This window comes from Candidatus Nanosynbacter sp. TM7-053, assembly GCF_022828375.1.
GTDB lineage: Bacteria > Patescibacteriota > Saccharimonadia > Saccharimonadales > Saccharimonadaceae > Nanosynbacter.
Genome location: NZ_JAJQJX010000001.1, coordinates 341,750 through 399,294, shown reverse-complemented (window position 1 = coordinate 399,294; position 57,545 = coordinate 341,750). Strand labels below are relative to the sequence as shown.

Here is a 57,545-nt window from a genome sequence, read left to right as displayed (position 1 = left end):
AAGATCATCGAGCGCTGGAAGACATCCGCGGCAGCATTATGGAACTTGAATATTATTTGAAAAAGGTAAAGGTATGACACATAAACAATTTGAAGAATTTATTTTAAGTTTGCCGGGCGTATGGCTGGATTATCCATTTGGCGAGGATGTTGCGGTATATAAATTTGGTAGAGATAATGACGGTGCTGGGAAAATGGTGGCATTGGTGACGGAAGGTTCAAAGCCGCTCAGAGTAAGCCTAAAATGCGATCCGTTGTTGGCGCAGAATTTACGAGAAAAATACGAAACGGTTTTACCGGGCTATCACTTAAACAAGAAACATTGGAATACAATTATTTGTTCAGGTCAATTGACTGACGAAGAGGTCTTTGATTTGGCGAGGTTGAGCTATCGATTAGTCTCGGAAGCCTAATCTGCTTTAATAATTTGATTGATCTGCTTCTGAATATTCTCTAAGTCGCCAGCAGTTTTTACTAGCCATTCGCGCATCTTTTTTGACTTGGTGGACTTGTACACCTTTTTCATCATGTTGATTGTATCTGTTATTTGCACATTCATCTCATGGGCATAGGTAATATCCAATTGCGTGTTCAGAAGAGCTTCGTCCAATTTTTTCTCTAATTTTTCTGACGGATCTAAGGCGAGGATGTCCTTTTGTTTTTCCTTATAATTGATGCCGGTTGCCTGAAGCGCTTCGCCCATTGAGGCGTCTGCGGTGGTCAGCACTGCAACTAGGGAACTATTAGTGGTTTGTAAACTAGTTGAGCGGAATTTATTATTGTATTTTTTGGAAATAGTGAGTAGCTTATTAACGCGCGCCGCAACTTGTGACGGACTAGCGCTTGGCATAGAATCTTGTGAAAAAACGAATATCGCAATCAGAGTTATCAATCCGATAAAACTCAAAATAGCGATGATGATTTTGGTTTTTTTATCAAAACCTTCCGCTGGCGGAGGTGTGGCAATTTGATTCAGATAATCGATACCTTGAGGTTGGTTATTCAAATTGTCAGGATACATATTTCTATTTAACCACAAACAATAACAGAGGTAAAGAGTGATATAATAAAAATATGAATGATGCCAAAGAAGAAGTGCGGGCGCGACTGAACATCGAGGATGTGATTGGTGAGTATGTTCAGTTGAAGCGAGCGGGGCGCAATTTGAAGGGTTTAAGTCCGTTTACCGACGAGCGAACTCCGAGCTTTGTGGTCAGTCCAGAAAAGCAGATTTGGCATGATTTTTCTTCTGGAAAAGGTGGCGATATTTTTACGTTTGTGATGATGGTGGAAGGAATGGATTTTCGTCAATCGCTGGAGCATTTGGCTCGGAAGGCGGGCGTTGATCTGACTTTGTTTTCTAGCGGCGACGGACGAACAGCCAAGCGCCGTGCTAGGGCCAGAGAAGCGCTTAAATTAGCAGCTAATTTCTATCAGCAGAATTTGGTAAAAAATTCATTAGCTCTGGATTATGTGGTTAAAAAACGGCGATTAAATCGTCAAACAATTGGTGATTTTTTGATTGGCTATGCGCCGGAGAATGGCGACACGCTGACGAAAGCGTTGGAAAAAAGAGGATTTTCTAGACAGGAATTGGCGGACGCTGGCTTGTCGAATAGGTTTGGCGGTGATTTATTTCGTGGGCGAATGATGGTGGCGTTGAGTGACGGCAATGGAGAGGTTGTGGGATTTACTGGCAGAATTATTCGTGACGATCCGCGCGCACCAAAATACTTGAACACGCCGCAAACACTGTTATTTGATAAATCGCGACATATTTTTGGTTTGCATCAGGCCAAGGAAGCGATTCGAAAAAGCGATGTGGCGGTGATTGTTGAGGGCAATTTGGATGTGATTAGCAGTCATCAAGCGGGCGTCAAAAACGTGGTTGCGACCTCCGGAACGGCGATGACGACGCAACATTTGAAGTCGCTTAGTCGATTAGCAGGGCGGATTCGCTTGGCGTTTGATGGCGATCGAGCGGGAGTTAACGCAACGGAGCGGGCAATCAATTTGGCGCAGGAAGTCGGTGTGGAGTTGGAAGTTGTGAGTTTGCCTGATGGCGTCAAAGATCCAGACGAATTGATCCAAAAAGATCCAGCGCTTTGGCAAGCGGCGATTGACCAATCTCAGCCAGCGGTGGATTGGGTGATTGCCAGATACGCGGAAATGGAGAATTTGAAGTCGGCGGAAGGCAAGCGAAGATTCTCGACTATTGCACTGAAGATTGTCCGAGGTTTGAAAGATCCGGTGGAGCAAGAGCATTATTTGTCGGTGATTTCTGAAAAAACTGGCGCGTCAATTACTGCACTGAAGGCAAAATTGTCGAATGAAAAAGTCACTGAACATCAATTGAAAAAGGCAAAAATTGAGAAAGAAAAACCGACTCCGGTTCAGGATGAAACTGAGGATATGCTGGCGGGGTTGGCGGCGAGTGAAAAATCCGTGCGGCGCTGGTTGGCGGCGGTTTCTGGCGAAATGTTGGATGATGACAACGCGCGGCAATTGATTGGCTATTTGCGAAAGAATCCAGACGCGGATTTGGGTGAAGTTCCGCTGGACTTGCAAAAAATCGAACAGTATGTGAAAATAGTACAGTTGAAAAGTGAAAGTCGTTACGCCAATTGGGAGCAAAAAAGCTTAGACGAAGAGATGGCTCGGCTAGTCAGACAGATAACAATCAAACATCGCGAAAACAAAAAGAATCAACTATTAACGCAGCTTAGAGAGGCCGAGGCGTCGGGCGATGAGGTTTTGTCTCAGAATTTGCGCCAGAGCTTAAATAATCTGATTAAGGAGAAAATGTGAGCGACGATATCACGACGAAGCCAGTAAACTTAAACGAAGATGATGATTTTGATCCAACGCTTATAGACGAAGAAGAATCGGAAGATTTGGATTCGTTGACAACTGGGCAATATTTGGACGACGTGTCGGACGACTCGGTCAGGCTGTACTTGCGCGAAATTGGTAAAATTCCACTACTTAGTGCTGAAGAAGAAATGGACTTGGCGCGCCGAATTGTCGAAGGCGACAAGAAGGCTAAGGATAAGATGGCTGAGGCGAATATGCGCTTGGTGGTGTCAATTGCTAAGCGTTATTCTGGTCGTGGTTTGGACTTTTTAGATTTGATCCAAGAGGGAAATACTGGACTTTTGCGTGCGGTTGAGAAGTTTGATCCAGATAAGGGATTTAAGTTTTCGACTTATGCAACTTGGTGGATTCGTCAGGCAATTACGCGTGCGATTGCTGATCAGGCGCGAACGATTCGTATTCCAGTTCACATGGTGGAAACGATCAATAAATTGCTGCGTACTCAGCGACGAATGACACAGGAATTGAACCGTGAGCCGACAATTGAAGAATTGTCTAAAGAATTGGACATGGAACCAGAGAAAATTGAATATGTCATTAAGATCAAGCAGGATATTTCTTCTCTGGATGCCGGTGTTGGTCGTGACGGTGAAGATGATGATTCTGTGTTGCAAGATTTTATCGTTGACGAAGATACGGTTTCACCAGAAGATTCCGCTTCAAATCAATTGTTAAAAGAGCAAGTTCAGGAAATTCTATCAAGTTTGAGTGATCGCGAGCAAAAAATTGTTCGAATGCGTTTTGGTTTGGACAATGGAAAAAACCACACTTTGGAAGAAGTTGGTCAGGAATTTGCGGTTACGCGTGAGCGAATTCGTCAGATTGAAGCTAAGGCGCTAGCAAAACTTCGCAAGCACAAAGATGCGAAAAAACTTTACGAGTATCTGGATTAATTAACACTGTTCGGGCGATTTACAAAAATGGGCGTCGTGAGTTGCGGCGTCTATTTTTTGATGTAATTGCTCGAGGCTGCCGTCGTTAATGATGAAATAATCAGCAATAGCAATTGGTCCACCTTTTTCCAAATTCTCGATTTCTGACCAGTCGCGCTGATCAACTTCGTGTGGTTGCATTGGGCGTTCTATGCGCTTAGCCATTCGTTGATAACGGAGGTATTTCGGTGTAACAATAGCAATAACAACGACCTGGCCAGGAAATTCGTGCTTAAGGAGTTTATATTCACTCCAAGTGTATAATCCGTCCAAAACGATTTTATTTTGCCCAGCATTTATTAAGTCGTGGATGTTTTTTATGACGCGTTTGATTACGAAATCTTTGCCTTCGCGGCGACGAATCTCTTCGCGAAATTGTTGTTGATTGTCCCAAGTTTTTTCAATTCCAGCCTCGTCCATGGCTTTATAAATAACGCCACCGAAGTAAATTTTTGGAAATCCTTTTTCTGTCAAATATTCGACCGCCGAACTTTTGCCGCTACCGGCCAGACCGACAAGGGCGATAATTTTGCAGCTATGCTCGCTTGTACTCATGGGGATTATTGTAACAGCTCTTCAGCTGGGTGGCAAACAGGTGTGGCTGCCGGTTGGTTGTGTTGATTCCTGCGAGTAGTTTGTTCTGGAGCTCTTGACTTTGATATGAAACAGTCGGCCCCGGTTAGAATGGTTAATTTACCACGACGATCGCCAGCAGGGCATCCTGAGGGCTGAAGCCGGGCCGCAGTTTATAGCGGTCGCGCGTAGGTATCTTGTGCCGGGGATGGAGATACTCGATTTCTTCGTAACTCTCGCCGTCGAACACCTGCCAGATATCAACAGGAGCGAGCGGTAGCTCATCGCACTTGGGTTTGTAAGTATGAAACGCCTGTAGCAGGGCGAAAATTTCCTCGCCGCTATAGTTGTCGCATCGTCGAGCATGCATGTCATAGGTTGGGTCAGCAGATTGCACCGTGAAGCTATCGCCTCCTCTGGCGACTATTTCCTTGATGAGTTGCTGGCGATCGCTTACGCCAAAGTGTGCCGACTGGATACCGCGCAGCAGTATATTCCGACCCATAAAATATTGGCGAATTGGTGCTTCAATTGTAGCGGCTATGGTATCAAGCGGGCGGGGTGGGTTGGCATCGTAGCGATATGGATTTTCGGACGTGACGCTATATTCTGGGCAATCAACGTTAATGATGAGCGGTGTCACTTCGCGGTTGCGCTCTGGTGTAGATTCGGTGTTATCACCACCACCGTCAAGCCGTTCCGGATCATAACCCGGATCGTATTCAAATGTCTTGCCTTCAAACATACTTTTACCCCCCGTGATTTATCGGCCCGCACTGTCTTTTAGTAGCTCGCGCGATATCTTCATTATAGCATTATAATGTGGCCGGCTTGGGCTCTTTGCGATACTGGTCAGTAGCATAATATGCTATCAGGGCGGACAAGGTGGGTGGCGGGTATGGTTGTGTCATGTACTAATTTTAACAATTTGTTGACATTCTTCCAAATAGAGAGTATGTTTGTGATAAGTATTATGGAAACAGTTCATGGATGTGCTGAAAAGTTACCTCAGGATCCACTTTCTGATTTTAGTATCTGGCGCCGTTTTATAGAATATCGTAAAAAAGTTCAATGGGGTAATATATTAAAACAAGTTAAGGAGCTAGAATCAAATTTTGATCGTAATAAAGCATGGAAAAGATTTGTTAAAGAACCTGTTGTTGATCAGTATGGTCAGGTATGGATGATTTGGAAGAATCCTGACACTTCGTCACCTAATCCGAAAGATCGATATCAGATATATAAGATGCCAGACGATAAAGATAAGTTTGATTATGTTTTTATAGATGATCTTTCTATAGTTGATTTTGTGCCTACTTCTATTTCTATATTACAGGGATCGATTTATAAATTTTCTGTCGGATTTGATAATTTTGGTGAGGCAGAATTATTGCATATAATAACGAGCGATAAGACAGATATAAATAAGACAAGTGAATACTGTCACCTCTTCAATTACGAAAGGGAAAAGTGGGAGATTCATAGGCGTAGGATGGAACACGATAATGGCTCCTACGATTCTATGGAAGAACTTAGAGAAATCTATAAGAGATACGAGAAATGGCTGAAAAAACAGGGCAATGATTCTTTCAATGCTGAAAAAATATTTGGGGAGATTTATGATAATTATGGGAGAATACTACAAAAACTTGCCGAAGCGTCAATAATCAACTCTCTTAATCAACTCTCTAACGACAATCGCTTAAATGCTACAATAGAAGTATGAAGCGTCTAGTGGTTATTGATGGAAAGTCGGTGTTTTACCGAGGTTATTATGCTATGCCGGGATTGTCGATGGCTGACGGAACTCCGACTGGTGGTGTGTATGGATTTGTCAGTTTGGCAATTGAGCTGATTAAGAAATTAGAGCCGGATTATGTGGCGGTAGCTTGGGATAAACGAGGCACGAACATTCGCAAGCGACGGGAATTATATCCAGAATATAAAGCTGGTCGCAAGCCAGCGCCAGATGACTTTTACCAGCAAATTCCGATTTTACACGAGCTGCTTGATGCGTTTGGCTGGCCGCTTTATGAAATTGATGATTATGAGGCGGACGATATTATGGGCGCGTTTGCCAGGCAGGCGGAATCTCGCGGAATTGAAACGTGCTTGATAACGTCGGATTTGGACGCGTTGCAATTGATATCACCGATGACCAAAGTTTACGCCATGAAAAATGGTTTAAGGAATATCGAAGAATTCACGGCGGAATATTTTGAACAAAAATACGGAATTCGGACAGAACAATTCTTAGATTTGAAAGCGCTAAAGGGTGATTCGAGTGACAATTTACCGGGAGTGCCAGGAATTGGCGAGAAAACTGCGGTGAAATTATTGCAAGAATACGAAACTCTGGACGGAGTTTATGAACATCTGGACGAGCAAAAAGGCGCTTTGCGAACGAAGCTGGAAAATGGTCGTGAATCGGCATATTTGACCAAACAAGTGGCGGAAATTTGGACGGACGCGCCGATTGAGCTGGACTGGGATGTGGCGGATGTTAATGATTGCGACTTTGCGCGAGTAACGGAAATTCTGCAGAAGTTGGAGTTTAATTCGCTAATTGGACGATTGCCGCGAACGATGCAAGTGGCGGAAAATGAGAAAAAAGAAGAACCGAAGTTGGATATTCCGCGAATTGAAAAATTGTCCGATATGCCGATGTTTGAGGCGGAAAATATAATATATATCGATTCGTCGGAGCCTGACGTAATTTACATAAGCTCGAATCCTGAGTCAGCGTGGATGGCGAAAATTAGCGAAATTAGTCAATCTATGTGGCAATTACTGGCGCAGGGAATTGTGATCGCGGCGGATGTTAAGCAGTTGTATCACGTGTTGGATAATTATGGCGTAGCGGTGCGTTTTCATGAAGTTTGGGATGTTGGACAAGCGGCGTTCTTAATTGATCCGCTGAAACGCGACCGTAGTTTGAACACGCTGTCTGGTGATTTTTCTGACGACAATTCCGCGCCTTATCAATTGGCTCGCCTGCATAAAATTTATCGTGAACAAAAAGTTTACATGTCGAACAATTCGCAAATTGCGCGTGTGGCTTACGAGTTTGATTTTCCAGTAATTTGGGCGCTATTCCAGATGGAAAAACGCGGGATGAAGTTGGATGATACACTATTAAAACAGATGGGAGATGAGCTGGCAGCGGAAGTCAGCGAGCTTGAACAACAAATGTATTCCATGGCTGGATACGAGTTTAACGCGTCTAGTCCAGCGCAACTTTCTGAGGTTTTGTTTACCAAATTGCAATTACCAATTGCGGGCATAAAAAAGGGAAAAACTGGATATTCAACAGGTCAGAAAGAGTTGGACAAATTACGTGGACAACATCCGATTATCGAATTGATTGAGCGATATCGAGAATTGACCAAATTGATCAGCACATACATTGAGGCGTTGCCAAAATTGATGGCGACTGATGGGCGAATTCACACCACGTTTAATCAGGATGTAACCAGCACGGGGCGGCTAAGTAGTACGAATCCGAATTTACAGAATATTCCGGTGCGGACTGAACTGGGCAGGAAAATTCGTCAGGCGTTTGTTCCGAGTGATGGCAAAGTTTTTGTCGGCGCGGATTATTCGCAATTTGAGTTGAGGCTGGCGGCTGTGTTGGCGGGCGACGAGAAGTTGATTGAAGACTTTAATAGCGATGTTGATATTCACGCAAAAACAGCGGCGGAAACATATGGAATATCAATTGATGAAGTGAGCAAATCTCAGCGTCGAGCAGCGAAAGTGATCAATTTTGGTGTACTTTACGGAATGAGTCCGCATGGTTTGGCGGCGGCTACAGGAATGTCATTTACAGAGGCGAAAAAGTTTATTGATCATTATTTTGAGGTGCGAAAACCGATTCGTCAGTATTTGGATAAAATTTTAACTCAAGCGCGAGAACAGGGATTTGTTGAAACGTATTTTGGCAGGCGACGACCAACGCCTGATGTAAAATCGAGCAATTTTATGGTGCGATCTTCGGCGGAAAGGGCTGCGATGAATATGCCAATTCAAGGCACGGAAGCGGATTTGATGAAATTGGCAATGATTCGGCTGGAGGACAAATTGTCGGGCTTGGCTGACGCAATTCTACAAGTTCATGATTCGATTTTGGTGGAATGCAAACCTGAAGACGTCCAGAAAGTCAGCGAAATTATGAAAGCGGAAATGGAAGGCGTTTGTCCAGAATTGCCAATTAAATTGAAAGTAGATGTCGGTACGGGCGTAAATTGGGGTGAAGTGTAGAAAATATGGTATAATTACGCCATGAAATACACTCAACGACGAAATTCATTTTCTCGATTTGTACCAATTTTGCTGGTTATTGTTATCACGGTTGTGGCGGTAGCAGCGGTTATTGCGATTGGTCGAGCATTATTTGGCAAAAACGATTCAGGTCAAACAACAGATCAGAATGTTAACGTAGGGCAAGTTGCTTTGTTGTCGACGGACGTGGGAAGCGCGGTTCGATTGACAGTGCGTGGACCGATTGTAGCGAACGAGAATTTCCGCTCATATAGCATCACTATTTCGCCAGAATCTCGCGAAATGACAACGTACGAGGGATATTTGGATAAGCCGATTGCAGAGAAAAAATTGGACAATAACAGCAAGGCTTATACGGAGCTGGTTTATGCGCTTGATAAGCGAAAAATGATGGAAGGTACGCCGTTAACTGAGCAGCAAAACGATTTGCGGGGAATTTGTGCTAGCGGTAAAATTTACAAATTCGAAACTTTGAAGGACAATTCTGTTGTGAAAAGTTTGTGGACGTCGGATTGTAGCGGTTCTAAGGGTTCGGCGCAAGCTAATGTAAACGAGATTTTGGATATGTTTTTGAAGCAAATTCCTGACGGCAAGAAAATGGCGGCTGGAATTGGTCTAAGTCAAGAAGAAGCTTTATTTAAGCTGTAGGACTTGCCGAATGCCCGAGTTACCCGAAGTTGAGACAGTTCGTCGCGGTTTGGCGGATTTATTGCCAGGTCAGGCTGTTGTGCGAGCGACGGTATTTGATTCGCCAAAGAGTTTTCCGAATTCACCCACTGACGTTCAGCAATTTTTATACGGTGCGCACGTAACGGCGGTGCGACGTCGCGCAAAAGTGTTGATGATTGATCTTGATACGCGTTATTCGCTGGTGATACATCTTAAGATGACTGGGCAATTGATTTTTCGTGGGGCTAATAGTTTTGCTGGTGGTCATCCGAATGATAGTTTGATTGGTGAATTGCCTGATAGATCGACACGAGTGCAAATTGACTTTACGGATGGTTCGCGTCTGTTTTTTAATGATCAGCGTAAGTTTGGTTGGATGAAATTAATGCCGACTGATGAGATAGAAAATTTGCCATTTATGCAGAAAGTTGGTCCGGAACCGCTCGATAAAAAAACTGAGGCGATAGATTTTATTAAGCGAATTCGTCGTCGGCAAAATTCGATGATAAAGCCGGCGTTTCTTGATCAGTCGGTGATTGCGGGAGTTGGTAATATTTATGCCGATGAAGCTCTGTGGGCTGCGAAAATTCACCCTCAGACGCGCGTCAAAAATATTAGTGATAACCAATTGGAAGATTTGTTTAACGAACTGCGTCAGATTTTGCAATTGAGCATTGATCAGGGCGGTTCGACGGATAAAAATTATGTTGACGCTGAAGGCAGAAAAGGTAATTATCTATCATTTGCGCATGTATTTCGTCGGGAAGGTCAGCCGTGCCATCGACATCCTGACCAAGAGATTGTAAAGATGAAAGTTTCTGGACGCGGTACGCATATTTGTCCAGTCTGTCAGGTGGAAATCAAATGATTTACCTTTTTTACGGCGAAAATGAATTCGAGAAACGGCAAGCGATTACTAAGCTGATCGGCGACGAAAAAGCGGCGCGACATGATGGTGAAGATTTGACGTTGGCTGGAATGCAGGAAATAGCAATTGGGCAGACGCTGTTTATGAACTCGTCGGTGTATTTGATTTCAAAACTAGGCGAAAATTCTGAGATTTGGTCGCAACTTCCAGATATGAAGTTTGATGATGACAGGACGATTATTCTGGTGGAGGATAAAATTGATAAGCGAACAAAAACGTATAAGTGGCTGCAGAAAAATGCCAAAGTTCAGGAGTTTTCACTGCTTAGTGATCGTCAAAAACCGCAGCTTTTAAGGTGGTGCGTGGCGGAGGCGAAGACTCGTGGGTGTGAATTAACGAATCGTCAAGCAGAGATAATTGTCGATCGTTTGGGATTTGATCAGTTGCGACTGAGTAATTTTTTGGATCAATTAGCGCTGGCGGAAAAAGTGACGGATGATTTAATTGACAACTTCATACCTCTAGCGAGGACGGAAAATGTGTTTGATTTGTTTATTTCGGCGCTGGCGGGTGATTATGATAAGGTTCACGATATAATTAGCTATTTGGAGTCGGAAAGTGGCGTTGATGGCGCTTACCAGACAATGGGATTGCTTGCCTCGCAGGCGACTAACTTGACGGCGTTGGTTTTGGCTGACGGCGACAGTAAGCTGGTGGCTTCGGATTTTTCGGCTAGTCCGTATGTTTTACGAAAATTGGCGTCTTCAGCAAAAGGCGTCGATAAGGAAAAATTGAAGAGGATAAATGACGCGCTACTTCGGGCGGACTTGCAAATGAAAACAACTTCTGTAAATCCGTGGCTGCTTGTGGAGGCGGCGCTGGTTGGAATTGAAAAATAAACTAAGAAATAGGGCGGCTGCTGGATTTTATGGATGATATTCGCGTAAAAGAATATATCGCAAATTTAGAAAAGGAATTTTCTTTAATTGAAAATGGCTTCAAAGAGGAAGAAAAAAGAGCCTTTGCTGATTATAAATCTAATGATGATGAACATATCAAGAAGTTGGCGTTTTTAGCTTATAAATCTCACACATATCAAGTAAGAATGTACGGCGTATTTCTTTTTGGATACTTGTCAGAACAAGATGATATTTTAGCATTTATGAGAGATGAAGTTTCCAAAGATGATAATTGGAGAGTTCAGGAAGTATTGGCAAAGGCATTTGATGAATTCTGCAAGAAAAAAGGATATGAAAAGCACTTCCAATAATTGATGAATGGTTAAAAAACAATAATCCCAATACGAGGAGAGCAGTAACGGAGGGACTAAGAATATGGACGAGCAGACCATATTTCAAGGAAAATCCGAGTGAAGCCATAGAAAGAATTGCCAGCTTGAAGGAAGACGCAAGCGAATATGTGAGAAAATCAGTTGGTAATGCTCTAAGGGATATTAGTAAGAAATTTCCAGAGTTGATTAAAATGGAACTCAGTAGCTGGAAATTAGAGAGCAGAGAAATCAAACAGGTATATAAATTGGCGAGTCGATTAGTCGACTGATGTTAAATAAAAATACCCCAGTTAATTCCGGGGTATTTTCTAGCAATTTTTACAGATTATTTTTCAGCTTTCTTAGCAGCTGGCTTCTTTGCTGGAGCTTTTTTAGCGGCAGTTTTCTTAGCTGCTGGCTTTGCAGCTGGTTTTTTAGTAGTAGCTTCTAATGTAACGCCTGCTTTTTTAGCAATTTTGCTCAATGCGCTCTTTCGGCGAGCGGCAGTGTTTTTCTTAATTAAGCCTTTTTTAACAGCGGTGTCGATTTCGCTTTGTGCTGCAGCAAGAGTCTTTGTGCTTGGTTCTGCAGAGAAAGCTTTAACGGCAGTCTTAATGTCTTTTTTAATGCTGATGTTTCGCTCGCGGCGCTTTAGGGTTTGTTTAGCACGCTTGATGGCGGATTTGATGATTGGCATGTTTCTCCTTTACCTCTATAGATTTGTATCGCTAATCAGGAAGAATTATACAGAAAATAGCATAAATTGTAAAGAGGTGGCTTAGATATTGACTTTATAGTACTGCTTATGGTATAGTGATGCCAAGCGTAATTACAAAACAAACATAGGAAAAATCATGTCAAACGGATCAGCAAAGCAAAAAGTAATCCAGAGCATCAAGGATGTAACTAATATTTTAGTGACGGTGAGTTCTAGCCCGTCAGTCGACGAATTGTCGGCAGCGTTAGGATTGACGATTTTCCTCAATAAACTAGGGAAGCACGCTACGGCTGTGTTTAGCGGCGACATTCCGCCAGCAATTACGTTCTTGAATCCTGATAAGACGTTTGAGCAGACCGCAGATTCTTTACGTGATTTTATTATTGCTTTAGATAAAGAGAAGGCTGATCATTTACGCTATAAAGTTGTTGATGACGCGGTGAAGATTTTTATTACGCCATATCGTACGACAATTACCGATAAAGACTTGGAATTTTCACAGGGTGATTATAACGTTGAGCTAGTTTTGGCGCTAAATGTTGAAAATAGTGAAAGTATTGATACGGCCTTAACGGCTCACGGTAAGATTCTGCACGATGCTACGGTTGTAGCTATAACAGCGGGCGATGTAAAGAGTGGTCTGGGTTCTGTTGATTGGCACGAATCTAATGCTAGCGGCGTGAGTGAAATGGTTGTTGAGCTCCTTGATGATCTGAAGACTCCGAAGGTTACCTTGGATGAGCAGATGGCGACGGCTTTACTTACGGGAATTGTGGCGGTAACTGATAGGTTTAGTAATAGAAATACGTCATCAAAGGTTATGACTACAGCCGCAGAGCTTATGGCGGCCGGTGCAAATCAGCAATTGGTGGTTTCAAAGATCGCAGAGAGCGAAGTAGAGGACGAGCCGCAGAAGATTGAAAAGATCGAAGAAAAATCTCCAGAAAAAGAAGAAGCTTCAGAGGATAAAACTGAAGAAGCGGAGAAAGATGAGGAAACTGTACACGCGGACGGAACTTTGTCGATTAGCCACGAGAAGAAGGGTGATGTTGATGAAGTAGCCGAACAAACGGCGAAGGAAAAACAAGAAGAGTCTGCTAGGATTGCTGAAGAAAAATTGGCTAAAATTGAGCCAATAAAAGAGGAGTCACAAGTTGAGGAAGAAAAACCTAGTGAAAAAATAGTTTCAAAGGGCGAGCTTTCTTTTGAGGAAACTCCGCTGATGGGTGGCACTCTGAACGCAACTACTACACAGGCTGCCGAGGATAAGATTAGGGAATTGGCTAGCGATCAAAATAAAACCATCTTAACGCACGGTAAATATGTGGGTGATAATACGCCGTCGTTTGGCGATACTCCGTTAAATGCGGCTATGGGCGCGTCTGATGAACCACCAAAGATTGATCCATTCGCTACAACTAACGCCGCTGAGCAAAAATTGTCGACGATACCTGTTGCGCCGCAATCTGAAGAGTCAATTATTTCGGCAATTACTAACGACACGAATCAATTGAATAATCCAGTAGCGCCAGCTCCGAGCCAGCCGATTGCGCCAATTGAGCCAGCAATAACAAATCCTGAAAATAGCATTCCAGGTTTCGATTTGCCAATGCCACCAGCAATGCCGGATTTCGGCGCTTTGCCATCAATGCCGCCAGCGCCTACAGGTGTTGATGTAAATGGATTGCCACAGATCGCACCGCTAGGGGTAGCTCCTGAGCCAGTAGCCGCTCCGCAAGCTCCAGCGCCTGCGCCGATCACTGCGATGCCAACTCAGCCAGCTCAAAATGCAGACTTCAATCCAGCGCAATTCCACATTCCAGGACAATAGTTGATGGACGAAGTGATTCTCATAGACAAACCTCAGGGAATGACTAGCTTTGGGGTGGTGGCGCGCTTGCGACGAGTTCTATCTAATCAGGCGGGAAAGAAGGTGAAGGTTGGCCACACGGGTACGCTTGATCCGTTCGCTACGGGGCTAATGATTATTGTGACTGGAAAGAAATGCCGCGAAGCTGAAACTTTTACTAAGCTGGATAAGTGGTACGAGGCGGAAATTATTCTGGGCAAGAATAGTTCGACGGGTGATCCAGAAGGTGAAATTACCGATGTGTCTGATTATGAGCCGAGTTTGGAAGAAGTTCAGCGGGTGATTAGTCAATTTGTGGGAAAAATTGAGCAGACGCCGCCGATTTTTAGCGCAATAAAAATTAACGGTGAAAGAGCGTATAAATTGGCGCGCGAAGGTAAACAAGTTGAGATTCCTAAGCGTGTGATAGAAATTTACTCATTGGAATTATTGGCATACGAATATCCCAAATTAAAGATCAGAACTCACGTTTCAAGCGGAACTTATATTCGAACATTGGCGGTGGATATTGGCGAGAAATTAGGGACGGGAGCGTATTGTGAGAATTTGCGTCGTACGAAAATTGCCGACTATTCTATTGACGCCGCAAAGACTCTGGCGGACTTTGGAATTACTAGCTAATTGCAAAAAACAGAGAAGCTTGGTATAATTACAGAGCTATGATTAGCAAAGAGAATAAAGCGAAAGCAATTGCTTTGACTCAGGTCAATAAAAACGACGTCGGTAGCCCACAGGCTCAGGTGTCAGTTTTGACGGCTCGTATCAAAGAAGTCACAGAGCATTTGAAGGCGAATAAGCACGACTTCATGGCTCGTCGCGGCTTGATCCAAATGGTTGGTAAGCGCAAGCGTTTGCTGAAATATTTGGAGCGAACTGATTTTGAGAGTTACAAAGCAGTTGTTGCCAAGTTAGGTTTGCGTAAATAATTTACGTTAAAAACTGCTTAAATCCCCTTTGACGAGAAGGGGATTTTTGTTGTTATGGCTATTTTTTCAATTTGGCGATAATCACATCTCGTCCATCGTTTGCGCCGCCCAAAGTGCAGGAATAAAGAGTTAATTGCGGCTGATCTGTACGTTGTTCGATTTCCACGGCATCTGGTTTAACGCTTTGTTTTTCGCTGATGACGTAATTGTAACGCACGCCGTTATAGTCAATGATAATTTCATCGCCGACAGTTAATTTGTCGATATTATAAAAAGGCGATTTTCTGAGCGTCTGCTGAGGAGTGAGACCCATGATAAAACGGTGTGCAGATAAGACAAAATTGCCGCCATCTTTTGGGTTGCCGTTTTCTGGTTTACGCCACCACGCGCCACGCTCCATTGTTTCGGCGCCGCCAGTACTATAAGGTAAATTTATGTCGATTTTCGGTATATAAAGGCGTTTTTCGGTAATTTTATTCTCAGTTTTAGTGATGAGCTGAGTGGTCTGGTTGTCTTTTGGGTTGATGTTTTGTGACAAAATGAGGGGCGTGCTGATGATAGCAAGCAGATAAACTCCGCCAAGAATCATCAAGATTGCGATTATAGTTAAGATATAGCTTTTCCAGCTTTTCTGGCGATTTTTTACTGAATCTAGCTGAAGTGACATGAATAAATTATAGCACACTCATCTATTAATAAGGTTATGTTAAGCGCGCTTGCGGCTGGCGTTTGGGTTGAGGTTTTAGTATAATATAAGGAGCAATTTGTAACGCGGAAGTGATAGAGATGAGACGACTAAATTGCCAAGTAATTTCATCCCTGTTACTACCGCAAGAAAGGAGCTCTTTATGAGTATTATCAATCCAAGCGGCAAGGAGATTTTTAGTGTTACCACTGAATTTTGTGGCCAGCCGCTGACCTTAGAAGTGAATCGCGTCGGCTTTAGGACGACTGGTAGTGTTTTGGTGCGCTATGGAGATACTGTAGTTTTGGGCAGTGCTCAGGTTAGCTCACGTCCAGTGCAATTGGATTATTTTCCATTGTCGATTGATTATGAAGAAAAATTTTATGCAGCGGGTAAGATTTCTGGCAGCCGATTTATCAAGCGTGAAGGTCGCCCGAGCGATGAAGCTGTGTTGATTGGTCGATTGATTGATCGTCCGATTCGTCCGCTTTTCCCGAAGGGTTATCGACAGGAAATCCAAGTCGTCGCGACTGTTTTGAGTATGGATCCGAGTTTCCGCCCAGATGTGATTGCGATGATCGCTGCGTCTAGTGCGTTAATGTTAACTGGCACGCCGTTTGACGGTCCAGTGGCTGGTTTGCGCGTGGGTCGAGTCAATGGCGAATTTAAGGCGTTCTTGACTCCGGAAGAGCGCGAAAAGTCAGATCTTGATTTGGTTGTGGCTGGTATTGAAAGCGGTATAACAATGGTCGAGGCTGGCGCTAAAGAAGTTTCGGAGGATGTAATTGTTGATGCGATGGCGTGGGCTCACCAGATGATGCAGCCAGCGATTGCCTTGCAACGCGAATTGGCGGAAAAAGTTGCGCCAGTACAGCAGGAATACGATTTAATTTTGCCAGACGAATCAATTCAGCAAACGGTTAACGCGTGGGCTGATGGGAAATTTGGTGAGAAAATCCGTCGTCCATATCCAGAGCGCAATGAAATGATAAGCGAAATTCGCGCTGAGTTCCATGAGGCGATGGCGGAAAAATTGGGGCTGGATGAGGAAGAATATAGCGAAGTTCGTGGCGATTACGACGAAGCGTTTACTTTGGCTTTACATAAAGATGTTCGTCGGGGAATTGTTGCTGAACGAGTTCGTCCTGACGGTCGACAATTGACCGAGATTCGTCCGCTTAGCTCGGAAGTTGGATTCTTGCCGCGCGCTCACGGTTCCAGCTTGTTTACGCGTGGCGTAACTCAGGGAATGAATATTGTGACTTTGGCGCCACTGAGTTATTCGCAATTGATTGACACTATGGAAATTACCGACGGTGAGCGACGTTATATGCATCATTACAATGCGCCGGGCTATACGGTTGGCGAGGTCAAGCGAATGGGTAGTCCAGGTCGTCGTGAAATTGGTCACGGATACTTGGCGGAACGCGCCTTGCTTCCAGTTTTGCCAACTGAAGAAGATTTTCCATACGCTATTCGCTCAGTTACAGAAATTATGAGCCAAAACGGTTCGACTTCGATGGCGGCAACTTGTTCTAGCTGTTTGGCATTGATGGACGCTGGTGTGCCAATTTCGGCTCCAGTGAGTGGAATTGCGATGGGTCTAATGATGGACGGCGATACTCCGTATGTGTTGAGCGATATTGCTGATGCTGAGGACTTTGCTGGTGATATGGACTTTAAGGTAACTGGAACTTCAAAGGGTATTACGGCTCTTCAAATGGATATGAAGGTTCATGGTTTGCCGGTGGCGGTATTGCGTCAAGCGATTGAGCAGAGTAAGGCAGGGCGTGCGCACATTTTGGATCATATGCTTAGTGTGCTTCCAGGGCCTCGTGAGTCGCTCAGTCCGTATGCGCCACGAATTGAGAAGATTAAGATTGACCCAGATAAGATTGGCGTGATTATTGGTAAGGGTGGTGAGACGATCAATAAGATTACTTCGGAAACTGGCGCTGAGATTGATATTAAGGAAGATGGTTTGATTACTGTGGCTAGCCCAGACGGCGCGTCAATTGAAAAGGCTATGAACTGGATTAAAAGTCTGGTTGAAGAGCCAGAAGTTGGCAAGATTTACGAAGGTAAAGTTGTCGGCATTAAAGATTTTGGTGCGTTTGTGAATATATTGCCGGGAATTGACGGAATGGTTCATATTTCGAAATTGGCGGAACGTCGAGTTGAAAAAGTGACTGATGTCGTGAAAGAAGGGCAAACTGTTCGCGTGAAAATCACTGGAATTGACGAGCGCGGTAAAATTAATTTGACGATGATTGGTTTGTAAATATATAATAGCGAAAGCGTAATTTTAGGAGGAAATTTTATGGACAATAGCAATAACAACAAACCTCAAACACCGCCTCAGCCGCAATTCCAGCAGGCTCCACAGCAGCCTCAGCCACAACAACAAATCCCACAACAACCAGTCATGGGAACTCCATACCAAATGCCACCAAAAAAGAAAATGAGCAAAGGTGCCATGTGGGGAATCATCGGCGGAATAATTGGACTAGTCGTAATTATCCTTGGTGTAGTCCTAGCTGTCTTGTTGCTAAGTGGTCCAAGCAAGGCGGATTATAAAGACCTGCTTTCACAGTTTACCGGTCTTGATGTAGGAGATGCTTTTATAAGTGAGAATAGTGCTGGCACTAAAAACACAAAAGATAAAATATATAAAGCCATCGAGAAAATCAATAATCTTAATAAGAAAATGAGCTCTCATAAAGCGCTTCGCGATAAGGATGTGAAGGCGGCGTATGATAGGTATGTGGATAGTTGGAATAATGGCGCGAGAGAGTATCTAGATTTTTTGGTTATTCTTACAGAAGACAAGACTTATGAAAAGTGCAAATCTCCTGATGTAAGTAAATACCTCCGAGAATCTAAAGAAAATTTTGAGAAGCGTCTGGATTCCGAGACAAAAGACTGCATAGATTATTTGGATAAGATGTCAAAGTCTGAAAATAAGCTAGCCTCCAAATATGGTAAGGACTGGAAGAATTATTACACAGAAATGAAGCAGTATTATGTGGCAATTGTAGAATATGCTAAAAATACAAAATCAAGATCATCGCTACCAAAAGCACCAAAGACTCCAAAGACAGATTTCAATACTGACGCTGTAGAAAAATGGAAAAAGGCTATTGATGATTTTGAGAAAGTTTTGGAAGAAAAAGCTAATAAATAATCTGTAGCTAAAAATAAAGCACTCTGAGAAATCGGGGTGTTTTTATTTGACTATAACTAAGCTATAGCGATATAATGACAAAAAGTATAAAAGTCAGGAGACTACTATTTATGGACGACAACAACAATAAACCACAGCCCCAAACACCGCCTCAGCCACAATTCCAGCAGGCTCCACAGCAACCTCAGGTTCAGCAGCCTCAGCCACAACAACAAATCCCACAACAACCAGTCATGGGAACTCCATACCAAATGCCACCAAAAAAGAAAATGAGCAAAGGTGCCATGTGGGGAATCATCGGCGGAATAATTGGACTAGTCGTAATTATCCTTGGTGTAGTCATGGCTGTCTTACTGCTAAGTGGTCCAAGCAAGGCGGATTATAAAGCTGCTGTAGACAAAGTGAATGATACAATCGAGATATACAATAAGGCAGCCTCGTCGCTTTCGTACATCTCCACTTCAGAAACTGAGACTTCATTGAAATCCAATCGTGATAAGCTCACTAAAACAAAGAGCGAAATTAATGACAGATTGACAGAGATAGGTAAGATGAAGGCCGTCACTGGTGACAAAGAGGTTCGCGAAAAGTATGAGGCTCTGAAGAGCAAACTAGAAAAGTTCAATACAGCCGTAGATGCCTTTGAAGAAGTATACGAGAAGATTATGCCGGTGATAATTGAATTTTCTGACGGCAGAAATAGCTCTAACTTTTCTAGCGTAGAAAGCACAATTAGGAAGGCTCGACAGAATCTTAAGAATGTTGACGCTAAGAACGAAACTAATAAAAAGTTTATTAGAGATTTCACTTCCAAGCTAGAAAAAGTCGAAGAGATGCTACCGAAGGTTGTAGAAATGAAGAGTGATTATAAAAAGTATGACTCCAATTACATGAGTGAATTTTATGACAGTCTTACTGAGATTCAGAAGCCTATTAATGAATGGACATCAGGAATACAGAAGCTGGCAGAAGAGGGTGAAATTCGCGATGAATTAAATAACCTAGGAACTATACTGGTAAACAAGGTAAATAAATAGTTTTACTAAATATCAGAAGCGCCTCGTTTCTTGCGGGGCGTTTTTTGATAGAATAAATATATGGACAAGCAAGCTAAATTGGACGCGTTGGCGGAAGAAATTGTAAAAGAGAAGGTTTGCTCGGATCTGGCGGATCAGGCGACTCAATTAGTTATGGGCGATGGAAATCCTGATGCTGATATCGTTTTTATTGGCGAAGCGCCAGGGAAGAATGAAGATTTGCAGGGCAAGCCGTTTGTTGGTGCTGCGGGAAAATTCCTTGATGAGATGCTAAAGTCTGCTGATCTGCAACGTTCGGATGTGTATATCACCAACATTGTTAAATATCGACCGCCAAATAATCGCGACCCACTACCAGAGGAAAAGCGTCAATTTTGGCCATATTTACTCAGGCAATTAGAAATCATCCAGCCAAAGGCTATTCTGACCTTAGGGCGGCACAGTGGCGGCGGATTTATTCTAGGATTGCAGATCAGTAAAGAACACGGTCGTCCACGTAAAGTGCGTCTGCATGATCTAGAATTTGTGGTCATTCCTCTATATCATCCAGCCGCTGCACTTTATAACGGCGGCATGCGTCAGACTTTAATTGACGATTTTATTCAGGCTGTGGAATTTGTGAAGAAGAATGGCGGCGCTTAATTAGATTATTTTCTTGCAAAAGTTTCCCAGACGTAGTATAGTGGATAGTCGATATCTATTATATCTAAGTCGAGAAAGGATTTGTATGAGATTATCGGGAGCTGTTGAACAGGCGTGCTGCATTATGGCAATTCTGGCGGATCCGAAAAGGACGACGCCGGTAACTAATGATGCGCTGGCGGAAAAGATGCTGGTTTCGCCGACGTACTTGAAGAAAATCAGTCGGAAATTGGTAATAGCAAAGCTAATCACTTCAACGCAGGGAACTGGCGGCGGATTTATTTTAGCGAGAAAAATGAACGAAGTTACGTTGCATGATGTTGTCCTTGCAATTGAGGGAGAGTCGCCATTTTTCCAACCTCAGGGAATTGTTGAGAGAGTTTTTGAATCGCGTCCTCGTCAGGTGGAAATTGGCATGAATATGATAGAAAAGGTTTTTTCTGAAGCGCAGGAAAAGTGGCGTGAATATTTGAAAACTGTGACGCTGGAAGATGTCGCAAAGGAGGTCTCACATGATTAAAAATAAGATGTTACAAGCCGAATGGAAACATTTGTTTAATAATAAAATATTGCTGATATCTATGGCTGTAATTTCGTTTATCCCGATTTTGTATAGTGGATTTTTCCTAGGCTCAATTTGGGATCCATACGGACAAACAAAAAACTTGCCGGTGGCGTTCGTGAACGAAGACAAGGGCGCTAGCTTAAATGGCAAATCGCTGAATGTTGGCGAATCTGTCGAGAAAAAACTGAAAGATAATCACGATTTGGGCTGGGAGTTTGTTAGTAAACAGCAGGCAGACGAAGGCGTGAATAGCGGGCATTTTTATGCAGTGGTAACTATTCCGTCCGATTTTTCGCAGAAAGCGGCGTCAATTACCGAATCTGAACCTCAGCAAGCGGTTATTAATTTTACGACCACGCCAGCGAAAAACTACATCGGTTCGCTAGTCAGTAATCAAGCTGCCGCCAAGGTCAAATCTTCGGTGTCTGAGCAAATCACTCAGGCGTACGCTAAGGGAATTTTGGAGAATTTGGACAAGCTTGGAATGGGGCTGGACACGGCAGCTAACGGCGCCTCAACTTTGCACGACGGATTAGGACGATTGCAATCTGGCACACAAGCGTACGTTGGCGGCGTGAAACAGTTGGCAGTAAACCAGCAATCTTTGGCTGGCGGACTGGCGCAACTCAGCGACGGTTCTCGTAAATTACAGGCGGGATTGGGGCAATTGTCGAACAATTTGCCGACAGAATCTCAATTGTCACAATTATCTAACGGAATGAAACAATTGCAATCGGGCATAAATCAGTTAAATGCCAGTGTGAGCAATCCGTCGCCAGCGCTCGTGGCTCAACAAAACAAGGTAAACACGGACGCGCAAACTTTGAAGAAAACAGTGGAAGATTCGGAATCCGACTTGTTGGCGGCAGGCGTCACTTTGCGGACTTTGGGCGCGCAAGCAGCCGCTCCTGGTGGCAATTCTACGACGACGATAAGTTTGCCGCAAATTAGCAATATTTCTCAGGCATTCACGAAAATTCAGACAATTAGCGCGCAGATGGAGACGCTACGTGAAGATCTTCAAGCGCTAACTCAGCAATTATCAGCGCAACAAACGCAACTTCAGGCTGGAGTTTCTGCATTGAATAACGGCGTGAATCAATTGACACCAAACGCAATCACCGCATTTAACGGCTACAACAGCGTGCGATTTGCGAATAATCAATTGTTGGCGGGCTCGGCAAGCTTAACAAACGGCTTAAACGAAGCGAAATCGGGCAGTCAAAAATTGGCGAATGGCGCGAGTTTGTTAGAGAGTCGCTCGGGCGCGTTAATTGATGGAACTTCGCAACTAGCAAGCGGCGCGGATGCGCTGGCGAATAAATTGGCGGACGCCTCTAACCGCATAAAAATTCAACCAACTGGCACTACAACTCAGCAGCAAATTGCAAATCCAGTGAAGTCGGAGATGACCGAAAAGGGCAATGTTCCGAATTATGGCTACGCTTTGTCGCCGTATGTTTTGTCGCTAAGTTTGTTCGTTGGAGCAATTGTCCTGAACGTTATTTATCCGATCCGCAAAACTTTTTCTGAGCAAGAAAGTGCGATTCGTTGGTGGCTATCCAAAGCTTCGGTGGCTGGCGTGGCGGCGTTTATGCAGGCAACGATTTTGATGTTGGTGATGGTGTTTTTCTTAGGGCTAACTCCAGAGCATCCAGTGCATTTTATCGGGGCAATTTATCTGACGTCGTTTGCGTATATGTCGATTGTGTCGCTTTTGGTGATTGTTTTGGACAATCCAGGGCGATTCCTAGCGATGATTCTTTTGGTGCTTCAATTGGGCTCCAGCGAAGGAACATTCCCAATCCAAACTGCCAACGGATTCTTCCAAGCAATTAATCCGCTAGTGCCGATGACTTACTCAATTCGTGCATTGCGCCAGGCCATTTCGGGTGGACTAGATAACGCATTTTACGGCGGCAGTATGTGGGTTTTGGCTGGGTTCTTGTTGGTGGCTAATTTATTGACAATCGGCTTCTTCGCTTATCGTGGCAAGCGTAAATTCGCACACACGTCGGTGGATGGCGATGATTAATTGACCTCTGTTATAAAACATTGTTCTTTGACAAAAAATGAGCGGTTTGCTAATATAAGAGTACTAACTAGAGGAATTTACATCAGTTCACCTCTATACCTGGTTTTTGAATTATATTGTAATAAAAAAGGAGTATAACAATATGGGTCAGCGGCGACTAGCAACACCGCAAAAAGACGACGCCAACAAGCGTCCGCAGTCAAAGAAAAGCAACAATGCAGTTTTGAATAGCACAACTACTCGTAAGGGTGAGGTTTTTAGAGCTCAGCGACGAACGAGTGAGAATGTTAATCTCAGGGCTTCACAGCACTTGATTGATATTCCTGTAAATAAGTCGGTTTATAACGGATATGGCGGTGAGCAATTTAGTGCCAAAATGCAACCAAAACCTGTTCGCGGTGGTCAGCCGAAACTTCGGATTATCCCAATTGGCGGCGTGGGCGAAATGGGAATTGGTAAGAATATGAACGCCATCGAATATGATGATGAGATTATCATCGTAGATATGGGCTTTTTATTCCCGGGCAGTGATTATCCAGGCATCAATTACATCACGCCGGATATTACTTGGCTGGAAGAGAATAAGCATAAAATTAAGGCGCATGTTTTTACGCACGGACATCTTGACCACATCGGCTCATTCCGTCACTTCATTCATCGTATTCCAGCGCCAGTTTATGGCTCTAAGTTTACGATTGGCATGCTTGATCGAACGATGGACGATTCAGAAGTGGATTTCAAGCCAGATTATCGAGTGATGGATCCGCTGAGTCACGAAATTGTTCAAGTTTCTAAGCATTTTTCAATCGAGTTGGTGCGAGTTAACCACTCAATTCCTGATTCTACGGCAGTGATTATTCGAACTCCGATGGGCGTAATTGTCGATTCTGGTGACTGGCGATTCGAGAAAAGTCCAGTTGATGGTCAGAAGTTCGACCTTGAGCGACTTACGGAAGTGGCTTCAAAAGAAGGCATTTTGATGTTTATGAATGAATCGACCAACTGTGAGTCGGCTGGTACGCACACACATACGGAGTTTGATATTCAGTATTCCATCGGTCAGGTGATGGACAAGTTTAGTAATAGTCGAGTAATTTTAAGCTGTTTCTCGTCGCAGGTGCATCGCTTGCAATTAATTTTGGAAGAAGCGCATAAGCACGGACGCAAGGTGGCATTTGCTGGATTCTCGATGATTCAGAACCTGGAGGTGGCGCTGCGTTCGGGGACGATTAAGATTCCTAAAGACACCATCATGAAGATGGAAGATATTGTTAAATTACCAGATAATCAAATTGCCGTAGTTTGTACTGGCTCGCAAGGTGAATTTAACGCCGTCTTAAATCGCATGGCGACGGGCGCTCATAAATATATGAAAATTAAGGGTTCGGACGTTGTGGTGTTTAGTTCAAATCCAATTCCTGGCAATGAAAAAAGCGTGGTGCGAACGGTTGATGGTCTGATGCGTGAAGGTTCTGACGTCATTCAGAACGGCAAAACTCACTTGACGGGAATCGGTCCATTACACTTGTCGGGTCATGGATATTATGACGATCATGTCAAATTGATCAACGCGCTTAACCCAACTTACTACATGCCAATTCATGGTGAGTTCCATATGCTAGTACATAATGCCAGGTTAGCGGAAAAAGAATGCGGAATTCCTCGTAAGAATATTTTTGTGTGCGATGCTGGAGATATTATTGAAATTGATATTGAAAGGCAAGCAAAGAAGGCTGGGCGAATTCACGTTGGTGGCGTAATGTACGATGATACTGGTGCTGTTGTTTCTGAGGTTGTACTGAAAGACCGCATTCACATGTCGCAAGAGGGAATGTTTGTTGTAGTATTGACCGTACAGCGTGGCACGGGACGATTATTGACCAGCCCAGATATTATTTCTCGTGGATTTATTTACTTGCGTGACTCTGAAGAGTTGATGAATATGATTCGTCAATACTTGAAGCAAAAAGCGGCGCGTAGTTTTTCTGGCAAATATGATTTGGATGTGATCAAAAAAGAAATTAAAGATGAGATTACGCACATATTGTACGATCAGACTCGCCGAACGCCGATTGTCATTCCGGTGATTAACGAAGTTGGTGGCTTGAAATCTGTTAAGTCGGCAACTACGCCAACGCATTCTGCCGTGAAATCGCCAGCGCGTGGTAAAAAGCCCGCCTCAGACGAGCCAAAGATGACCCTTCCAACTGCTCCACGCCGCCGTTTTCCGCAGCGCCAAGTGCCAGACACTGAAGCAAATGACACAAAAGCCAGGGAGCGACAGAACGCTCGCCCGTACTAGGGTTCTAGATTGATTTTACTGGTAAATTATGCTATAATACTAAGCGTATTAAATTGATTTTTACATCTGTTAATAAGTATAAAATCAGTGTATAATAAAAACGATTATGGCAAAAAAACGAAAGAGCACGAAAAAATCCGCACCAGCCAAGCCGCAGCATAGTTTGCCGGCGGGTTTTTGGTCGCAAGTTGGCGCGGTGATGCTTATTCTTTTGTCGCTACTACTCGTCGTATCGTGGTTTGGCGTCGGTGGTCCGGTTTTACAATGGATTGATATGGCGACTGTAAAAACTATTGGTTATACCGCGTACGCCTTGCCAATATTGCTGATTTATTTGGCGGTTGAGACTTTCCGAGCAGAAGAGAATCAATTACCCGCAGTGGTGAAATTTGCGGCAATTCTGGAAATTGTGTGGTTCTCTGGATTGTTTGGGTTAATGAAGATGGCTTCGCATCCGAATTCTGGTGGATTTGTGGGCGACATATTAAACACGGCAACCTTGAAAATGGTAGATTCGGCAATTGCTGTGATTATTTATCTGGTTTTGGCGTTTATAACGGTTCTATTTATTACCCAGACGTCACCGTTTACGGTTTTCAGTAAACTTTGGGAGATGATTAAGAGCAATACTAAGGAGGACGATAATAATCGTTCTGTTATGAAGAAGGCGTCAATTGCTCAGCCGGCAGAAGAAGAGAAAAAGACCGACTTGGGAGAAATTAAGCTAAACGCTGGTGTGCCAATAATTGATACAGCCAAAGAGAAAAAGAGTTTATTGAAGAAAGTGGAGAAGCCAGAAAAGGCCAATGAAGAACAGGCTTTGGTGGCAACTCGTGATCCAAATTGGGAAGCGCCAAGCTTGGATCTATTAGAGAAGAACGAAAGCGGTGCTGATGCTGGAGATACGCGCCAGAACGCCCAAATAATTCACGATACGTTGGCTGAATTTAATATTGAGGCAGCGATGGGTGACATTAATGTTGGTCCAAAAGTTACGCAATACACTTTAAGACCGCCAAGTGGGGTTAAATTGACGCGAATTACGGCGCTGGAAACTAACATTGCGCTTAATTTGGCAGCACAAAGTTTAAGGATTGAGGCGCCAATTCCTGGTCAGCGAGCGGTTGGTATTGAAGTGCCTAACCGTAAGGCTGCTGAAGTTCGCCTACGAAGTACGTTGTCATCGAAACAGTGGGCTGCTGCTCGTGATCCTTTGAGTTTTGGAATTGGTAAAGATATATCTGGTCAAGTTGTTGTGGGTGAACTGGGGAAAATGCCGCATTTGTTGATTGCTGGACAAACGGGTTCTGGTAAGTCTGTTATGATTAATACTTTGCTGTGTAGCTTGCTGTATCGTAATAGTCCGAGTGATATGAAGTTGATTTTGGTTGATCCGAAGCAAGTCGAAATGGCGCCGTACGCCGATATTCCACATCTTCTTACGCCAGTGATTAACGAACCGGAAAAGACCATTTCAGCCTTGAAGTGGGCGGTGAATGAGATGGAGCGACGCTATAAGTTGTTGGCGGGCGAGAAAATCCGTAATATTAAGGAATATAACAAGAGGCTGCAGTCTCGCGCGAAGAAGATTGCGATTGCTGATGAAAATGGCAATGTTCAGGAGCATGAAGATGGATCGATGCCATATATCGTGATTGTGGTGGACGAGATGTCTGATCTCATGATGATGGCCAAGAAAGACGTTGAGACATTAATTGTTCGTTTGGCGCAGAAATCGCGAGCGGTTGGTATTCACTTGGTATTGGCAACGCAGCGCCCTAGTGTGAACGTGATTACTGGTTTAATTAAGGCGAACGTGCCGGCGCGAATTGCCTTTACGGTGGCTAGCCAGGTTGACAGTATTACGATTCTAGACCAATCTGGCGCTGAGAAATTATTGGGTCAAGGAGATATGCTATTTTATGTAACGAGTATGAGCAAACCAAAACGTATTCAGGGCGCCTGGGTAACAGATGACGAGGTGAATAAAATTGCCGATCATTTGCGTATGCAGATGGCTCCGCAGTACAACGACGAAGTGGTGGCTCAGCCGGTTCAATTGGATGGCAAGGGTGGAGTCGTGATGGACTTGTCGGAAGGTGGTGATGATAAGTTTAGGGATGCGGTTCGTGTAGTGGTTGAGCGTCGCAAGGCTTCAACGAGCATGCTACAGACACGCTTGGGAATTGGTTATCAGCGAGCAGCGCGAATTATTGAAGAGATGGAAGAGCGGGGAATTATTGGTCCGCAGAATGGCTCTAAGCCACGTGATGTTTTGATTTCTAGTCCAGAAGAGCTTGATGAACTGTTGGCGGAATCGTGAAAAGATTGACCAAACATTATGAGCGAGTATTTTCTTGATAACTATGACTTAGCTCTTGATCAGGAGACTCTTGTCGCTATAGTACAGGCGGCGGGTAAAGTTCTTGAGGAGAGGGGTGCTGAAGACCTAGAGAATGGTCGCTATAAAATAGGCGATAGCAGTGTTGCTGCGAACATTTTTACATATAAGCTATCGCCAGAAATAGTACATCATATTTTTTCAATTCCACTAGAAGCCATTTGCGTTTCTTCGGACGGTCATGCGGAGGAGTGCGAAATAATCTATTTACCAGAATCTATGCTGGAAGACTGTACGCAATGTTCCGCTGAATTAGGTCTATACGTTACTGAGGTGGTGGGCCGTTCGGGTGGCTTACCGCCACTTCATATAGAGCACAGCTGGAATATTAGAGGTTGGAAAGGGAAATCTCTTGAGGGAGAATATAAGGTCGAATATTCCGTAGACGGACGACGAATAAGTCCAAGTAATCTTGATTTAGAAAGTCTGGATTTGAGAAACCCTGAAGATGCCAGAAGATTAATCGCCGACATAAGGAACAACGCTCAATCCCTCAGTGCTGACGATATAGACACTATCTATAAGCTCATTGACACGATATCGCAGAATGGGGTATAATATAGGCGAATATTAACCTAAGCTTACGTGAGACAGCGTAAGCATCCGTAAATGGATTCCAGAGGAGGAAACATGAACGAATACGAACTAACTGTTCTTATTCACCCGGATTTAGAGGCTAATCTAGATTCAGCGTTGGATAAGGTACGTGGTTTAATCACTACTAACGGTGGTGAAATTATCAAAGAAGATAACTGGGGCAAGAAAAAATTGGCCTACACAATCAAGCGTGAAGATTTTGCAGTTTACGTTTGTTTTGAGGTTAAGTTGCCAGCACCAGCTTTATTGAAGATTTCAAACACGCTTAATATTACTGATGAAGTTTTGCGTTACCTATTGGTAAAAACTGATGAAAAAACTCGTCAAGCATTAAGCGAGCAAAAAGCACGCAACGAAGAGTCTGATTCAAGCGAATCAAGTAAATAAGCCTAACTGCCGTAAGGTAAAAGAGGGGATAGAATATGGCACGAAGTATCAATCAAGTGATTTTGTTGGGTAGATTGACACGTGATCCAGAACAGCGAACAACTGCTTCTGGTAAGAACGTAGTTAGTTTTAGCATTGCTGTTGATCGACAATCTCAAGACGATCAGGCTGACTTTTTCAATATCACAGCCTGGGATAAACTTGGTGATTTGGTAATGCAATATCTAAGCAAAGGTCGTCGGGTTTTGATCCAAGGACGACTGCGACAGGATAGCTGGGAAGATAAGGATACTGGTAAAAGACAGAGTCGAATTGAAGTTACTGCTTCAGATGTAACGTTCTTAGACGGTCCAAGCGGCGACAATTCAGGTTCTGCAGCACCAAAGACTACTAAAAAAGAGGAAGTCGTAACGGAAATTGACGATAAGCCAATTGACTTAAGCGAAATCCCATTCTAATAAGGAGATTAAAATGGCACAATTGAAGAAAAATCCACCGATTATTTTTGACTATAAAGATGTAAAAACTTTGCAACGTTACATCAATGTTTACGGTCAAATCGAGCCAATCAGCAAGACTGGTTTGAGCGAAAAGCAACAGCGAAGCTTGGCGGTAGCAATTAAGCGTGCTCGCCACTTGGCTTTGTTGCCATTTGTTACTAGCAACTAGGAACGTTTAATGCGCAATATCTCGTTGCTATTACATATTTGGCAGCGAGATATTTTATTGGAAAGGAGAAAATATGTATCAGCCAACTGATTTGAAAAAAGGCGTAGTTTGTCAAATTGATGGCAAGCCATATCGCGTCGTAGAATACGGCCAAAAAGTTATGGGTCGTGGCGGTTCGATTGTTAACGTGAAATTGAAAAACCTAATTGACGGAAGTGTTATTCCAAAGACCTTCAAGGGGCAAGAGCGAATCGAAGCTGCGGAAGTAAATAATAAAACTGCGCAATATTTGTATAACGACGGCGACAAATTCTATTTCATGGATCCGACTAGCTTTGAGCAATTTGAGCTGGCTGCGGAAATCGTGGACGATGCTAGTAAATACCTGAAAGAAGGCGACGAATTAAGCCTTCAATTCTTCGACGGTCGAGTGATTAACGTTGAACTACCAAAGAATAAATATCTGGAAGTTACCTACACAGAAGATGTGGTTAAGGGTGATACGACTTCATCTGTACTAAAAGACGCTACTTTGGAGACAGGGCTAGTTGTCAAAGTTCCAGCATTTATCAAGCAGGGCGACATCATTAGTGTTGACACATCGACTGGTGAATATCGCGAGCGAAAGAAATAGTTCTATTTAATGAAACAGCGATTAGATAAAGCTCTGGTCGAGCGTGGTTTGGCGACAACAAGGTCTCAGGCGGATAATTTTATTCGTCTGGGCTATGTTTTTTTGAATAAGAAAATTGTCCAGAAATCAGGAACTATGGTGTCTGATTCGGATGAGATAAAGCTCGAGAAGAAGGAAACTTATGTTTCGCGAGCTGGCTTAAAGTTGGCTAGCGTGGCGGAGTATTTTCATCTTAATTTTCAGGATAAGACTGTCTTAGATATTGGTTCGAGTACGGGCGGATTTACTGACTATTCGCTGCGTCATGGCGCCAAAAAGGTATTTGCTGTTGATGTTGGAACGGATCAGCTCCATCCAAGTTTGAGGCCGAATCCAAAAATTGCTCTTCACGAAAAGACCGATATTCGTGATTTTTATGCTGATGAAGCAATTGATATTATTGTGGGCGATGTGTCGTTTATATCTCTGAGGGAAATTCTGCCGCACGTGGCAGAAAATTTGATGAATAGCAGTACTGTTTTAATTGCTATGGTGAAACCTCAATTTGAGGCGGGGCGGCATCAGGTTAATAAGGGAATTATTAAAAACGATAAAGTTCGTCGACAGATTTTGTCTGACTTTGAAGATTGGGCGAGGAAGTATTTTGTTATCTTAGATAAAAAAGATAGTGAAGTGGCTGGCAGTAAGGGCAATCTCGAGCGATTTTACAAATTGAAATTATCTAAACGTTAAACCTAAATTCAACGACGTCATTTGGCTGCATGACGTAGGTTTTTCCTTCGGTGCGAATTTTGCCGTTTTCACGAGCCTTAACTTCCGATCCTGCAGCGACTAAATCGTTAAAATCGACAATTTGTGCGGCAATAAATCCGCGCTCAAAATCCGAGTGAATAACGCCCGCGGCTTGCGGGGCAGTCCAGCCTTTGTGAATTGTCCAAGCTCGGACTTCTTTTTCGCCCGCAGTTAAGTAGCTTTGCAATCCAAGAGTATCGTAGGCTGCATGAATAAGTTTGGCGAGCCCAGTTTCCTTGACGCCGTAGCTTTCTAATAACTCTTTGGCGTCATTTTCAGATAAGCCCTTCAACTCTTCTTCCAGTTTTGCGCAGACAAAGACGGTTTTTGCAGGACTTACGAGTTCGGTCAATTGACTCTGTAGATCGGAATTGTTCAATCCTTCTTCGTCGACATTAAACGCATAAATGACTGGCTTGGCGGTAAGAAGGTGCAGGTCGGAAATTGCCTCAAAATCCACATCTGCCAGGGCGGAAATTGGTACGCCTTTTTGTAAATTGTCGATTAAAGACTGCAGATATTCAACTTTTTGGCGAGCTTTTGGGTTTGCTTTAGCTTCTTTTTGAAGTTGAGGCAGGCGTTTTTCAAGAGTTTGCAAATCAGCCAGAATCAGCTCAGTATTGATTATGTCAATATCCTTTTTTGGGTCGATTGGCGCTTCGTCGTGACGCAAAATTTTTGAATTTTCGAACGCACGGACAACGTGAACAATCGCGTCACACTCTCTGATATTGTGTAGAAACTTATTGCCTAGACCTTCGCCCTTAGACGCGCCAGCAACCAGCCCTGCAATATCAACAAAAGTTACAGTGGCTGGAATAATTTTTTGCGCATGATAAAGATCGGCTAAAATTTGCAGGCGATTATCTGGCACGGGAACAATTCCTGTGTTCGGCTCGATTGTCGCAAACGGATAATTAGCCGCCAAAATATCATTATTTGTTAAAGCGTTAAAAAGTGTCGACTTGCCGACATTTGGTAAACCAACGATTCCAATAGATAAACTCATATATTTATTATATCATCTGCGTAATCTTTGATATAATTATAAGCATGAGAAGAAAATACTCATTGCCTAAGGTGGGCATGCTGGCAATAGTAGTGGCTCTGGCTATTTCGGTAACGGCTTTTTTTATCTATACATATGCGGCGCCAAGCTCGCCAAATTGGACGATAACTGGTAAATCCTGGGTTACTAAGCAATTTAATCCAGAAGACACTACCAACTTCGGATCTAACTGGACTATTGCTCCGGGGAGGTTAAAGGATGTAAAGCCTGGTGATACTGTTGACTGGTGGCATAGTCTTTTTGTTAGCGGAGGGCCTACTGATAATGTTATAACTGGCGTTCAGCAGGATGTGTTCGATTTAAGCTCAAATCAGCCGATGGATAATGATGTCAGTCTGAATGATAGGGGAGCTTGGCATAATGAAGGTCCTCGGTCGTTTACGACTATTCCTGAATCTAACTGGAAGGGTTGGGCTTGGAATCGAACAAATAATCCAAAGGGAGTGGATTATCACACTACCTCTATGGAAGCGTTGAATGGTAAATCTCGGCTTGAGGATCTTCATGGCGATCTTGGAAATAATAAATTCATGTATACACGAGTCATTAAAAGAGAGGATATGGGTAAGCGCATATGTCAGCGTATATATTGGAGTAGGCGTAATTCTTTGACGCCAACCGGCTGGGTGTATTCGTCATATGCCTGTGTTGAAGTTCCGTATGATTATGATGTAGAACCTTCGGTGAGTGTTAATTCGGATTATATTGACGCAGAAAATGTCACGAAAATTGAGGGAATAAATGCTGGGTTGAATAACAAAGGGACTTTAAAGACTCAAAATTCTTCGTATGCACTTGCTCGATTTGTTGTCAGAGGAGCTGAAGTATCGGAGCTTACAGGAAAGAGTAATGAAGTTTCACTTCCTGGGGGTACTGCTGATGATGATTGGCCGTGCGCAATTGTGCGACTGATTAAAGGACAATATAGAGATAGCTTAAATATTGATAGTGGCGCGTGTAGAAAAATTGTTCAAAACACTGGCAGTCAATTAAACACCGGTCAGACTCCAGTGGCTACAAATCAGATAGATAATTTGGACAGGGTTAAGCTAAGTGCTAACGACAGTCTATGTTACGTGGTTATGGTTAGCGATTATAATGGTTCGGCTTCTTCTACGGATTTTAGGTACGCAGTTAAGTGTATTAGGTCGTCAAAAAGACCAAAGGTTCAGGTTTGGGGCGGTGATATTAAGACTGACAAAGAAGTTATTACTAGCAAGACATCGAACAGCGTGAACGTTCCTGATGAGAATCTTAGTCGCATTGAGTTAGATAAGACCTCTATACGAGCAAAGGGGCTGTGGGGTACAGGGCTAGATAGGCATGGTAATAAGCTTGGTCGTGGAGTGTTGTTTAGTCCCGGTGAATATGGATATAAAGGGGGTGATGAACCTGATCCGCATTGGTCAATAGTTTGTGCCGAAGATCAGTATGGTGGTAATGGAAATCAGAAGGCGTACGATAAGAGCGGTAATGTGGCTGATTTACCTAGTTGTCGTGGCGATGCAACTAATCTAAAAGACGACTATCAAGCCAGAACGGTCGTAACGACGCAGTGGCATAATCCTGGCTGGGGTGATGTGCTGCAAGATGGTTATATTACATGTAAACCCGATTCTATGTATCACGATATAGTTGGTGACGCATCGCTCGTCTATAATCCTGATTTTTGCAAGAGGGGTGTTTGGAGAACATCTGACTCTGCGAAGTGGATTAGTATAAATAGTTTTGGTCGACATACGCATTCTAATAGTAAACCGGATCCGGCTAATTTAAACTGTCGGGATGACACTCGCCCTATAGTAGAAATTATTTCGTGTTCAAACACGTACGTCTTTAGATTGAAAGGTGTCAACTTGGGGGCGCTAAAAGATGCTAAGAAGCTGGAAATTGGTTTTAATGGAGCTGTGGATAACTTTGTTAGAGTGAAGATTAATGGTCATGAAATGAGGGTATTGGGTAATGAAAACGGCGTAAGACCTGAGGGGACTCAGTACTCTGGTTGGGGTCTTCCGGGTTATGCTGGAAATTCTCGATTTACTGCCGAGACACAGCCAGGTACTGTTTTATATGAGAATAATAACTTCATCGATATTTATGTAAAATCTAATCCGTCACATATGGGACTACTGATCGAGGATATAACATTGGCGTATAAGATGGCCTATACGAATCAGAATGTATATGGCTCTTGGGGCGAATATGGAATTATTGCTAATGGTAATGCTGAATCAGCTTCAGGGGCTGGATTGTCATCATCGTTTAATGGTCGTTCGGGTGTAAATCCACGCGATTATAACAAATTAACTTTTGCTAACACGCCTAAGTTTGGCAATTTTAGCGCAACTAATTCCGTTCCAGACAACTTCACTTTGCCTTCGGTTCGTGGAGCTAGGGGTAATATCTCTGGCAATGTAGATGTGAATAGTCTAGCTTCGGGTGAATATAACGCTGGAAATATAACCTTAACGGGGTCAAAATTAAGCGTAGGCAAGAGTATAGTCATAAAGTCCTCGGGCGTAGTTAGGATTTCGGGTGATTTGCTATACACAGACACGAATGACGTGCGCCAATTGCCACAACTAATTATCTACGCGAAGAATATTATTATAGAGCTCTCGGTTGGGGAAGTGAATGCTTGGTTGATTACTCAGAAAGACGGATATGTTAGTACTTGTGGCGTGGTAATTAGCGCCGGAAGTTGGCTGAGTGGTGTTTCTGATGTTTCTTGTGGCAAGCAATTGAAAATCAACGGGCCAATTAAAACTGGGCGCTTGTTCTTGCGGCGAACATACGGTGGAAAGCATGCTTCATCTGCAAAGAATGATCCGAATATGCACCCTGGAACTCCAGCAGAAATCATTAACTTAAGAGCTGACACTTATATCTGGGCTTACAATAATTATCGAAACACTGGCGCGATCAGCACGATGAATGTTCGCGAATTGCCGCCAAGATATTAAAAGTTTGCAAATTAAAACGCTAATGTATATAATTATTATTAGTTATGAAATTAGCAAAAGGGTTGGGCGAATTCTTCGGACTGGACATCGATACGAATGCGGTGCGGGTGGTTCAATTGTCTCGTACTGGCACGGGATGGAGTTTGTCTCATTACGGTTATACGCCAGTTGATTCTAAGATAACGAGTGGCGATTCTCCAGAGTCTAAGCGACGCTTGGGTGAGGCTATTATGACTGCTGTTGGTCAAGCTGGGATTAAGACGTCCAATGTAGCTGTCGGCTTGCCGTCAAATAAGACGTTTTCTACTATTATTGACGTGCCGAAAGTTCCTGAACAAGAACTAAAGGCGATGATGAAGTATCAAGTTGATCAATATATTCCAATGTCTTTGGATGAGGCGGAAGTTGACTGGGTGCTTTTGGGTGAAAGCTTGCATGCACAGAATCAATATGAGATTTTACTGACAAGTACAGCGAAGTCTTATGCGGAAGAGCGTCTGGAATTAGTTGAAAATCTGGGCTTCAATGTGATTGCCGAAGAACCGAACGCTATTGCTATGGTTCGTTCCTTGTCAGCTACCGATTCTCAGGATGCGCGTTTAATTATCAATATGGGCGAAAATTCAACGGATTTGGCGGTTGTTTATAACGGAGCGCCGCGACTTATTCGTATGATTCCGACCGGGCTTTCATCTTTGGTTCGATCGGCGGTTCAGAATCTCAGTGTCCAGGAAGATCAAGCGCGTCAATTTATTTTGAAATTTGGTTTGGCACCGGATAAATTAGATGGTCAAGTACTAAGGGCAATTGATTCAACTCTCGATAATTTTTCTTCAGAGCTAGTAAAATCTATAAAGTTTTTCCAAACTCGATATCCAAGCGTAGCAGTTTCTGGAATCCTATTATCAGGATTTGGCTCAGCTATTCCACAGCTTGATGGATATGTGATGAATAAAACTGGAGTCCAGTCAATTACCGCAGATCCGTGGCAACGTGTTCAAGTTTCTCAGTCGGATCAACAGCAATTGGCGCCGATTGCTTCAGAATTCGCTATTGCTGTAGGGTTGGCACAAAGGAGTAATATATCATGATTGAGATAAATCTTCTCCCAAACGTTAAGCGCGAGCTATTGAAGACTCGGGCTATGCGCAATCGGGTTATTTCAATATCGTTTTTGGTGGGCGGTGCTTCGATTGCGGCAGTAGTTGTTTTAGCGTTGATTTTGGGTAGCCAGATTGCAGCCGAGGCGGTCCAGAACGGAGTTATTAAAGATAGGAGCGATAAATTGATGGCGGTCGAAGATCTTAATAAGGTTGTAACGATTCAACATCAATTAACAAAGATTAATGAGCAACATTCTGGAAAGAAGATTAATTCAAGGATCTTTGATGTTGTAACGGCGGTTAATCCGGTTGCACCAAATAATGTTAGTTTTTCGGATATAAAAGTCAATCCTGAGTCAAAAACTATTACCCTGGAGGGCAGTGCGGTTAATGGTTATAGCGCGTTAGAGACCTTAAAGAAAACTATCTTGAATACAAAAGTCCAGACTACTGACGGCGATAAAAGTTCCGAGGTTAGTCTGACTAAGGAGATAAAAGATGGCGATACTAGTTTTGGAGAGAACTCAGAAGGTAAAAAAGTGTTGCAATTCTCGTTCTCGTTTGAATATGCGGAAGAATTACTAGCGCCTGCAAATAACGGCACAGTTTCCGTATTGACGCCGACTGGTAAGGTTGATGTGACAGATTCACGTCAGGGAATTCCGGATAGCTTGTTTAAGAGTAACTCGAAAAAACAGGAGAAGAAATAATGGCGACCGATAATAAAGAAGTTGCAATACGCAAGCGTCAACAGATTGATTCGTCAAAAAAGACTATGTTTATTTTTGTGGCTTCTGCGGCATTTTTGGCGGGAATTGCGCTTGTTGTGAGTATATTTTTGGTGCAACAAATTGTATTTCATTCGAAGATTCTTTTAGAGAAGCAAAATACGATTTCTCGTCTAGATAAAAACTTGTCATCAGTTGATGAATTAAAGAAGAATATCCGAGTTTTAGACACGAATACTGCTCTTAACTCTATAAAATCAAGCAGCGAAAGTAATGCTCTTCAGACGGTACTGGATGCGTTGCCAGATAATGCGAATGCTGATGCTCTTGGCGCCTCATTGAAGAATAAATTTATTGACACGACTACCGGTGTGACTATTCAAAATCTGACCGTTGCTCAATCTGGATCTGATAGTGAAAGCTCTGAGTCAACATCTGAAAATGCCGTATCATTTACTATGGAAGTGAGCGGTCCAGCTGAAAAATTGAAAGAATTGTTAACTAAGTTAGAGGCGTCTATTCGAGTCATTGACCTAAAGACCGTGGAAATCCAGCGAAATGAGGATAGATTGAGTTTGGTGGTTCGAGGTGTCGCTTATTACGAGCCAGCACAAACAATACAATTAGAGAATAAGGTGGTTAAGCCATGAAGAAAACAGACATAGCAATGGTAATATTGATCGCGGGTGTGGGTGTGGCAATCGGCTATATTGTCGCCTCTAATATCTCGTTCTTAAAAGTCCCAGAATCTGGCACAAAAGTACAGACTATTCGAGAAATATCACCTGACGTCGAAAAACCAAACCCAGCGATTTTTAATAATAATGCGATAAATCCAACTGTTGAAATATTCGTAGGTCAAGATGCAGCCAAATAGAGAAGGGGCGTAAATGGCTTTACTGACGGACGACATCCAAGATAAGTTGATCGAGCTGCTCGTAAACGAGGGGCTTATTGAGAAGTCTGTCATTGATGACGCCTTAAAGCGCGCCTCTGAGAGTGGCAAACCTCTGTTTAGTTTGCTTAGTGAAGAGGGGTTGCTTGACAATGAGCTATTAGTTCATGGCGTGGCTCAAGTTTCGGGCGTGCCGTATGTCAATCTGTCGAATAGCGTTATTAGTCAGGATATTTTATCGCTATTGCCGTCCGATGTTGCTGAGAGATTTATGGCTGTGCCGCTGGCCGAAGTTCAGAACCGACTAGCAGTAGCGATGATCGACGCGAATAATGTTCAGGCGGTGGACTATTTGTCGAATCGCATCCAGCGCCCGATAAAAGTATTCATGGCTTCGGAAGAGAGTGTCCGCCACGTCTTGGATCAATATAAGACTGACTTGTCATCTGTTAATGTGGCTGCACAGGCTTCGCAGGAAGAGTCTTTGTCTGAGGCTGGCAATATTAAAACGATTGTCCAAGATTCGCCGATATCACGAGCATTATCGACAATTTTGGAGTATGCGGTAAAAAGTCATGCGTCCGACGTGCATATTGAGCCATTAGAGAAGGCTTTGAAGATTCGTTGTCGTGTTGACGGTGTTTTGCGTGAGATTATTCAGCTCCCAAAGAGCATTGAGCCGGCGCTAGTTAGTCGTATTAAGATTCTTTCCAATCTAAAAATTGACGAGCATCGCATTCCTCAGGATGGTCAATTCGCGGTTAACGTTGCAGGTAAAGAGGTTGATCTTCGTATTGCTATCTCTCCAGTTGTCTGGGGTGAACAAGTGGTTATTCGTCTGCTTGATAAGAGTGGAAGTTCTTTTAATCTGGAAGATATGGGCTATGCTGGGCGCGCGTTAAGGACGATTCGTAAGGGAATTAAGCGACCAAATGGAATGATTTTGACGTCGGGTCCAACTGGTTCTGGTAAGTCAACGAGTTTGTACGCGTTGATTAAAGAGATTAAAGACGACACTGTGAATATTGTGACGCTTGAAGATCCGGTTGAATATAAGATGGATGGAGTCAATCAGATTCAGGTGAACGCGGAAGTTGGCTTGACGTTTGCTTCTGGGCTGCGCTCAATTTTGCGTCAAGACCCAGATATTGTGATGGTTGGTGAGATTCGCGATAATGAAACAGCAAATTTGGCTATTCAGGCGGCTTTAACGGGACACTTGGTTTTCTCAACACTTCACACAAATTCCGCTGCTGGCGTGCTGCCGCGCTTATTGGATATGGGAATTGAGCCGTTTCTTATCGCCAGTACGGTTAACACAATCATTGGTCAGCGTTTGGTGAGGCGAGTGGCGCGCCGTCGAGATATTTATCAATCGTCACCATTGGAAACACAGGCAATTCGCGAGGCGGTTGGTGGATTATTGCCACAAACAAGGGAGCAGGTTGCTCAATACGCGCAAGATCTGGGATATGAAAGTTTGCCACTAGCGACACAGACGTCGTTTGCCTTGGCAAAAGGAAAAGATACGCCGCAAACTCCTCGCGGTTATGCTGGGCGAGCTGGTTTGTATGAGGTCATGGATATTACTGAAGAGATTCAGAATTTGATTGTTAAGCGCGCAACCTCAGCGGAAATCCAGCGAATGGCAATTCAGCAAGGTATGATTACGATGCGTCAAGATGGTTATCTGAAGGCGTTGAACGGAATAACGACAATAGAAGAAGTTAATAGGGTAGCGGCGGATACCGCGTAAAAGGAGGAAACATGAATAATCAAGAATTGCGAATTGAGATTTTGCTGGAAGAAGTCGTTAAGAAGCGAGCTTCAGACCTTCATATTCAAGTTGGTTTGCCGCCAATGCTACGAATTGACGGTGCGCTTATGCCGGCCGCCGGAACTCAGCCATTGGACGAGCCTGCGGTTGAGAGATTAGTATTTCAGATTCTTGATGAAGATCAGCGGCAGATTTTGCTAAAAGATAAGGAATTCGACTTTTCGTTTGCGTTTGGTACACTGGGACGATTCCGAGTTAACGCCTTCCATGAGCGTGGCAATTTGGCTGCAGCCCTACGCTTGATTCCAAATGAAATTAAGTCGGCGTCTGAGCTGGGTATGCCACCAGTTGTTAATACGTTTGCGGATTTTCCTCGCGGTTTGGTGTTGGTTACTGGTCCAACTGGTTCTGGTAAGTCAACAACTTTGGCGGCGCTGGTTGATAAAATTAATTCTGAGCGCTCACAGCATATTATTACCATTGAAGACCCTATCGAGTTTACTCACAAGTCGAAAAAATCAGTGGTAGTTCAGCGTGAAGTTCATTACGATACTTATTCGTTCTCTGCAGCTTTGCGTTCGAGTCTTCGCCAAGACCCGGATGTTGTGTTGATTGGTGAGATGCGCGACCTTGAGACGATTTCAGCAGCGATTACAATTGCTGAAACTGGACACTTGGTGTTTGCGACACTGCACACGAACTCCGCAGCACAATCAATTGACCGTATGATTGACGTGTTCCCGCCACACCAGCAGCCACAGATTCGCGCTCAGCTCAGTAATATCTTGATGGCAATTTGTTCACAGCGACTAGTCCCAGCTATTGGTGGTGGACGAGTTGTGGCGGCAGAGGTTTTGATTGCTAACCCAGCGGTGCGCAACATTATTCGCGAAGGTAAATCTCACCAATTGGATGCCGTGATCCAGACTGGTGCTGATCAGGGAATGCAGACGATGGATCGAACTTTGGTTAATTTGGTACAGAACGGTACGATTACGTATGATAGTGCTCGTGAATTTGCTGTTGATTTGACGGAATTCGAGAGGCTGATGAGGGGGTAATAAATGAAAAAATACGATTACGAAGCCAGAGATAGTGCAAGTAACAAAATCGTTAAATCAGTTGTTCAGGCTGATAGTGAAAATGCTGCCGCAAAGCTCTTGACGGCTCAGGGCTTTGTGCCGTTAAAAATTGAATTACAAGACGATAAAACAAATTTCTTTGCGAGGTTTTCTGGTAGAATCACCACTAAGGATAGGGTTGTATTTACTCGTCAGTTAGCAACTCTTATTGGAGCAGGGCTACCTTTGGCGCAAAGTCTTCGAACGGTTCAAGAGCAGACTACGAATAAGCGCATGCAGGAAATTGTTCAAGAGATTATCTCTGACGTTGAAGGCGGCAAATCCTTGTCTGATTCGTTCGCAAAGCATCCAGAAGCTTTTAATAAAGTTTATGTAGCTTTGATCTCGGCCGGCGAGACGTCAGGTACAATGGATGATTCGCTTAAGAGGTTAGCTGCTCAGCAGGAAAAAGAGGCTGCTATGATGAGTAAGATTAGAGGCGCTATGATGTATCCGTCAATTGTTTTGGTAGTGATTATCTTAGTTATCGGATTTATGTTATTTACAGTTGTTCCGCAAGTTGAGGGGTTGTATCGTGACTTAAATAAGGGGTTGCCATTTGTAACTCTTGCGATGATTAAAGTGGCGAACTTTTTTAGTAGTCTTTGGTGGCTTGTTATATTGGCAATGATTATCGGCGGTTATTTCCTAGCACAATATCTGAAAACTGAACAGGGAATTAGGACTAAAGACACCTTTAAGCTTAATGTCCCAATGTTCAAAGGGATGTTTAGGAAAATGTACATGGCTCGATTTGCCAGGACTGGTCAAGTTCTTCTGAGTACTGGTGTGCCGATGCTTGATATGCTTCGAATTACGTCTGATGCTGTCAATAATGTAGTTATTAGCGAAAGTATACTTCGCGCATCGGATAAGGTGAAGGGCGGTAAGGCCTTGTCAGCTTCTTTATCTAATGAAGATTATTTCCTAGCAATGGTGCCGCAGATGATTAAAATTGGTGAGCAGTCGGGTAAAATTGATGAGATGATGGGTAAGACCGCTCAGGTGTACGAAGATGAGCTTGACGAGGAGATTCGCGCTTTGTCGACGGCGATAGAGCCGGTTTTAATGGTCTTTTTGGCTATAGTTGCAGGTACAATGGTGGCGGCTATCTTGCTTCCAATTTATAGTTTGGTCGGTAATATTAATATCCGCTAGACTGACTTATATTTTTAGTGTATTATAAGCTTAAGCATTTTTGCGTAAATATAGGTAAACCATAGAAAGGTGGGAAATCTAATGACAAAAAAAGATAATAAAAAAGGATTTACAATCATCGAGGTTGTTCTAGTCTTGGCTATTGCTGGACTTATCTTTGCGATGGTGTTTATCGCATTGCCAGCTTTGAAACGTAGCCAGCGTGACCAGTCAAGGAAGAACGACGCTTCAGTAGTTGCCTCAGCTATTAACAATTGGAATTCAGCCAATCGTAACGGTGGTACGTTTAGTGAAGACTCTCTACGCAAGTATGTAGAAAAGCTTGATCAATATGATAAAAATTCAGAGCTGAAGGTTGCTACACCTGGTGCTTCAATGTCGGTTGCCGGTAATGAAATTAAGGTTATGCGTGGTAAGAAATGTCCTTCTAGTACGCCAGCTCCATCTGCTGGCGATCCAGCAAATATAACTTTGCAAAACGGATCTTCACGCAACGCAGCAGTCGTAGTTCTGCTGGAGAACAACGGTTCTCAAAAGCAATTGTATTGCCAGGACGTATAATCCATAGATAAATTACGAATCAGCCTCGGTATGGGGCTGATTTTTTTATGGTTTTTTGTTACCATAAGAAGTATGATTAAGTTTGTACTAGTGGGATTTTTAGGGGCTATTTTAGGCAGTTTCGCCGGAGCGCAAATTTGGCGCTTGCGGGCTCGTCAATTGATGGAAGATAAAAAAGCTGGAGAAAAAGTCAACCAAAAGGAATTAAAGAAATTATCTCCATTGATAAAAAAAATTTCCAAAGATAGGTCTCGCTGTTTATCTTGCGGTCATGAGCTTAAGTGGTACGATTTGATTCCTGTGGTAAGTTGGGTCGCTGGATTGGGGCGGTGCAGATATTGCAAAGCATTTATCGGTTGGACGGAAATCTTGCTAGAACTAGTGATGGCTGGATTATTCGTTGCATCCGTGGTTTTTTGGCCTGGGTCATTGACGGATATCTGGCAAGTCGCGTTGCTGGTATTGTGGTTGGCAAGTTTGGTGTTGCTGGCGATTTTATTTGTCTATGACCTCAGATGGCTACTTCTTCCAGATGTAATTAATATTCCGTTTATCATTCTTGGCGCTATTTTTGCGGGAATAAAAGTATGTCTAGCTGGCGATTTTTCAAAAAGCTTGATGACGTTATTTGGGTCGATTGCGATTCTGAGCGGAATATATATGGTGCTATATTTATTCTCGAAATATCGTTACGGGGAAAATAAAACTTGGATCGGTTTTGGTGATGTTAAGCTTGGACTTGGATTGGGTTTGTTCTTAGGAAACTGGCTTTTGGCGTTTGCGGCGTTGTTTATTGCGAATCTTATCGGCACGCTTCTTGTCTTGCCATCAATGATGCGAGGAAAGTTGCAAGCAACTTCACGGATCTGCTTCGGTCCATTGCTTATCGTAGGGTTTTTACTCGCTTGGTTCTTTAGCCGACAAATTTTAGAGTGGGGCTTTCTTATTGTCTAAGTAAAAAGCGCTTATGCTATAATGGAGAAGTGATGGGCAATAAACAAAAAGGTTTTACTATAATTGAAGTGATTTTGTTTGTGGCTATTTCTGGTTTGCTGACCTCTATGCTGATGGTCGGCGTAAGTATGTCAATTAATCGCCAGCAATATCGCGATTCGGTGCAGTCTTATGCTGGTTTTTTGCGAAATGAGTACTCAAAGGTGGTTAATGTTGAGAATGAGCGATCCAAGAGCACTTGTCCAATTGAAGGTTCTGATGGTCGAGCTGAAACTTTACGTGGTCAATCTGATTGCGTGATTGTCGGTCGCTATATTACCACTGAAGGTTCTTTGGGTTCGACGGACGGCAATCTGTACAAAACTTATCCAGTTTATGCCTATAGATCAGATAAGGGTAGCGTGTGGACTTATAAACGCGGCGCTGAGTCTGACAAATATATCGTGAATTGGCAAGCAAAAACTAGGTTCTCTAACCAGGCTAAGGATAGTGCGTATATTTCTATTTTGATGTACCGCCACCCAGAGACGGGGCAGTTGGATGTTAGAACTGACACGAGTCGATTCGGTGACAATTTAACTGATTTCGTCAATAATAAAAATAGTGCTGGAGTTGTGCAATCTGCTGGCGAGCAGCGTCAACAGAGGGAAATTTGTGTTTATGATGACGGCTGGCTACCGGGCGAGAGGTTATCTATTTTTCTGCGCTCAAATGCGGGTTCTGCTGATGCTGTAGTTATGGGTAATGCTACGGGAGGTTGTGCTGATGCGTAAGTTTAACAGAGGCGACACGCTCGTTGAAGTGCTTCTTGGTGTGACTATTTTTAGCCTAGTTGCCGTTGTTGCATTGGAAACCATGAACCGCGGGATGGCTATCGCTCAGTATTCTTTAGAGACGACGTTGGTTCGTCAACAGGTTGACGCTCAGGCTGAAATGCTAAGATATGCGCATGATATGAAAAATGATACTTGGAAGAAATTGGTAGACAATAATTCGGTGAGCGTTTCTGTTGTTAATGACAATGAAGGAAACTTGGGTGTTGAAAAATGTCCTGATGATTTTTCTACGAAAGAGTTTGCATTGGCTGCGACGCCTTCGCTCGCTTCGAAGATTAGTATATTGAACAATCCTGGAGATTATAAAGCGGCAGAAACATACGCACGGGTTGATAGCGATACTAAAAAAACGTATGGAATATCAGTTAGATTGGTTAAGCCGAGTACGGCCACTGGAAGCAGGGATAGTAACAAGTACGATGCGTACATAAAAGCATGCTGGATGCCTGTTGGCAGCAAAATGCCGGCGACTATTGGTACGATTGTGAGGTTGTATGATTCGGGGTTATAAAAAAGGATTTACGCTTATTGAATTGATGCTCGCAATGAGTTTTATCTCTGTTCTTTTGTTGTCGATTGCGATGGTGGGTATTCAAGCGGGAAAAATGTATAGCAGAGGTATTGTGCTTCGTGATGTTAATCAAGCGGGGCGAGATATTTTAGACACTATTCGACGTGATTTTCTTCAGGCGAATGCCGAAAAGATTGACAGTACGGGATTGAGGGTGCCGAATAATAGCAATTGGTCAACTGGTCGACTTTGTCTCGGCTCTCATTCTTATGTGTGGAATAATCCAAAGTATTTGGACGATCCTAGCTTGTTGGGTGGAAATAGTCTGTTCAAGGTTAATGGCAATCCAGTGAATTTGGTGCGCGTAGTTGATGCGGATAGTGGATTGTGTAAAAAAGATGCTTCTGGCAAATATCCGGAAACCGTCGATCTTGCAAAATCATCCAATTTACTCAGGTCTATCAATAGCGGTGATGGTTCAATTGGCGTGCACGAAGTTACGTTAGAAAAGGTTGCCTCAGATAATTCAAGGGAGGCGCTGTATAAATTGACTTTTACGCTGGGGACGAGCAAGATGAGTGAAATAAGTGATTCTTCCTGTAAAGCTCCGACTGAAGATGATAGCAATTTTGAGTTCTGTGCTATAAATAAATTTGAGATGATTGTGAGGACAAATGGGTAAAAATGCGCGACAATCAGGTGCTGTATCTCTTTTTGCGGTCATATTTGGCGCGATGTTGCTGACTATTGTTACTATTGGGTTTATCAAGTTGATGATTATGGATCAGCGGCAATCCTCGAATAATGATCTGTCGCAGAGTGCTTATGACGCGGCTTTGGCTGGGGTTGAGGATGCTAAGCGTGTGGTTCGCGCTGCCCAGACGGGGAATATTCAAGCGGCGGGAGTGCTGAATGGTCCAATTAATTGTAATATGGTAGCGGCGTCTGGTGTTGTTGGAGGTAGCTCTTCTGGTGAAACTATTATTAAAACTGGTACAGATGCGGGTAAAAAATTTGATCAAGCGTATACTTGTGTAAAAATCACTATGAAATCTCAAGATTTTATATATAAGTCTATTGAGGAAAAATCTCAAATTGTGCCACTGCGCGCAACTGGTTCATTCAACAAGATATCTATTGAATGGTATAGGCGCGATGATGAGAGCAATTTGAATGGCGCCAACGCCGCTAACACTGAAATATCCACTTCTGGGGATCTGCCGACGAAAAACAACTGGAATGCTAATTCGCCACAATTGATGCGTGTACAGCTTATTAACCCAGGATCCACCTTTAATTTAGCGGCGTTAGATTCAACTGGTGTCACTTCTTTCTTGCGACCGAATGTTTTAAGGTCAGACGTAGCAAGCCAGAATGGTACTGCTGTTTCTGGTAAGATTTCTGATCATCCACGCGCAACTGACGGGAATGAACATAATAATGGAACAAGTGTGGTTTCTTGCAGTAAGACATTCAAGTTTTCTGGCGAATATTCGTGTAAAGCGGTGATTGATGTTGATGAGATTTCAGCTGGTAGCGAAACCGCATTCTTGAGGTTATTGCCTATATATAAAGGTGGTAGTGTGAAGATTTCTCTTCAAAAAACTGACGGAACAATTGTCAATTTTGATGGAGTTCAGCCAATTGTCGATTCCACGGGGCGGGCAAGTGATTTATTTAGAAGAGTTGAAGCTCGATTGCAAATAGGAGATGATTTCGCATATCCTAATAATGCGGTTGAATTAAAGAATAGTCTGTGTAAAGATTTCTCTGTATCTGGCGGCGGATCTGCTACCGCAGGTCGATGTAAGCCCATAAGCTAAGCTTCTGTATCACTATGGAATCGGTCGTGAATGTCTTTCAGGTGCTGGTCGGTAACATGCGTATATACCTGTGTTGTTGATATATTGCTATGTCCCAGCATTGATTGGACTGAGCGCAAGTCTGCACCGTTCATAAGTAGGTCGGTGGCAAAGCTATGGCGCATAGTGTGTGGGCTTACATGTTTTGTGATACCAGCTAATCTAGCATATTGACCAACCATTCTCTGAATACTACGCGCGCTTAATCTACGGTAGTCTCCTGAGGTGTTGGGAGTTGCGTGGCGTTTACTATAGCTTAAAAATAGGGCGGGTAAATTATCTGTTCTAGCTTCCAGATATGCCGATATGTGCTCGGCAGCACTTTTTGAAATAAAAACAGGGCGATCCTTTTGTCCTTTTCCTCGCACCATAAATTCGCGCCTCTTTAGGTTTATATGATCGCGGTTTAAATTGACCAATTCTGAAACACGCAGTCCGCTAGAAAATAGCAGCTCAACGATTGCTCGATCTCTCAGTCCAGATTCTGTATCGGTTGGTATTTGATCGATCATGCGTAAAATCTCGTCATATTGTAAAAACGTCACTTGTTTACGGACTACTTTAGGTAATATAATTCTGTCGGCCGCTAGACTTTTGATATTACGACGAGAAAGGTAGGTTAGCAGACCTCGCAGCGCAATAAGATGATAACTTTGGGTAATTAAAGACAGCTCTTCGCCAGTGTTGTCATTTTTATAACGGTTTAACCAGAGGCGATACTGACGTATTAGCTCTGATGTAATTTTATCAACATTTATATCGCCGGCAAAATCGATAAATCTCTCCAGGTATAGTTGATAATTTATGATGGTTTTTTGACTGCGTCCACCTTCAACCTCTAGGTGTTCTAAGAAATCAGTTAAGGCTTCTGACATAAACATAATATTTATTCTATCGCTAATGAATATGTTTATCAAATTATTTATTTCTGCTACTATATTAGAAAATAATAAGCAGAGGAGTATCTATGGCAGAAAGCGAAAAAAACTACTGTGGTGTTGAGAGGACATTGATCGTCTTTAAGCCTGACGCAGTTCAACGAGGTATCGTTGGGGAAATTTTACAACGTTTTGAGCGAGTTGGTCTAAAAATAGTTGGTGTAAAAATGACATCACCATCCAGAGACCATTACTATGCTCATTACGAGGACATCGGTAAATTGGCTACTCGTCGAGGTGAGGGAACTTTGAATATAACATTAGATATGATGATGGATGGTCCGGTCATAGCAATGGTGCTAGAGGGCGTTGAGGCTGTCGCTGTTGTTAGGAAAATTGTTGGTCCAACAGAGCCTAAGTCAGCTGACATGGGAACAATTCGCGGTGATTACTCGCACATTAGTTTTGGCTATGCAGATGAGTGCCAAAAGGGAGTCCCAAATTTGATTCACGCATCTGGCGATTCAGATGAGGCTGTTCGTGAGATCGAGCACTGGTTCAAGCCGGAAGAATTGGTAAATTATCACACATTAAGTGAAAAGTTTACTCGCTAAGCTAGTCTTTCCTGAGAGCTACCGTGGTATAATGGTTGTATGCCTCGGTAGCTCAACTGGATAGAGCAGATCCGTCCTAAGGATAAGGTTGTAGGTTCGACTCCTGCCCGGGGTACCATATATATGACAGAACAAATTAAAGATAAGCAATTTGATGGGCAGCGTGACGGAGAGCAACTGTTGTTTGTGTTTCGTCGTCACATAATTGCGATGAGAAAAGGATTTTATCTGCTTCTAGGATCAATGACGCTTGGTTCGTTGCCTTTTTTAATTTGGCAAGATAATTTGAATCTTTTATGGGTGTTTGTTGGTGGATTTATTTTTGGTCTAATGCTCTTTTTCTATCATTTTCTAATGTGGTTTTATACTTACTATATTGTTACCGATCAGAGAATTCGTCAGATTACTCAACATGGATTTTTTGGCAAAGATGTCATTGAGCTGAAATTGTCAAAAATTCAGAATATTAGTTATAGTATTCCAGGGTTTAGTGGAGAAATGTTTAAGTTTGGTACAATAGTTATTCAAACTTTTGTTGGAGATCTTGTTATAAAAAATGTAGAACATCCGGATAAGATCTATAATAAACTACAAGACGCAGTGGAAATTTCGACAAAGAAGGAGGATATCAATGAAGAATCTATTGAACCGTAAAGATAAAAAACAGCCAAAGGAGCTACCTAAGAGGATTACAAACGATACAGTAGCTCAGCACCGCGAGAAGGTTTTGGCGGCTGGTCGTAAGCATAAATATCCCATCCAATACACCAAACGTCGATTGGTGTGGATAACAATGTTTGTGAGCGTCGTTATCCTGATTGTCTTTGTTATTCTTGGCTGGGCGCAGTTATATGTCTGGAAAGATACAAGTGATATCGCATATAGGATAACTAAGATTTTACCTCTTCCCGTGGCTAATATTGACGGAGAAAATGCTGAGTATAGTGATTATCTTCTGTATCATCGTAGTTCATTGGCAGTATTACAGTCTCAGGGGCAAGCAGATCAAAAGGACAAAGTTAAGTTCTATCAAAATCAGTCCATAGATAAGGCGTTGGAGGTGGCATATGTCAAAAAGCTTGCGAGAGAAAATAATATTACGGTAGATGATAAAAAGGTTCAAGATCTTATCAAAAAACAGCAGGAATCTAGTAAGCTATCGCAGTCCGCTTATGAGTCTGTAGTGAAAGACAACCTTCATTGGTCAATGGATGAGCTAAAAACTGCTATGAAATATACTTTGTTAAAGCAGGAAGTGTCTTTTAAGATTGATAAAACAGCTAATAATCTAGCGTCTGACATTAAGAAGAGGCTGCAAGAGGGCAAATCCTTAAAGGATATTGCTACGGAAATGGGTGACAAAGTGCAATCGGTATCTGATTTATCCGTCTCTACGGATAATTCTGACGGAGGTCTAACGAAAGCGGCTATGTCATTAACAAAGGGTAAAATCTCGGGTCCTATAAAGACTCTTTCGGGTGACGGATATTATTTTGTGATGTTTAATAACATTGAAGGCAACACCGTAAATTACTCTTATGTAAAAGTTCCGTTGACTGAATTTAATAACCAGTTTAACTACTTAAAAAATAACAATAAAGTAAAATATTTCATTTCTATCGATAAATAAGCAACCTAGTTTGAAAAAGCTCCCATTTTTGCTATAATTTCCTAAGGAGTTTGCCGTTGTAGCTCAGCTGGTAGAGCAGCTCATTCGTAACGAGCAGGTCGCTGGTTCAAGCCCAGTCAACGGCTCCATTTTATGAAGGATACTATAAAGAAATCGATAAAAATTGTTTTTAGCGACAGGACTGTGGCAACTCTTTTGATCGTTAACGTTGTTGTGGCTATTGTTGTATCTATATTTTTAGGATCATCAATAAAACATAGCGAGGCTCAGGTTATTACGCGCTACACTACGTATGGTGATGCGAATTTTTATAGGAGCCACTGGTCTAGTTTATTTAGTTATTTTGCTTTGGCGTTTATGATAGTTTTTGGCCACTCTGCGCTGAGCGTCAAGTTAATTTCACTAGAGAAACGAAGCTTGGCTATATTTCTTTTGTGGTTGACGTTGGGTATTTTAGCTATTTTAGCTATTTTAGCCTATTCTATTATTAAAATTGCATCGATAGGATAACATATGGACATTGAAATCCCACTTGGTAAACGAACAAAAAAATATCGTTTTCTTGAGATGCTTCCTGGGTTGCTAAGTTATGGTGCTATTGTTCTTCTGGTTGTCTTATCTATAGTAAGTCCCGTTTTAGCATCAATTTATTTGTTGACTATAATACTAATTGCTTTTGTAAAAACAATAGCTATCAGCTATAGAGTGGTTAATGGTCATAATAATATGGAAAAAGCCTCAAAAGTCGACTGGAATGGGCGGCTGTCTGATTTGGAAAATCCAAAGGAGGCATATTCTAGGCTGAGAGATAATCAATCTAAGGAGTTGTTATATCAACAACATGTAGACAATCTAAGATTTATGTCTGCCGCGGAAGATGGGTATTATCCTAAGCCAAGTAATATTTACAACGCTCTTATTATGCCTGCATACAACGAGAGTATAGAAGTGATTGAGCCCGCTCTTAAGTCGGTCTTAGATACTACATACGACAAGAGGCGTCTAATCGTAGTTTTTGCGTACGAAGAACGTGGTGGCGTTGATATTGATACAACAGCTAAAATACTAAAAAAGAAATACGGTAAGTACTTTCATTCTTTCCACATTGTAAAACATCCAAAAGATCTGCCAAATGAGGTAGTTGGTAAGGGTGGAAATATCACGTATGCAGGCAAGTGGCTGGAGCAATATTTACAACAGGAAGAAATAGCCTTTTCTGATGTTATTGTTACAACGATGGACTGTGATAATAAGCCGCATAAGTATTACTTTGATTATGTGACATATGAATATATTACTCATGAAGACAGAAAGCATTTATCGTTTCAGCCTATATGCTTGTTTACTAATAATATATGGGATGTTCCTGCGCCAATGCGAGTAGTGGCAACAGGGAATTCATTTTGGAATATTATCAGCTCCATGCGCCCATATTCTTTGCGTAACTTTGCGTCACATTCGCAACCAATGAACGCTCTCGTTGAGATGAACTTTTGGAGCACGCGAACAATTGTTGAGGATGGTCACCAGTACTGGAGAAGCTATTTCTATTTTGATGGTAATTATGAAGTTGTGCCAATTTTTGTGCCGATTTATCAAGATGCAGTATTGGCTAATAGCTATAAAAAAACATTAAAAGCCCAGTTTATTCAGTTGCGACGTTGGAGCTATGGAGCCTCAGATGTGGCGTATGTTGGTAATAACATATTTAATAAAAATAGGACGGTAAAATTTTGGCCCAGCCTGGCTAGGTTTGTGAGATTATTAGATGGTCATGTAACTCAAGCTTGTATTGCCCTAATTGTTGCTTTCGGTGGATGGGCTCCTCTTGTACTAAACAGTGAAGCCGCACGCAGTGTTGCTGCTCACCAGTTGCCGGATACTGTTAGTTTAATACAACAAGTAGCTATGATAAGTATTTTGGTATTGATTTTTGTATCGTTCAAGTTGTTGCCGCCTCGTCCAGAAAGATATAAGAAGAGTAGAAACGCATTGATGGTTCTACAATGGTTCTTGATGCCTATTACTTCTATTGTATATAGCTCTTTGGCGTCATATAATGCACAGACTCACCTTTTGCTTGGTAAATATCTTGATAAGTTTGATGTAACGGAGAAGACTACTGTAGAGATGAATGATCAGAGTCGTGCTCAGAATAAGAAAAAGAAGGACGGCCACGACGCCTCTTTCTCTGAGAGATAATAAGATTATGTTGTGCTGCATATTGCAGTGCAGCTATTTGGTCAAAATTCTGTAATATTGAGTGGGTTATTTCGGCGATGTGCTGTGATGATATCGCGGGTTTGTTTTGTAGATGTATTAATTTATCTTGTATAGTATTGGCCAAGTCATAGCTATATGAGCCTGCTAATTTTTCGTTATGATTAAAACTTTGCGCAATACTAAGTATCAGTTTTCCTATAGAAAAATTATTTTTCTCGCCATCTTGTGATATGACAACGAGGGAAATCACAGGCTTTTCGTAGGTTGTAAAAGAATAACCGCATTGGTCACACATATGTCTACGCCAGGTTGTTGGGTATTTTTTATTTTGACGAGAATTTGTTACGTGGGTTTTTCCGTGAAAACATTTTATGCATATCATATCAATATATTGACATATAACTATAAAAAAATCCAGTGGAAAAGTGCTGTGTAAAATAAAAATCGCCTCATTTTAGAGGCGATTACTTTATAAATCCGGAAACTTAATTAAGTATAGATCTTTCTTCGTTGATCTTCTTGTTATATTCGTAGTGAATTTTTGCCTTGCTTAATAAAGAACAGTGTTGTGGTTTTTTTGTATCTAAACTAGGTAAGTCATGTTTACTCATACTTTAAATTCTAACATACTTATTAAATAAAGTCAAGGTCTGCATAGCAGATAATAGAAAAGCCTCGTTTATCGTCGACGAGGCTTGTGTATCGTATCTGGTGGGCAATAGAGGATTCGAACCTCTCACCTCTTCAACGTCAATGGAATACTCTGTAAAAGTTACTAACTACATATATAATAACATATTTAAGTCATAACTGAATCATAAATATGTTGTAATTTTGTATTCGTATAGTGTGTATAAATACGCGTCGTATCCAAACTCTGATGACCCAATAGATCCGAAATATAGCATAATTCAATACCTTTATCTAAAAGCATTGTAGCAAACGAATGGCGAATAGTATGAGGGGTTACGTTAATAAAATCTGAATTATCGCAAATAGATTCAAATATACGACGAATACCGCCAGTAGTAAGACGAGATCGATCGCCTTGATGAGAAATAAAGAGGGCAGAGTTGTCATCAGTGCGACAAGCTAAATAATTATTTATAGCGTCCTCAGTGGCCTCATCAATAAAAACAACACGAGGGTTCTTACTCTTTCCAATAACCGTAAATTTACGATGACGAATACTATTGCGATTCAAGGATACTAACTCAGAAACACGAATACCCGATGCGGCCAACAAACGCAATATTGCAATGTTGCGCAATCGATTCATAGATCCATATCCTCTACATTGACGAGAGGCAACAGAAATAAAATCCTCAATCTCCTCTGGTAATAAGTATTGAATAATGTACTTCTCGCGCTTAGGAACAACTAATTCTTCATAATCCATAACATCAAATCCTCTCCTTGCGGCCATCTTTAAAACCATACGAATGCAAGAGATAGCATTACGAACTGTATTAGATCTCCATCGAGATGAAACAAAGTTATGCCAATCTCTAAAATCCGAAAAAGATAAACTTTCAATATCTACATCTCCAAAGAATGAGATCAAGGACTTACTGATATTTAAATAACTAGATTCAGTATTAATAGACTTACCAGCCCTTAATACATAATCGCAAATATAAAGCTTAAAAGCTTCAGATATCTTCATAAAAAAACACTTTCTACCCTCCAATTTATGTTATATAATGCACCTATAGATAAAACTAAATAAAAAGGAAAAAAATGGATCTAACACAATTACCACTAGAAACTATAATAGTAATATTTATCGTATTCTTATGTATGATAATTATGATGATAGCTTCATTCTGTACAGTAGGAATCTACAATAAAACTATAGAGATAAAGAAAATTATAGAAGACTATCTAAAAACAAAAAATTAAGGCGGAAGAGGGCGAGTCTGTTTAAATATTGTAGGTAATGATACTTGACGAAGTCTGACACTAATAGGAATAGTAGGCGTCGAAGTAGGTACATCTCTATCGATCAATAGATCATAAATAGAATCAATAGCTGAATCACGTTTAAACTGATAAACAGATATATCATACTTATCAGAAGAGAAGACTAAATTGTCATCAAAGATATACGGATCCAACCCTAATTCAGATAATGATTCATAACGCTTTACAGGCTTGTGTAGATTCTTAGAGGCCCAGTAGCGACGTTTATTGAATCGATTGATCATATCCTTAGTAATATACTTAGTAAGATACGCTGCGGCCTTAGTTTGATCATCATCAAGCTTCTGAGCGTTAGTAAAACCAGCAGTAAAACCTGTAAGGTTATAGACGCGTTTACCATTCTGAAAAACATTAGTAGACTTCAATTCGGCATTATAATCACGAATCAAAGCGTGAAAGTGGATAGCGCCGTCTTTATGGAATTCGGGAACAATCACGTATGCAAAATTAGGAGAGTGCTTCTTCTGACGATTGAGCCAGTACTTCATAATATTCGATGTAGACTCTATAGAATATCTATCAACCTTCTTAGGATTGAAAGTAAAAGTAACAAAATAGGAAAAATTATTAGATAAAGCATAATCGAAAATAGTAGTACGAGTACGACGAAGTGACTCTTCAATAGCTTTATCTGATGGCTTCTCAGAATCCCTATTAGGCTTATGACCCAATCTGGGTCGTGGAATAACTAAAGGATTGTTAAAAATAGTGACTTTATACATATTATTAGGGTATTCCTTTGTAATGTGTTCAATTACAGTTAAAGATTGATTCATAAAACATACCCCCAATATGTTATTTTTTACGTGTTGTTTACCTCTATAAACGCTTGTTAAGTGTTGGGTTATCAAGTAGCCCTACGGGCGGGAACCTATAGACACCACCCGGACGCGAAAAGCGTAACTTTTCGCGCCGATCAGAGAGTCGCTTCTACCTGGAAAACACCCCCTTTCTCCTTCTAAGGGGAACAGCAAGTTTCTTTATCGTGACAGTAGGTTGTGAGGCGAGATAGACGCCGTCAGCCTGAGAGCCAGTAAATACAACCTGGTTGGTATCGTATGAATCGCGCAACGCTTGCGACTGGAAGAAGAATCCCATTTTAAGAGGACGCGATCCGTCAACACGCTTGCCATTATTATCAAACTCCAGCTTCTTAGCGATAAACGCCCAGTAAACTGTAAAAATAGGGCCAGCAGACAAGCCGAATGGAAGAGCGAAAGATTTACATTTAAAAGCAATATCCGATCGACGACGTACAGCCTTCACCAATTGATCGTAATCCTGAGAAGTAACGAGGTGAATCCGTTTCTGCTTACGATTCTGAGCGGCCTGATGAATTACCCAAGGCGGAACGTTGCGAGAATCCTGGTTAGAAAAATAATTTTGATATTCATCAGTAATAACTATCACACCATATTTACCGTTGCGGACACATTGATTGACAAGTGCATACTCCTCCAATGATGAATAATAAATATAACTAGAAACAGTATCGATCTCATTAGAGAGGATAGACTTTAATTTATCTAAAGATCCGTCGAATCTGAGAGCGGTACGATCCTTTAATATAATATTAGAAACAACAATAGCTTTCGGATATCGTTTTGCAATTTTCTTATAAAAATGAATTAGAGTTATAGTCTTGCCGTCACCTTGTTCACCAAAGAAAGTCTGAATACCTGAAGGTTGAAAATAGTCTGGATCCTTGCGATTACGTCTATTTTCTCTAATAGCTTCTTTATCAAAATTAAAAGACTTAGAAACGAATGGTAGAATATTAGGCATTAGTGACCTCTCACTTTGTTATAGAACCAAAGAACAGGACGTATTGCTATAAAGACAGTAATACTAGTGACGATCATAACGAGCATTGTAGCGAAGAATGTATCACCTATATAATTTCTCAGAACAACTATAGGAAAAGCAAAATAAGGAACAACATTATTAATCGCATTAAGAAAAACTAATGGAGCGGCAGGAATAAGAATAAGAGATAGAATAAGCTTAATGACAACGACTATAAACGATAAAATAAACATTACTATCATATACTAATCCTTTCTCCTTTCTTCCCAGTCACCGTGATCACCAGTACGCTCGTCAAACCAACGTATAGACTGAGTATCGTGATCTTCTTCTTCATAATCCTCTACATAGATTCCAAAGAATCTGTTGGCCAATCGATAACACGTCCATAAAAAACCAATAGCTATACCACCCTGAAGAAATATCTGCATAAATGACCAAACAGCAGGTAATTGATATCGCCATCTACACATCTCGAGGTTAGCAGTAGAGCCAAAAATAGTAAGCGAAACAGCACAAGTACTATTATTAGAATTCATAGCTTCAACTGTAGTAAAAACACCTTTTATAAATGTAAACGGCAAGGCCAAAAAACCTAATCGATCAATAATAGTATTCAATAAACCATTCCATAAAGATTGAAGATCTTCAATCTTTGGAAAAATTATACTAAAAATAAAATCTGTAAAAAACCAAACAAAGGAATTACGTATAGCACAAGCGATACTACCAAACGAAGGTATTTTCAGACCATTAAAATTATAATCATACTGAGAACAGTCTTCATATTTCGGCTTCTCTTTTTTATCCTCACAGAACCCCTCGAGACAAACAGAGTCGACAGTAGAACCAGAACGTTTTCGACCGTCAACATCAATATACATATAACGTTCCTTATATTTTATATATTCAGTATCTTTGGGAAAACCATTTATACAATAATCAGGAGTTGAAGAACTCTCGCCATAAGAATAGCAAGCCCTAGCGGAATAGCGTGCAACTACAGTATATTCATCGTAATTAGGTAAATCGACAGAAAAAGTACCACCAGCGTCGATAGTCTGTTGATGAATAACATCACCACCGCGGCGCTTCTGAATAGTAAAAACTAATTGATAAGTATTATCGACTAGACGCCAGCCATCTTTCGTATAGTCAGAAAAAGCATCAAGAGTTATTCGATCACGATCTTTCAAATGTTTTATTGAAATTTTCTTATCAACAACATCATATTCAAAATCAGGTAAGATCTCATCTTGAAGAGACTTAGGAATTTTAATATTACGATCCTTAAGAATAGAGCTTAGTTCATAATCAGGAGTAGACAAGAAAGTTTCAATAAGACTTGGTGGTTTTGAATGAGAATTAGAAAGTACTAGAGGGGTGTCACTACCCACTAAAGAAGAATCACAAACAACCCTAAAGTGACCAGAAGAAGGCATAGTCAAAATCAATTGCTTAAAGCCATACTCTGAAAAATGATATCCGTAATATTCATCATAACGAAGAATCTGTTTCGGAGCTTTGGATTCGGTCCAATAAAGACGAACATAACGCTCATCATGACCATTACCACCATAATAATGATTAAGAACAATCCAATCACCATTACCGTAAACAGCTTTCTTATAAGATTTTTCAGCATCAGCTCGAGAGATAAAGCGACTACAAGAGTAATGCCACTCGACATCTTTTCTAGTGAAGAAATATGAATAAAAAAGAGTACTTACATCAACAGAAGACTTGTCGTACTGTAATAATAGTTTCTTAGTAATACGAAAATCGGGAATCTGAGGAGTAGAATCCTGAGCAAAAACTGAATTAAAGGGAGATAAAACAGAATAGCCCAAAATTAAAAGAGAAGACAAAGCATAAAAAACTCTCTTATTTATTTTCATCTTCAAGATTCTTTCTTAAATAAGTCTGATATTCTTTTTCTTCATCGATCGAAAAAACAACTATA

57 protein-coding genes, 2 tRNA genes and 1 pseudogene (1 of these 60 cut by a window edge) are annotated in these 57,545 nt (G+C 42.1%); 48 read left to right on the top strand and 12 right to left on the bottom strand.

Annotation, left to right across the window (positions count from 1 at the left end):
• Together orn and LRM50_RS02155 are read left to right on the top strand one after the other, a co-directional pair.
• Positions 1–77 carry the final stretch of an oligoribonuclease gene (gene orn, locus LRM50_RS02160; protein ID WP_243809687.1) on the top strand. Its footprint begins 475 nt before the window's first position, so only the last 77 of its 552 coding nucleotides appear in the window; its start codon lies off the left edge, out of view; its stop codon occupies positions 75–77.
• Positions 74–412, top strand: coding sequence for an MmcQ/YjbR family DNA-binding protein (locus tag LRM50_RS02155; RefSeq protein ID WP_129635327.1), 339 nt, complete (start codon positions 74–76; stop codon positions 410–412). Before orn ends, LRM50_RS02155 begins: the two co-directional genes overlap by 4 nt.
• On the opposite strand, the gene LRM50_RS02150 is transcribed toward LRM50_RS02155, so the two are convergent.
• Positions 409–1,020, bottom strand: coding sequence for a hypothetical protein (locus LRM50_RS02150; protein WP_243809686.1), 612 nt, complete (start codon positions 1,018–1,020; stop codon positions 409–411). The genes LRM50_RS02155 and LRM50_RS02150 overlap by 4 nt on opposite strands.
• A gap of 53 nt (positions 1,021–1,073) precedes the next feature.
• Between LRM50_RS02150 and dnaG the strand changes: the two genes are divergently transcribed.
• Together dnaG and rpoD are read left to right on the top strand one after the other, a co-directional pair.
• Entirely contained in the window at positions 1,074–2,807 is a 1,734-nt protein-coding gene (dnaG, locus tag LRM50_RS02145) for a DNA primase (protein ID WP_243809685.1), read from the top strand.
• 8 nt (positions 2,808–2,815) lie between these two features.
• A complete protein-coding gene (gene rpoD / locus LRM50_RS02140) occupies positions 2,816–3,766 on the top strand; it encodes an RNA polymerase sigma factor RpoD (protein ID WP_376787544.1) in 951 nt (316 codons plus the stop codon).
• Here rpoD and LRM50_RS02135 read toward each other — a convergent pair whose 3' ends face one another.
• Entirely contained in the window at positions 3,767–4,360 is a 594-nt protein-coding gene (locus tag LRM50_RS02135; RefSeq protein ID WP_243809684.1) for an AAA family ATPase, read from the bottom strand.
• A 133-nt stretch (positions 4,361–4,493) separates the two neighbouring features.
• The gene (locus tag LRM50_RS02130; protein WP_243809683.1) at positions 4,494–5,123 is read right to left on the bottom strand and encodes a hypothetical protein; all 630 of its coding nucleotides are present in this window, start codon (positions 5,121–5,123) and stop codon (positions 4,494–4,496) included.
• 228 nt (positions 5,124–5,351) lie between these two features.
• Between LRM50_RS02130 and LRM50_RS02125 the strand changes: the two genes are divergently transcribed.
• From LRM50_RS02125 to LRM50_RS04075, 6 genes and pseudogenes are all read left to right on the top strand, one after another.
• Complete coding sequence (locus tag LRM50_RS02125; protein ID WP_243809682.1) at positions 5,352–6,104, top strand: hypothetical protein; 753 nt, start codon at positions 5,352–5,354, stop codon at positions 6,102–6,104.
• Entirely contained in the window at positions 6,101–8,638 is a 2,538-nt protein-coding gene (polA, locus tag LRM50_RS02120) for a DNA polymerase I (RefSeq protein WP_243809681.1), read from the top strand. Before LRM50_RS02125 ends, polA begins: the two co-directional genes overlap by 4 nt.
• A gap of 21 nt (positions 8,639–8,659) precedes the next feature.
• Positions 8,660–9,307, top strand: coding sequence for a hypothetical protein (locus LRM50_RS02115; protein ID WP_129632112.1), 648 nt, complete (start codon positions 8,660–8,662; stop codon positions 9,305–9,307).
• Between the two features lie 10 nt (positions 9,308–9,317).
• On the top strand, positions 9,318–10,196 hold the full coding sequence (gene mutM, locus LRM50_RS02110; protein ID WP_243809680.1) for a bifunctional DNA-formamidopyrimidine glycosylase/DNA-(apurinic or apyrimidinic site) lyase: 879 nt from the start codon (positions 9,318–9,320) through the stop codon (positions 10,194–10,196).
• On the top strand, positions 10,193–11,095 hold the full coding sequence (gene holA / locus LRM50_RS02105; RefSeq protein WP_243809679.1) for a DNA polymerase III subunit delta: 903 nt from the start codon (positions 10,193–10,195) through the stop codon (positions 11,093–11,095). The genes mutM and holA overlap by 4 nt, the downstream gene beginning before the upstream one ends.
• A gap of 29 nt (positions 11,096–11,124) precedes the next feature.
• Positions 11,125–11,756: pseudogene (locus LRM50_RS04075) on the top strand (DNA alkylation repair protein).
• Between the two features lie 56 nt (positions 11,757–11,812).
• On the opposite strand, the gene rpsT reads toward LRM50_RS04075, so the two are convergent.
• A complete protein-coding gene (gene rpsT, locus LRM50_RS02095; protein ID WP_275973369.1) occupies positions 11,813–12,163 on the bottom strand; it encodes a 30S ribosomal protein S20 in 351 nt (116 codons plus the stop codon).
• A 157-nt stretch (positions 12,164–12,320) separates the two neighbouring features.
• Between rpsT and LRM50_RS02090 the strand changes: the two genes are divergently transcribed.
• The 3 genes from LRM50_RS02090 to rpsO are packed head-to-tail and all read left to right on the top strand — an operon-like array spanning position 12,321 to position 14,980.
• Positions 12,321–14,015: a hypothetical protein gene (locus tag LRM50_RS02090; RefSeq protein WP_243809677.1), complete on the top strand. Its 1,695-nt coding sequence runs from the start codon at positions 12,321–12,323 to the stop codon at positions 14,013–14,015.
• Between the two features lie 3 nt (positions 14,016–14,018).
• Complete coding sequence (truB, locus tag LRM50_RS02085; protein WP_243809676.1) at positions 14,019–14,675, top strand: tRNA pseudouridine(55) synthase TruB; 657 nt, start codon at positions 14,019–14,021, stop codon at positions 14,673–14,675.
• 38 nt (positions 14,676–14,713) lie between these two features.
• Positions 14,714–14,980 carry a 30S ribosomal protein S15 gene (gene rpsO, locus LRM50_RS02080; protein ID WP_129632131.1) on the top strand — a complete coding sequence of 89 codons (267 nt, stop codon included), beginning with the start codon at positions 14,714–14,716 and terminating at the stop codon, positions 14,978–14,980.
• A 58-nt stretch (positions 14,981–15,038) separates the two neighbouring features.
• Here rpsO and LRM50_RS02075 read toward each other — a convergent pair whose 3' ends face one another.
• A complete protein-coding gene (locus LRM50_RS02075) occupies positions 15,039–15,647 on the bottom strand; it encodes a sortase (protein ID WP_243809675.1) in 609 nt (202 codons plus the stop codon).
• 181 nt (positions 15,648–15,828) lie between these two features.
• Between LRM50_RS02075 and pnp the strand changes: the two genes are divergently transcribed.
• The 14 genes from pnp (at position 15,829) to LRM50_RS02005 (ending at position 30,850) form a co-directional block, all read left to right on the top strand.
• On the top strand, positions 15,829–17,946 hold the full coding sequence (gene pnp, locus LRM50_RS02070; RefSeq protein WP_243809674.1) for a polyribonucleotide nucleotidyltransferase: 2,118 nt from the start codon (positions 15,829–15,831) through the stop codon (positions 17,944–17,946).
• 39 nt (positions 17,947–17,985) lie between these two features.
• The gene (locus LRM50_RS02065) at positions 17,986–18,849 is read left to right on the top strand and encodes a hypothetical protein (protein ID WP_243809673.1); all 864 of its coding nucleotides are present in this window, start codon (positions 17,986–17,988) and stop codon (positions 18,847–18,849) included.
• Positions 18,850–18,959: 110 nt separating this feature from the next.
• Complete coding sequence (locus LRM50_RS02060) at positions 18,960–19,886, top strand: hypothetical protein (protein WP_243809672.1); 927 nt, start codon at positions 18,960–18,962, stop codon at positions 19,884–19,886.
• A 60-nt stretch (positions 19,887–19,946) separates the two neighbouring features.
• Positions 19,947–20,528, top strand: a complete 582-nt coding sequence (locus tag LRM50_RS02055; RefSeq protein ID WP_243809671.1) for a uracil-DNA glycosylase — start codon at positions 19,947–19,949, stop codon at positions 20,526–20,528.
• Between the two features lie 85 nt (positions 20,529–20,613).
• Positions 20,614–21,048 carry an RrF2 family transcriptional regulator gene (locus LRM50_RS02050; protein ID WP_243809670.1) on the top strand — a complete coding sequence of 145 codons (435 nt, stop codon included), beginning with the start codon at positions 20,614–20,616 and terminating at the stop codon, positions 21,046–21,048.
• Positions 21,041–23,128, top strand: coding sequence for a YhgE/Pip domain-containing protein (locus LRM50_RS02045; protein WP_243809669.1), 2,088 nt, complete (start codon positions 21,041–21,043; stop codon positions 23,126–23,128). Before LRM50_RS02050 ends, LRM50_RS02045 begins: the two co-directional genes overlap by 8 nt.
• A gap of 142 nt (positions 23,129–23,270) precedes the next feature.
• Complete coding sequence (locus LRM50_RS02040; protein ID WP_243809668.1) at positions 23,271–25,430, top strand: ribonuclease J; 2,160 nt, start codon at positions 23,271–23,273, stop codon at positions 25,428–25,430.
• 106 nt (positions 25,431–25,536) lie between these two features.
• Positions 25,537–27,753 carry an FtsK/SpoIIIE family DNA translocase gene (locus LRM50_RS02035; protein ID WP_243809667.1) on the top strand — a complete coding sequence of 739 codons (2,217 nt, stop codon included), beginning with the start codon at positions 25,537–25,539 and terminating at the stop codon, positions 27,751–27,753.
• Positions 27,754–27,771: 18 nt separating this feature from the next.
• Positions 27,772–28,389, top strand: a complete 618-nt coding sequence (locus LRM50_RS02030) for a hypothetical protein (RefSeq protein ID WP_232736275.1) — start codon at positions 27,772–27,774, stop codon at positions 28,387–28,389.
• Between the two features lie 72 nt (positions 28,390–28,461).
• Positions 28,462–28,815: a 30S ribosomal protein S6 gene (gene rpsF, locus LRM50_RS02025; RefSeq protein WP_164999950.1), complete on the top strand. Its 354-nt coding sequence runs from the start codon at positions 28,462–28,464 to the stop codon at positions 28,813–28,815.
• Positions 28,816–28,850: 35 nt separating this feature from the next.
• Positions 28,851–29,273: a single-stranded DNA-binding protein gene (locus LRM50_RS02020; protein ID WP_129634765.1), complete on the top strand. Its 423-nt coding sequence runs from the start codon at positions 28,851–28,853 to the stop codon at positions 29,271–29,273.
• Positions 29,274–29,286: 13 nt separating this feature from the next.
• Positions 29,287–29,484: a 30S ribosomal protein S18 gene (gene rpsR / locus LRM50_RS02015; protein ID WP_129632167.1), complete on the top strand. Its 198-nt coding sequence runs from the start codon at positions 29,287–29,289 to the stop codon at positions 29,482–29,484.
• A 73-nt stretch (positions 29,485–29,557) separates the two neighbouring features.
• Positions 29,558–30,118, top strand: a complete 561-nt coding sequence (efp, locus tag LRM50_RS02010) for an elongation factor P (RefSeq protein ID WP_129632170.1) — start codon at positions 29,558–29,560, stop codon at positions 30,116–30,118.
• A gap of 9 nt (positions 30,119–30,127) precedes the next feature.
• The gene (locus tag LRM50_RS02005) at positions 30,128–30,850 is read left to right on the top strand and encodes a TlyA family RNA methyltransferase (RefSeq protein ID WP_243809666.1); all 723 of its coding nucleotides are present in this window, start codon (positions 30,128–30,130) and stop codon (positions 30,848–30,850) included.
• Here the strand turns inward: LRM50_RS02005 and ychF are convergent.
• Positions 30,840–31,919: a redox-regulated ATPase YchF gene (gene ychF / locus LRM50_RS02000; RefSeq protein WP_243809665.1), complete on the bottom strand. Its 1,080-nt coding sequence runs from the start codon at positions 31,917–31,919 to the stop codon at positions 30,840–30,842. The two genes, LRM50_RS02005 and ychF, sit on opposite strands and share 11 nt — an antisense overlap.
• Positions 31,920–31,963: 44 nt before the next feature.
• Between ychF and LRM50_RS01995 the strand changes: the two genes are divergently transcribed.
• From LRM50_RS01995 to LRM50_RS01930, 14 genes are all read left to right on the top strand, one after another.
• Positions 31,964–34,942: a hypothetical protein gene (locus LRM50_RS01995; RefSeq protein WP_243809664.1), complete on the top strand. Its 2,979-nt coding sequence runs from the start codon at positions 31,964–31,966 to the stop codon at positions 34,940–34,942.
• Positions 34,943–34,986: 44 nt separating this feature from the next.
• Positions 34,987–36,033, top strand: a complete 1,047-nt coding sequence (gene pilM / locus LRM50_RS01990) for a type IV pilus assembly protein PilM (protein WP_243809663.1) — start codon at positions 34,987–34,989, stop codon at positions 36,031–36,033.
• Positions 36,030–36,755, top strand: coding sequence for a PilN domain-containing protein (locus LRM50_RS01985; RefSeq protein WP_243809662.1), 726 nt, complete (start codon positions 36,030–36,032; stop codon positions 36,753–36,755). Before pilM ends, LRM50_RS01985 begins: the two co-directional genes overlap by 4 nt.
• Complete coding sequence (locus LRM50_RS01980; protein ID WP_146423671.1) at positions 36,755–37,423, top strand: hypothetical protein; 669 nt, start codon at positions 36,755–36,757, stop codon at positions 37,421–37,423. Before LRM50_RS01985 ends, LRM50_RS01980 begins: the two co-directional genes overlap by 1 nt.
• Positions 37,420–37,650, top strand: a complete 231-nt coding sequence (locus tag LRM50_RS01975) for a hypothetical protein (RefSeq protein ID WP_129636905.1) — start codon at positions 37,420–37,422, stop codon at positions 37,648–37,650. The genes LRM50_RS01980 and LRM50_RS01975 overlap by 4 nt, the downstream gene beginning before the upstream one ends.
• 13 nt (positions 37,651–37,663) lie before the next feature.
• Positions 37,664–39,424 carry a GspE/PulE family protein gene (locus LRM50_RS01970; protein WP_243809661.1) on the top strand — a complete coding sequence of 587 codons (1,761 nt, stop codon included), beginning with the start codon at positions 37,664–37,666 and terminating at the stop codon, positions 39,422–39,424.
• Between the two features lie 11 nt (positions 39,425–39,435).
• Positions 39,436–40,506 carry a type IV pilus twitching motility protein PilT gene (locus LRM50_RS01965; protein WP_129632198.1) on the top strand — a complete coding sequence of 357 codons (1,071 nt, stop codon included), beginning with the start codon at positions 39,436–39,438 and terminating at the stop codon, positions 40,504–40,506.
• A gap of 3 nt (positions 40,507–40,509) precedes the next feature.
• Complete coding sequence (locus LRM50_RS01960; RefSeq protein WP_243809660.1) at positions 40,510–41,724, top strand: type II secretion system F family protein; 1,215 nt, start codon at positions 40,510–40,512, stop codon at positions 41,722–41,724.
• 81 nt (positions 41,725–41,805) lie between these two features.
• A complete protein-coding gene (locus tag LRM50_RS01955; RefSeq protein WP_243809659.1) occupies positions 41,806–42,285 on the top strand; it encodes a type II secretion system protein in 480 nt (159 codons plus the stop codon).
• A gap of 72 nt (positions 42,286–42,357) precedes the next feature.
• Positions 42,358–43,239 (top strand): prepilin peptidase, encoded by an 882-nt coding sequence (locus LRM50_RS01950; RefSeq protein WP_243809658.1) that lies wholly within the window; start codon positions 42,358–42,360, stop codon positions 43,237–43,239.
• A gap of 32 nt (positions 43,240–43,271) precedes the next feature.
• The gene (locus LRM50_RS01945) at positions 43,272–44,012 is read left to right on the top strand and encodes a type II secretion system protein (RefSeq protein WP_243809657.1); all 741 of its coding nucleotides are present in this window, start codon (positions 43,272–43,274) and stop codon (positions 44,010–44,012) included.
• Positions 44,005–44,586, top strand: coding sequence for a type II secretion system protein (locus tag LRM50_RS01940; protein ID WP_243809656.1), 582 nt, complete (start codon positions 44,005–44,007; stop codon positions 44,584–44,586). Before LRM50_RS01945 ends, LRM50_RS01940 begins: the two co-directional genes overlap by 8 nt.
• On the top strand, positions 44,570–45,268 hold the full coding sequence (locus LRM50_RS01935; protein ID WP_243809655.1) for a PilW family protein: 699 nt from the start codon (positions 44,570–44,572) through the stop codon (positions 45,266–45,268). Before LRM50_RS01940 ends, LRM50_RS01935 begins: the two co-directional genes overlap by 17 nt.
• The gene (locus LRM50_RS01930; protein ID WP_243809654.1) at positions 45,261–46,409 is read left to right on the top strand and encodes a hypothetical protein; all 1,149 of its coding nucleotides are present in this window, start codon (positions 45,261–45,263) and stop codon (positions 46,407–46,409) included. Before LRM50_RS01935 ends, LRM50_RS01930 begins: the two co-directional genes overlap by 8 nt.
• Here the strand turns inward: LRM50_RS01930 and xerA are convergent.
• Positions 46,406–47,323 (bottom strand): site-specific tyrosine recombinase/integron integrase, encoded by a 918-nt coding sequence (gene xerA / locus LRM50_RS01925; protein ID WP_243809653.1) that lies wholly within the window; start codon positions 47,321–47,323, stop codon positions 46,406–46,408. The genes LRM50_RS01930 and xerA overlap by 4 nt on opposite strands.
• Before the next feature lie 92 nt (positions 47,324–47,415).
• On the opposite strand from xerA, the gene LRM50_RS01920 reads away from it, so the two are divergent.
• From LRM50_RS01920 to LRM50_RS01890, 7 genes are all read left to right on the top strand, one after another.
• The gene (locus tag LRM50_RS01920) at positions 47,416–47,940 is read left to right on the top strand and encodes a nucleoside-diphosphate kinase (RefSeq protein ID WP_146423680.1); all 525 of its coding nucleotides are present in this window, start codon (positions 47,416–47,418) and stop codon (positions 47,938–47,940) included.
• Between the two features lie 41 nt (positions 47,941–47,981).
• Positions 47,982–48,058 (top strand) — tRNA-Arg (locus LRM50_RS01915).
• Between the two features lie 5 nt (positions 48,059–48,063).
• Positions 48,064–48,594 carry a PH domain-containing protein gene (locus LRM50_RS01910; protein WP_178143150.1) on the top strand — a complete coding sequence of 177 codons (531 nt, stop codon included), beginning with the start codon at positions 48,064–48,066 and terminating at the stop codon, positions 48,592–48,594.
• Complete coding sequence (locus LRM50_RS01905; protein ID WP_243809652.1) at positions 48,572–49,570, top strand: SurA N-terminal domain-containing protein; 999 nt, start codon at positions 48,572–48,574, stop codon at positions 49,568–49,570. The genes LRM50_RS01910 and LRM50_RS01905 overlap by 23 nt, the downstream gene beginning before the upstream one ends.
• A gap of 52 nt (positions 49,571–49,622) precedes the next feature.
• Positions 49,623–49,698 (top strand) — tRNA-Thr (locus LRM50_RS01900).
• A gap of 4 nt (positions 49,699–49,702) precedes the next feature.
• On the top strand, positions 49,703–50,080 hold the full coding sequence (locus LRM50_RS01895; RefSeq protein ID WP_232736297.1) for a hypothetical protein: 378 nt from the start codon (positions 49,703–49,705) through the stop codon (positions 50,078–50,080).
• Positions 50,081–50,083: 3 nt separating this feature from the next.
• Positions 50,084–51,772 carry a glycosyltransferase family 2 protein gene (locus tag LRM50_RS01890; protein ID WP_243809651.1) on the top strand — a complete coding sequence of 563 codons (1,689 nt, stop codon included), beginning with the start codon at positions 50,084–50,086 and terminating at the stop codon, positions 51,770–51,772.
• On the opposite strand, the gene LRM50_RS04070 is transcribed toward LRM50_RS01890, so the two are convergent.
• From LRM50_RS04070 to LRM50_RS01870, 5 genes are all read right to left on the bottom strand, one after another.
• Positions 51,690–52,175, bottom strand: coding sequence for an NrdR family transcriptional regulator (locus LRM50_RS04070; RefSeq protein WP_445083104.1), 486 nt, complete (start codon positions 52,173–52,175; stop codon positions 51,690–51,692). The two genes, LRM50_RS01890 and LRM50_RS04070, sit on opposite strands and share 83 nt — an antisense overlap.
• 417 nt (positions 52,176–52,592) lie before the next feature.
• On the bottom strand, positions 52,593–53,459 hold the full coding sequence (locus tag LRM50_RS01885) for a tyrosine-type recombinase/integrase (RefSeq protein WP_243809650.1): 867 nt from the start codon (positions 53,457–53,459) through the stop codon (positions 52,593–52,595).
• A gap of 232 nt (positions 53,460–53,691) precedes the next feature.
• Positions 53,692–54,552, bottom strand: a complete 861-nt coding sequence (locus LRM50_RS01880) for a rolling circle replication-associated protein (protein ID WP_243809649.1) — start codon at positions 54,550–54,552, stop codon at positions 53,692–53,694.
• Between the two features lie 154 nt (positions 54,553–54,706).
• A complete protein-coding gene (locus tag LRM50_RS01875; protein ID WP_243809648.1) occupies positions 54,707–55,561 on the bottom strand; it encodes a hypothetical protein in 855 nt (284 codons plus the stop codon).
• Positions 55,562–55,827: 266 nt separating this feature from the next.
• On the bottom strand, positions 55,828–57,480 hold the full coding sequence (locus tag LRM50_RS01870) for a hypothetical protein (RefSeq protein ID WP_243809647.1): 1,653 nt from the start codon (positions 57,478–57,480) through the stop codon (positions 55,828–55,830).
• Between the last annotated feature and the right edge of the window lie 65 nt (positions 57,481–57,545).

Excerpts from the sequence above, each read along its gene's own strand:
- LRM50_RS02135 (WP_243809684.1), bottom strand. The coding sequence starts at position 4,360 with ATGAGTACAAGCGAGCATAGCTGCAAAATTATCGCCCTTGTCGGTCTG.
- LRM50_RS01970 (WP_243809661.1), top strand. The coding sequence starts at position 37,664 with ATGGCTTTACTGACGGACGACATCCAAGATAAGTTGATCGAGCTGCTC.
- LRM50_RS01955 (WP_243809659.1), top strand. The coding sequence starts at position 41,806 with ATGACAAAAAAAGATAATAAAAAAGGATTTACAATCATCGAGGTTGTT.
- LRM50_RS01975 (WP_129636905.1), top strand. The coding sequence starts at position 37,420 with ATGAAGAAAACAGACATAGCAATGGTAATATTGATCGCGGGTGTGGGT.
- LRM50_RS01875 (WP_243809648.1), bottom strand. The coding sequence starts at position 55,561 with ATGCCTAATATTCTACCATTCGTTTCTAAGTCTTTTAATTTTGATAAA.
- LRM50_RS01985 (WP_243809662.1), top strand. The coding sequence starts at position 36,030 with ATGATTGAGATAAATCTTCTCCCAAACGTTAAGCGCGAGCTATTGAAG.
- truB (WP_243809676.1), top strand. The coding sequence starts at position 14,019 with ATGGACGAAGTGATTCTCATAGACAAACCTCAGGGAATGACTAGCTTT.
- LRM50_RS02060 (WP_243809672.1), top strand. The coding sequence starts at position 18,960 with ATGGACGACAACAACAATAAACCACAGCCCCAAACACCGCCTCAGCCA.
- LRM50_RS02115 (WP_129632112.1), top strand. The coding sequence starts at position 8,660 with ATGAAATACACTCAACGACGAAATTCATTTTCTCGATTTGTACCAATT.
- LRM50_RS01930 (WP_243809654.1), top strand. The coding sequence starts at position 45,261 with ATGGGTAAAAATGCGCGACAATCAGGTGCTGTATCTCTTTTTGCGGTC.
- LRM50_RS02005 (WP_243809666.1), top strand. The coding sequence starts at position 30,128 with ATGAAACAGCGATTAGATAAAGCTCTGGTCGAGCGTGGTTTGGCGACA.
- LRM50_RS01965 (WP_129632198.1), top strand. The coding sequence starts at position 39,436 with ATGAATAATCAAGAATTGCGAATTGAGATTTTGCTGGAAGAAGTCGTT.
- rpsR (WP_129632167.1), top strand. The coding sequence starts at position 29,287 with ATGGCACAATTGAAGAAAAATCCACCGATTATTTTTGACTATAAAGAT.
- LRM50_RS01885 (WP_243809650.1), bottom strand. The coding sequence starts at position 53,459 with ATGAAGATATCTGAAGCTTTTAAGCTTTATATTTGCGATTATGTATTA.
- LRM50_RS02065 (WP_243809673.1), top strand. The coding sequence starts at position 17,986 with ATGGACAATAGCAATAACAACAAACCTCAAACACCGCCTCAGCCGCAA.
- LRM50_RS02125 (WP_243809682.1), top strand. The coding sequence starts at position 5,352 with ATGGAAACAGTTCATGGATGTGCTGAAAAGTTACCTCAGGATCCACTT.
- holA (WP_243809679.1), top strand. The coding sequence starts at position 10,193 with ATGATTTACCTTTTTTACGGCGAAAATGAATTCGAGAAACGGCAAGCG.
- LRM50_RS01920 (WP_146423680.1), top strand. The coding sequence starts at position 47,416 with ATGGCAGAAAGCGAAAAAAACTACTGTGGTGTTGAGAGGACATTGATC.
- LRM50_RS01895 (WP_232736297.1), top strand. The coding sequence starts at position 49,703 with ATGAAGGATACTATAAAGAAATCGATAAAAATTGTTTTTAGCGACAGG.
- LRM50_RS01880 (WP_243809649.1), bottom strand. The coding sequence starts at position 54,552 with ATGAATCAATCTTTAACTGTAATTGAACACATTACAAAGGAATACCCT.
- LRM50_RS02035 (WP_243809667.1), top strand. The coding sequence starts at position 25,537 with ATGGCAAAAAAACGAAAGAGCACGAAAAAATCCGCACCAGCCAAGCCG.
- xerA (WP_243809653.1), bottom strand. The coding sequence starts at position 47,323 with ATGTCAGAAGCCTTAACTGATTTCTTAGAACACCTAGAGGTTGAAGGT.
- LRM50_RS01905 (WP_243809652.1), top strand. The coding sequence starts at position 48,572 with ATGAAGAATCTATTGAACCGTAAAGATAAAAAACAGCCAAAGGAGCTA.
- rpsT (WP_275973369.1), bottom strand. The coding sequence starts at position 12,163 with ATGCCAATCATCAAATCCGCCATCAAGCGTGCTAAACAAACCCTAAAG.
- LRM50_RS02075 (WP_243809675.1), bottom strand. The coding sequence starts at position 15,647 with ATGTCACTTCAGCTAGATTCAGTAAAAAATCGCCAGAAAAGCTGGAAA.
- LRM50_RS02130 (WP_243809683.1), bottom strand. The coding sequence starts at position 5,123 with ATGTTTGAAGGCAAGACATTTGAATACGATCCGGGTTATGATCCGGAA.
- LRM50_RS02050 (WP_243809670.1), top strand. The coding sequence starts at position 20,614 with ATGAGATTATCGGGAGCTGTTGAACAGGCGTGCTGCATTATGGCAATT.
- mutM (WP_243809680.1), top strand. The coding sequence starts at position 9,318 with ATGCCCGAGTTACCCGAAGTTGAGACAGTTCGTCGCGGTTTGGCGGAT.
- LRM50_RS01950 (WP_243809658.1), top strand. The coding sequence starts at position 42,358 with ATGATTAAGTTTGTACTAGTGGGATTTTTAGGGGCTATTTTAGGCAGT.
- LRM50_RS02150 (WP_243809686.1), bottom strand. The coding sequence starts at position 1,020 with ATGTATCCTGACAATTTGAATAACCAACCTCAAGGTATCGATTATCTG.
- LRM50_RS04070 (WP_445083104.1), bottom strand. The coding sequence starts at position 52,175 with ATGATATGCATAAAATGTTTTCACGGAAAAACCCACGTAACAAATTCT.
- LRM50_RS01960 (WP_243809660.1), top strand. The coding sequence starts at position 40,510 with ATGAAAAAATACGATTACGAAGCCAGAGATAGTGCAAGTAACAAAATC.
- LRM50_RS01870 (WP_243809647.1), bottom strand. The coding sequence starts at position 57,480 with ATGAAAATAAATAAGAGAGTTTTTTATGCTTTGTCTTCTCTTTTAATT.
- pilM (WP_243809663.1), top strand. The coding sequence starts at position 34,987 with ATGAAATTAGCAAAAGGGTTGGGCGAATTCTTCGGACTGGACATCGAT.
- polA (WP_243809681.1), top strand. The coding sequence starts at position 6,101 with ATGAAGCGTCTAGTGGTTATTGATGGAAAGTCGGTGTTTTACCGAGGT.
- LRM50_RS02020 (WP_129634765.1), top strand. The coding sequence starts at position 28,851 with ATGGCACGAAGTATCAATCAAGTGATTTTGTTGGGTAGATTGACACGT.
- rpsF (WP_164999950.1), top strand. The coding sequence starts at position 28,462 with ATGAACGAATACGAACTAACTGTTCTTATTCACCCGGATTTAGAGGCT.
- LRM50_RS02040 (WP_243809668.1), top strand. The coding sequence starts at position 23,271 with ATGGGTCAGCGGCGACTAGCAACACCGCAAAAAGACGACGCCAACAAG.
- LRM50_RS01940 (WP_243809656.1), top strand. The coding sequence starts at position 44,005 with ATGCGTAAGTTTAACAGAGGCGACACGCTCGTTGAAGTGCTTCTTGGT.
- LRM50_RS01945 (WP_243809657.1), top strand. The coding sequence starts at position 43,272 with ATGGGCAATAAACAAAAAGGTTTTACTATAATTGAAGTGATTTTGTTT.
- LRM50_RS01980 (WP_146423671.1), top strand. The coding sequence starts at position 36,755 with ATGGCGACCGATAATAAAGAAGTTGCAATACGCAAGCGTCAACAGATT.
- LRM50_RS02030 (WP_232736275.1), top strand. The coding sequence starts at position 27,772 with ATGAGCGAGTATTTTCTTGATAACTATGACTTAGCTCTTGATCAGGAG.
- LRM50_RS01935 (WP_243809655.1), top strand. The coding sequence starts at position 44,570 with ATGATTCGGGGTTATAAAAAAGGATTTACGCTTATTGAATTGATGCTC.
- LRM50_RS01890 (WP_243809651.1), top strand. The coding sequence starts at position 50,084 with ATGGACATTGAAATCCCACTTGGTAAACGAACAAAAAAATATCGTTTT.
- LRM50_RS01995 (WP_243809664.1), top strand. The coding sequence starts at position 31,964 with ATGAGAAGAAAATACTCATTGCCTAAGGTGGGCATGCTGGCAATAGTA.
- LRM50_RS02055 (WP_243809671.1), top strand. The coding sequence starts at position 19,947 with ATGGACAAGCAAGCTAAATTGGACGCGTTGGCGGAAGAAATTGTAAAA.
- LRM50_RS02045 (WP_243809669.1), top strand. The coding sequence starts at position 21,041 with ATGATTAAAAATAAGATGTTACAAGCCGAATGGAAACATTTGTTTAAT.
- LRM50_RS02155 (WP_129635327.1), top strand. The coding sequence starts at position 74 with ATGACACATAAACAATTTGAAGAATTTATTTTAAGTTTGCCGGGCGTA.
- rpsO (WP_129632131.1), top strand. The coding sequence starts at position 14,714 with ATGATTAGCAAAGAGAATAAAGCGAAAGCAATTGCTTTGACTCAGGTC.
- pnp (WP_243809674.1), top strand. The coding sequence starts at position 15,829 with ATGAGTATTATCAATCCAAGCGGCAAGGAGATTTTTAGTGTTACCACT.
- LRM50_RS01910 (WP_178143150.1), top strand. The coding sequence starts at position 48,064 with ATGACAGAACAAATTAAAGATAAGCAATTTGATGGGCAGCGTGACGGA.
- LRM50_RS02090 (WP_243809677.1), top strand. The coding sequence starts at position 12,321 with ATGTCAAACGGATCAGCAAAGCAAAAAGTAATCCAGAGCATCAAGGAT.
- dnaG (WP_243809685.1), top strand. The coding sequence starts at position 1,074 with ATGAATGATGCCAAAGAAGAAGTGCGGGCGCGACTGAACATCGAGGAT.
- ychF (WP_243809665.1), bottom strand. The coding sequence starts at position 31,919 with ATGAGTTTATCTATTGGAATCGTTGGTTTACCAAATGTCGGCAAGTCG.
- efp (WP_129632170.1), top strand. The coding sequence starts at position 29,558 with ATGTATCAGCCAACTGATTTGAAAAAAGGCGTAGTTTGTCAAATTGAT.